Origin of the sequence: Jannaschia sp. Os4 (assembly GCF_016820245.1) — a bacterium.
Lineage (GTDB): Bacteria > Pseudomonadota > Alphaproteobacteria > Rhodobacterales > Rhodobacteraceae > Jannaschia.
Genome location: NZ_JAFCAR010000007.1, coordinates 1 through 40,777, shown reverse-complemented (window position 1 = coordinate 40,777; position 40,777 = coordinate 1). Strand labels below are relative to the sequence as shown.

Here is a 40,777-nt window from a genome sequence, read left to right as displayed (position 1 = left end):
TCGGGCGTGACCCACCGCCGGAAGGGCAGGGCGCACGTGCTGGAGTTCTCGGACGGGATGGGGCGCGCGGCGCTGGAGGCGGCGTTCCGGCTCTACCTTGAGGACCGCTTCGGCAAGTGATTTGCCAATTGGCAATTCGCGCGGCGAGACGGGGCAGGGCGGCTTGACGCGAGGGGCGCGCCTTCGCATATGTCAAAGGCATATCCCGGAGGTGCCCGATGTCCGCCCCGACCCCCGCCCGCGAGGCCAAGCTGTTCCGCAACAACCGCTCGCAGGCCGTCCGCATCCCCGCCGACTGGGAGATGCCGGGCGACCGCGTCACCATCCGCCGCGACGGCGACCGCCTCGTGCTTGAGCCGGTGCGGCGGCGCGGGCTGCTGGGGCTCTTGGCGTCGTGGGACCGGCTAGACGAGGACCTGCCGCTGCCCGACGACCCGCCGCCCGCGTCCGAGGACGTGCTTTGACGGGCTGGCTGCTCGACACGAACGTGCTGTCCGACCTCGTCCGCCATCCTGCGGGCGCCGCCGCGCGGCGCTTGGCGGAGGTGGGCGAGGCGGGGGTGGTGACCTCCGTCGTGGTCGCCGCCGAGCTGCGCTACGGCGCCGCGCGCAAGGGCTCCGACCGGCTGACCGCGCGGGTCGAGGCGCTGCTGTCCGAGATCCCGGTCCTGCCGCTCGCGCCGCCGGTCGACGCGGCCTACGGGCGCATCCGCGCCGCGCTGGAGGCGAGGGGCACGCCGATCGGCGGCAACGACCTGCTCATCGCGGCGCACGCGCTCGCCACGGGGCGGGCCGTGGTCACCGCGAACGTCCGCGAGTTCGAGCGCGTGGACGGGCTCGCGGTGGAGAACTGGCTGGCGGGGTAGGGGCCTTTCCGGGCCGCCTCGGACGTCAGACGGAGACGTCGGCGAGGACGGCGGCGCGGTCGGCCCCGCCACGCGCCTCGTTCCGGATCACCGTCCCCCGCCGCAGCGCCACGACGTGGTCCGCGAGGCCCCACGCGAAGTCGAACCGCTGCTCGACCAGGACGATCGCCATCCCGCCGTCGCGGCGCAGCCGGTCGATGACGCGCCCGATCTGGGCGATGATGTTGGGCTGGATGCCCTCCGTCGGCTCGTCGAGGAGGAGCACCTTGGGCCGCGTCACGAGGGCGCGGGCGATGGCGAGCTGCTGCTGCTGGCCGCCCGAGAGGTCGCCGCCGCGGCGCCCGCGCATCTCGGCGAGGACGGGGAACAGATCGAACACGTGGTCGGGGACCGCGCGCGCGGCGCGGGGCAGGCAGGCGAAGCCGGTGGCGAGGTTCTCGGCCACGGTGAGCTGGGGGAACACCTCGCGCCCTTGAGGGACGTAGGCCACGCCCGCGCGCGCGCGCGCCTTGGGGCCGGGGGGCAGGGGGGCGCCGTCGAGGGTGACGGTGCCGTCCATCGGGTGCCGCCCGGCGAGCGCCTTGAGCAGGGAGGTCTTGCCCATCCCGTTGAGGCCCATGACGCAGGTGACCGCGCCGCGGGCGGCGGTCAGGTCGACGCCGTGCAGGATGCACGAGCCGCCATAGGCGAGGGTGACGTCGCGCGCCTCAAGCATGGCGGGCCTCGACGCCGTCCTCGGGGCGGCCCAGATAGACGTCGATCACCTTCGGGTCCGCCGTGACGTGGTCGAGCGAGCCCTCGGCCAGCACGCGCCCCTCGTGCAGCACGGTGACGCGGCAACCGAGGCGGCGGACGAACTCCATGTCGTGCTCGATGACGACCACGGCGCGGGTGCGCGCGGCCTCGACCAGCATGGCGGTGGTGCGCTCGCGCTCGGCGGACGTCATCCCGGCGGCGGGTTCGTCCACCAGCAGGAGGCGCGGCTCCTGCGCCAGCAGCATCCCGATCTCCAGCCACTGCTTCTGCCCGTGGCTGAGGATGCCCGCCGGGGTGGCGAGCCTGTCCGCCAGCCCCACCCGCGCGGCGACCTCGGCGGCGGCGGCCCCTTGGTCGGGGCGGCGGAGCAGGACGTCGAGCGGGCGGCGCGCGGCGCGCAGCGCCATGGTCAGGTTCTCGGCCACGGTCTGCGCCTCGAACACGGTGGGCTTCTGGAACTTCCGCCCGATGCCGGCGCGGGCGATGCCCGCCTCCGACAGCCGCGTGAGATCGCGCGACATCTCGCCGTAGCGGATGGTGCCGCCGTCTGGCCGGGTCTTGCCGGTGACGAGGTCCATGAAGGTGGTCTTGCCCGCCCCGTTCGGCCCGATGATCGCGCGCAGCTCGGGCTCGCCCACGGAGAAGGACAGGTTGTCGATCGCCTTGAACCCGTCGAACGACTTGGAGACGCCGGACACCTCGAGCAGCGCGCTCACGACGCCTCCTCCTTGCGCAGTGCGCCCGCGTCGGGGCCGAGGTCGCCGACGCGGCGGGCGGCGCGGCGCTCGGCCCAGAGATCGACGAGGCCGCCGAGGCCCTTGGGGGCGAAGAGCGTCACGAGCACGAAGGAGAGGCCCAGCAGGACGAGCCACCAGTCGGTCCACCTGACCGTGTAGGGACCGAGGTCGATGTCGGGCGCGCCGCCGCCGGTGAACCACGAGGAGGCGAGGCTGACAACGGCGGCGCCGATCACCGCGCCGTAGAGCCGCCCGCGCCCACCGATGGCGACCCACACGGCGAGGTAGATCGAGGCGATGGGCGCGATCTCGGCGGGGTTCACGATGCCCGCCTGCGGGTAGTAGAGCGCGCCCGCCGCCCCCGTGGCCATCGCCGTGACGGTGAAGACCGCGAGCTTGTAGTGCTCCACCTCGTAGCCGAGGAACCGCACCCGCGCCTCGTCGTCGCGGATGCCGCGCAGAACCGAGCCGAAGCGGCCCGCCACCATCCACGCCGCGCCGAGATAGGCGAGGGCGAGGGCCGTCGCGGAGGCCCAGAGGAACCACAGCGACAGGGTCGATTGCGGGACGCCTTCGGCGCCGGGGACGTTCTGGAGGCCCGACAGCCCGTTGTTGCCGCGCAGGCCCGAATCGTTCTGGAAGAGCCAGAGGGACAGGGCGAGCGTGCCCGCCTGCGTCAGGATCGACAGGTAGACGCCCGCGACGCGGGAGCGGAAGGCGAGCCAGCCGAACACGAGGGCCACGAGGCCGGGGACGAGCACGGCGAAGGCCAGTTGCAGCGGCAGGCTGCCCGCGAAGGCCCAGAGCCACGGCACGTCGCTGGAGCCGACGACGCCGAAGATTTGGGAGCCGATGGCCTCCTCGATCTCCAAGGGGGTGGGGGGCAGGGGGCCTTGGGACAGGGTCGTGAGCACGATCCCCTCGGTCCGGGCCCACATCAGCCACATGCCGACCGCGTAGCCGCCGATTCCGAAGAACGCCATGTGCCCCAGCGACAGGATGCCGGTGTAGCCCCAGACGAGGTCCATCGCGAGCGCGGCGAGGCAGAGGCAGAGGGTCTTGCCGAGCGTCTTGACCGTGGAGGTCGAGACGAGCCCCGCCTCGGCCCCGACCGTCGCCGCGAGGGCGAGACCGGCGAGGGCGACGAGGACGGTGGCGACGTCCGGGCGCAGCAGGAGCGGACGGGGGGCCGGCCCGTCCCGCCCCCCGGCGCGTTCCGGGGCCGCCGGGGGGGCGGGGGCCGTGACGGGAACGGGGGCCGCGACGGGGGCGCTCACTGGGCGAACCTCCCCTTCTGGGCGACGATCCCGCGGGGGCGGACTTGGATGAAGAGGATGATAAACAGGATCATGTAGGTCTGCGCCGCCAAGGTGTTGGACGGGTTGAGCCACTCGATCCCCTTCTGCAGCCCGCCGATCAGGCCCGCACCCGCCAGCGTGCCGAAGACCGACCCCACGCCGCCGACCACGACGGTCATGAAGGACTGCACGATGTAGCCGGACCCCATCTCGGAGGTGACCTGCGCGAAGAGGCCGATGGCCACGCCCGCGACCCCCGCGATGCCGGAGCCGAGCGCGAAGGTGGCCATGCCGACCCGGTCGGGGTCGATCCCCAGCGAGGCGGCCATGCCGGGGTTCTGCGTCACCGCCCGCACCTCCAGCCCGAGGCGCGTGCGGCGCAGGACGAAGACGAGGAGGGCGAGGAACAGCAGCGCGAGGACGAAGATGGCGATGCGGATGTAGGAGATGCCGACCACGTCGTTCACCACCCACGCGCCCGCCAGCCAGTCCGGGGAGGTCAGCGGCACGGCTTGGGTGCCGAACACGTTCTTGAAGACCTGCTGCAGCGCGACGGAGATGCCGAAGGTCGCCAGCAGGGTCTCCAGCGGGCGGTGGGCGAGGTGGCGGATCACCAGCCGCTCCAGCGCGACGCCCGCGGTGGCGGCCACGAGGAAGGCGAGGGGAAGGGCGACGACGAGGCTGGCCGTGTAGTCGGGCACGACGGTCTGGACGACGTAGCCGGTGTAGGCGCCGATCATAATGAACTCGCCGTGGGCCATGTTGATGACGCCCATGACGCCGAAGGTGATCGCCAGCCCGATGGCGGCGAGGAAGTAGATCGAGGCGAGCGAGAGCGCGTCGAGGCCGAGGTCCATCGCCTGCGCGCGGGCGACGCGGGCCTCCACCTCGGCGAGCGCGGCGGCGGCGGCGGCGGTCACGGCGGCGTCGGGCTCGTCGTAGACCTCGGCGATGACCGTGGCGGCGAGGAGGGCGGCGTCCGCGGCGGGGTCGGGGCGGGGGGCGGCCCGGCCCTCGGCGGCGAGGCGGTCGAAGGCGTCCCACCGGGCGGCCTCGGTCGAGAGCCCGGCGACGGGCGCGCCCGCGACGCGGCCGCCGTCGATGGCGAGGATCAGGGCCGCGTCGCGGGCCGCGCGGGTGATCTCCGGGCGCAGCAGGCCCGCCTCGACGAGCAGCGCGCGGGCGTCCGCGGCGGCGATGTCCTCGCCGGGCACGAGACGCCGGGCGACGTTGGCCTCCGGCGCGGGGTCCACGACGACCTCGGAGGACAGCACGCCGTTGAGGGCCGCGCGGGCCTCGATCGAGACCTTGCCCGCCAGCCCCTCGATGGCGGCGACGCGCGCGCCCGTGTCGGCGGCGAACCGGATCGTGAGGATGCGCTCCAAGGCCTGCTTGCGCGCGCGGATCGCGCGGTTCTCCTCCGTCTCGACGGAGGCGCGCAGCGGGGCGAGCAGGTCGGGCGTGGCCCCGCGCGCCAGCGCGTCGAGGGCGGCGCGGCGGCGGTCCGGGTCGGGGTCGTCGAGCTGGAACCGGACGAGGGCCGTGGCGATCAGGCGGCGGACGCCCGCGTTGGGGCGCAGCTGCTCGGCCTCGCGGCGGGCGACGGTGCCCGCGTCGGCCCCGTCCTCGATCGAGCGGAGGGCGTAGGCGTCGCCGTCGCGCGTCCCGAGGAAGAAGAGGCCGTCCGCGTTGCGCCGCACCACGCCCCGGTCCGCCCACGCCTCGAGGAAGGCGGGCATCGCGGGCAGGCCGGAGTTGGCGAGATCGTCGAGCACGGGCTGGATGGTGCGCCGCGACGGCGCGGCGATGGCCTCGGCGTGGGTCTGGAGCAGGGTCTGCACGGGGCCGTCCTGCGCGGCGGCGGGCGGCGCTAGCAGGGCCGCGGCGGCGAGGGCGAGGAGCAGGCGCATGGGCGGACGTCCGGGACGGGGCAGGGGGGGGCGGGGGCCGCGCGGCGCGGCCCCCGGCGGCCGGTCAGTAGTTCGACTGGATCTGCACGCAGGTCCCGGCCTCGGTGTCGTACATCCCGCAGCCGAGGCCCGGCCAGTCGGCGGTGAGCTTGGCGCTCTCGGGCAGGTGGTCGGTCCACGCGTCGCCCGCGACCTCCTCGGTCTGGGACACGATGTCGAACTGCCCGTCCTTGGTGATCTCGCCGATGAGCACGGGCTTGGCGAGGTGGTGGTTGGGCAGCATCACGGCCGTGCCGCCGGTCAGGTTCGGGAACTCCTGCCCGTACATCGCCTCGCGGACGGCATCGACGTCGGTGGTGCCGGCCTCGGTCACCGCGTTCGCCCACATGTTGAAGCCGATGTAGTGGGCCTCCATCGGGTCGTTGGTCACGCGGTCCTCGCCCATCCGGGCCTTCCACGCGGCGACGAATTCCTCGTTGGCGTCGGACTCGGCGGACTGGAAGTAGTTCCACGCCGCGAGGTGGCCGACGAGGTCGGTGGTGTCGAGGCCCGAGAGCTCCTCCTCGCCCACGGAGAAGGCGACGACGGGGATGTCGTCGGCCGAGACCTCCGAGGCGGCGAGCTCCTTGTAGAAGCCGATGTTGGCGTCGCCGTTGATCGTCGAGATCACGCCGACCTGGCGCCCGTCCTCGGCCATCTCGACCACGTCGCCTACGATGGTCGCCCAGTCGGAATGGCCGAAGGGCGTGTAGTTGACGAAGATGTCCTCGGCGGCGACGCCCTTGGACGCGAGGTAGGCCTCGAGGATGTTGTTGGTCGTGCGCGGGTAGACGTAGTCGGTGCCGAGCAGCGCGAACCGCTCCACGCCCAGCTCCTCGAGGAAGTAGTCCACCGCCGGGATCGCCTGCTGGTTCGGCGCGGCGCCGGTGTAGAACACGTTCTTCGACGATTCCTCGCCCTCGTACTGGACGGGGTAGAACATCAGGCCGTTGAGCTCCTCCAGCACGGGGAGGGCGGACTTGCGGCTGACGGAGGTCCACGCCCCGAAGATCACGTCGACGCCCTCGTCGGAGATCAGCTCGCGCGCCTTCTCGGCGAAGAGGGGCCAGTCGGAGGCGGGATCGACGACGACCGCCTCGACCTCGCAGCCGAGCAGGCCGCCCTTCTCGTTCTGCTGGTCGACGAGCATCTCGACCGTGTCCTTCAGGGTCGTCTCGGAGATGGCCATCGTGCCCGACAGCGAATGCAGCACGCCGACCTTCACGGGGCAGTCCGCGAGGGCGGGCGCGGCGAGGAGGGCGAGGGCGGCGGTGGAGGTGGTGAGCGTCTTCATGGTCTGTCCCCTGTTGACTGTGCCCGCAGGGGAGGAGCCGGCCCCCGGCCCGTCCAGCACGCCGCCCCCCGGGCGTGGGCCGCCTGCACGGGACTGCCCGGTTTTCGGGCATGCAAACCCGCACTTGTGCGAACCGACGTCGCCGGGCGGTCGGGTGCCCGGCCCTCGCCGGACGCGCCGCACGCGGCGGGATCCGCCGCGCCCACCCATCCAGCGGGGCGTGGGCGGACGGCGCTGCTAATCTGCATTATGTCATCAGGACGGGACCGGTCGGCGCCGCGCGACGTCCCTTCGTGGCCGGAAGCCCGGCGCTCATGTCGCGGCGCCGCGACGTTCCGCGACGAACCGTTACGTCCGGCCCGCACCGGGCGCGACATCGGCCTGCGATCCCGATCCCGACCGAACCCGGGAGACCTTCGATGACCGCCCTCCGCGCCCAGCCCTTCGCCCCCGCCCCCGCGTCCCGCCCGCTGCCGCCCGTCCGCCCCGTCCGCAGCCTCGCGCCGCGCGCCGCGCTGTTCCGCGAGGGCGACCGGGCCTCGCACGTGTTCGAGGTCGTGTCCGGCACCCTGCGGCAGACCCGCCTGCTGGAGTGCGGGCGCCGCCAGGTGGTCGCCTTCGCGCATCCCGGCGACATGGTGGGCTTCCCGGCGGACGGCGCGCATCACGCCGACTGCGAAGCGCTCACGGCCGTCACGGTGATCGCGCATCCGCGCGCCGCGCTCGACGGGGCGGGTGGCGAGCCGGACCTGCACCGCCGCCTCCACGGCGCGGCGCTGCGCGAGATCGCACGCCTGCAGGACCACCTGCTGCTGCTCGCGCGCAAGGGCGCGGTGGGCAAGCTCGCCTCCTTCCTCGGGGATCTCGCGGACCGCCACGGCGCGCCCTGCGCGGACGGCACCGCGCTCGACCTCGAGATGCCGCGCACGGACATCGCGGACTACCTGTGCCTGACCATCGAGACCGTGAGCCGCACGCTGACGCGGATGTGCGACGAGGGCGTGCTCCGCCGCGAGGGGACGTCGCGGCTCGTCGTGACCGACCGCGACGGGCTGGGGGACATGGCCCGCGGGGAGTGAGGCGGCGCGCCGTCGCGCGCGCCCCGCGTCCCGCGCCGATCCCCGTCACGACCGTGCCACGCCCGCGCCCGCAGGGTCGGGCCATCATCCGGAGGACCGCCATGACGCCCAAGACCGTGTTCGCCTGCCTCACGGACGAGGCGCCCGCCCCCGCGCTGTGCCGCGCCGCGGCGACCCTCGCGGCGGGCTGGGACGCGCACCTCACGGGGCTGCACGTCAAGGAGGGGCTGACCGTGTCGCCGTCCTTCCGGGTGGAGCTGCCCCGCTCCGTCTACGCCATGATCGACGAGACCCAGTCGGCCCACGCGGACCGGCTGCAGGCCGCGTTCGAGGCGGCCAGCGGCGGCCTCGGGGCGCGGGCCGAATGGCGCTGCGTGTCCGCGGACGGCGACCTCGAGTCGGACCGCATGGTCGAGGCCGTCCGCGCCGCCGACCTCGTGTGCATGTCCGCCGCCACCGGGACGGGCACGTTCCAGCAGCGCTTCCTCCACGAGGCGGTGATCCGGCAGGCCGGCCGCCCCGTCCTGGTCGTCCCGGAGGCCGCCGAGGTCGCGGGCCTGTCGCGCGCCGTGGTCGGGTGGCGCGACACCGCGCAGGCGACCCGCGCGCTGCACGACCTCCTGCCGCTCCTCGCGCCCGGCGCGTCCGTCAAGCTCGTCGCCTTCGAGGAGGGGCGCCGCCTCGGCGACGCGGGCGACGCCATGACGGACCTCGCCGCCGCGCTGTCGCGCCACGGCTTCGCGGCGGAGGCCGCGCGGCGCACGGACCGCGTCGACTCCGTCTCCGCCGCGCTGGAGGGCGAGGCGCGCGCGTTCGGGGCGGACGTGCTGGCGGTGGGGGCCTACGGCCATTCCCGGCTCTACGACCTCGTGCTGGGCGCGGTGTCCCGCGACCTGCTGCGCGAGACGCACCTCCCCGTCCTGTTCTCCCGCTGAGCGGCGGCGGCGGCGGCGACACGCGGCCGCCGGGCGGCCCCTTGCGGCGGAGGGGCGGGGCGGGGCACCGTCCCCCCACCCCGCGAGGCCGCCCGAGGCCCCGTCCCGCGATGCGCCCCGGAGCCCCGACTTGTCCCACGCGCCCCTTCCGCCGCTCCGGCTCGAGCGCCTCGACGACCATCCCGGCCTCCCGTCCGGACCGCGCGCCGACCCGTCCGGCGACGCCCTCTGGCGCGCCGTCTTCCGGGAGGACGGCCTCGCCACCTACGCGCTGCTCGACGCGGGCCGGGTGCCGGGGCTCGTCGAGACGCTCGAGGGCGCCGGCCTGCCCCATCGCTGCCTCTACCGCGGCGACGCGCGCCGCGACCTCGGCGAGGCCGCGCCGTGGCTGGTGGCGCTCGCGCCGGGCGCGGACCTCGCGCGGCGGCTGCTGACGGGCGGCCCCGCGCCCTTCCACCTGTGGGACCGCGCGCCCGGCATCCTGCTGCGCGCGGAGGGCGGGCTGGACGCGGTCGTCGCGCATCTCCGGCGCCTCACCAAGCTGCGCGACGGGGAGGCGTGGACCTTCTTCCGCTTCTGGGAGCCCGCCGTGCTGGAGGCCTACCTCGCCGGGCTCGACGACCGCCCCGAGGCGGGGTGGCGCTGGTTCGGCGGGCGGGAGGGCGCGCGGATCGCCGAACTGCTGCTGCCCCGCCCGGAGCGCGACGCGCTGACCCGCGTCACCGCCGCGGCCTGCCCCGCCCGCCCGGTCGGGCCGCTCGTCCTCGAGGAGCGGGACCGCGCGCGGATCGCGGCGGCGCGCACGGAGCTGCGCCTCGACCGGATGGAGCGGCTCCTGCGCGACACCTTCCCCGACCTTCCCCCGCCCGAGCCGCTGCCCCGCCTCGTGCGGCGCACCGTCAGCCGCGGGCAGCAGTTCGGCCTGCTGCAGATCGACGCGCTGTTCACGCTCTGCGCGTGGGAACTGGCCTACGGCCCCGGCTTCGAGGGCCGCGACCCCGAGGGCCGCATCGCCGCCATCCTGCGCCGCGACGTGGACGAGACGCACAAGATCGCGCTCCTGCGCGCGCGCATGGCCGAACTCGCGGAGGGGCGGCGGGCCTAGACCGCCTCGCCCGGGCGGTTGGGGAACTCGCGGCGCGTCCGGTCCCGCCGCCCGCCCATCCCGATCGAATCGGGATTGGCCGAGACGTGCGCGTAGTTGTTGACGATGAAGTGCGCCGCCGCCCCGCGGACGTGCGTGCCACCGATGATGCGCGCCGCGTCCGGCCGCAGCGGGCCGGGGATCTCGTACTCCCCCCCGGTCGGCAGGTCGAGGAAGGCGGCCTTCGCCTCCACCGCGGCCTTGTGCATCGCCGCCATGGCGACGCGGGACAGGCCGAGGCGCACCCACGGGCGGTGCAGGACGCGCGTCGCCTTGGTCCCGTAGAGCGTCATCGGCATCCCGAACGTTCCCGGCACGGTGACGGACCGGACGGGCGCCGCGATGGTGCGGACCGCGTCGAGCTGGTGGGGGAGGATGAACCCGTCCTCCAGCCACGGCGCCGCCTCGGCCGCCGTCGCGGGCGTGGCCTCGCGGTCGGCGCGCCAGCCCTCGGCCATGCCGCGGGTCGGGAACTGCGCGTGCTCCGTCCCTTGGATCGGCGCGGTGTCCCCTTGGTCGCGGTAGCCGCCGCCCACGTCCCCGTGCGCCCCGGGCATCCGCAGCCGCTCCCCGCCCCCCGGTTCGTTGTCGTTCAGGGGGAAGTTCGTCCGGTACTCGTCGTCCGCCGTGATGTGGAAGATGCGGTCGGCCTGCTTGGTGTGCAGGTGGACGTTGGCGCCGTAGTTGTACTCCACCCCGGCCAGCCCGATGGAGGCCACGGTGTCGAACACGCCGACGAACCGGATGCGGATGTTCCGGTCCTCGGGCAGGCGCCCGTAGACGTTGCGCCCGATCCACGGCTCGTAGGCGACGAAGCCCTGCCGAAAGGCGTTGACGAAGTAGCGCGCCGCCGCCGCGCCCCGGCTGAACCCGAACACGTCGAGGACGATCTCCTCCGGCTCGATCCCGGGGGAGGCCTCGTTGATGACGGTCCCGATCCGGATCGCGGCGTTCGCGACGATCGACTCGACGCCCGTCGATCCCATGCCGAACGCCCCGCCCGTCAGGCGGCTGTCCTCCTCGCCGTCCGTGGTGCCGATGCCGGGGAAGTACTCCGAGCGGAACTTGCGGCACACGCCGGTCCCGTTCTCGTTGACGACGTCGTAGCCGTCGCCGTCCTTGTAGACGTCCGACAGAAGCGACACGTTGCTGCGCGCGTTCGCGTAGGAGCCGGTCTCGCCGCCGATGCCCGCGTTGACCGCGTTGTTGAACGTTCCGTCGAAGAAGCAGCCGATCTCCAGCGCCGTCTTGGGGCAGGTCGCCGCCACCGAGGTGACGTCCCCCGACAGCCCCGCCTCGGCCACCGCCGCGTCGGCGCGCGCGGCGATGGGGTCGCGTGCGTCGGTCATCTCATCCTCCCCCGCAGGGCGCTGCCACGGCGGTCGCGCCTTCGAGCGCCCTCCCCAGTCGAGGGATCGCGTCCACCTGATCGCTTAGGTCGCGATCGAGGTCGGGCCGCCGCCGCGCGCAGCCCTCCGCGATGTCGCGCAGGATCACCTGCGTCGTCTCCGGAACCGGGTCCGAGCCGATCACGACCCGACCGCCCGGATGCAGCATCACGGAGAGATCGGCGTGCAGGAGCGGCTCCGGCCCGATCGCGAGGTCGGCCGACTCGACCGGGATCGTCGCCGCGTAGGCCCGCCCCGTCGCCAGTTCGATCCATTCGACCGTCACGTCGAACCGCTCCGGCACCCGTCGGATGGGCTGCATCACGCCGCCCATGCCGTCCCGCGGGAACGACCCGATCCCCCCCCGGGCCACACTCGGCACGAGCGGATAGGTGAACGGCCCCGCCTCCAGCCGCGTGACATAGGCCGGACCGTCCAGCCGCGTCCCCGCCGCGAGGTCGAGCCTCACCTCCCGCTCCCCGTCCGGGGCGCAGCCCGTGGCCAAGGCCACGAGCAGGGCCATCATCAGCCGCGCGCCGCTCACGGCCGCACCCGTGGTCGGGGCTCGCCCGCCCGCGCGCCGACGAAGCGGATGTTGTAGCGCCCGTTCTCGTAGTCCTGCAGCTGGAACCGGACGCCCGCGACGACGTCGATCAGGTATTCGTCCACCGGCTCGATCCCCACCTGCTCGATCCCCTGCGGCCCGCCGAGCGCCTGCACCGGGCGGACCGCGTAGACCTCGCCGTAGCGCAGCGGCCGCAGCCGCGCGCGCGCCCGCTCCAGCATCGGCTCGTCGGCGTCGTCCGTGCGGTCGAAGAAGAACGGATGGATCTCGGCGAGGTGGTGCAGAAGGTCCGCGTCCGCCGGGGGGCGGGGCCCGCCCGTCAGGCCGGGGGCCTGCACCGCGCCGAAGGCGGGCACCACGAGGACCGGGCCGTGGCGGGGGCTCCAGCACAGCAGGTTCCCCATCGCCGCCCATGCCACGATCACCGTCCCGTCGAGATCCGGGTCCCCGCCGAAGATCGCCGCCGCGATCGGGTCGAGCGCGCCCGGCCTCGCCAGCCACAGCCCCCCGTCGTGCAGCCCGCCCACCCCGTAGGCGCGCCACAGGTCCACGAGGAGGTCGGGCACCGTCCCGACGCGGGGGGCGATGCGGTCCTCGGGGACGGCCGCGGGGTCGAGCAGCGGTCCCGCGGTGGCCGTCATCTCCGCGAGCGCGGCCTCACCGGACCGCCCGTCGATCCGGCTCAGGAACTCCATCCGTCCCCTCCGGTCCCCTGTCCGTCTTCACCCATGCGGCGACGATCGCACATCCCGCGGGGACAGGCGAGGCGGAACGGCGCGCGCGTGGACGACGGCGCGCCCAGGGGTGCGGCCCTGCACCGGACCGCGGGGGGGGCGCCGCGGTCAGGCCGCCAGCAGCAGGCCCTCCTCCAGCGCGAGCCAGCCCGCCACCTCGGTGGTGTGGCCGATCTCGGCGTCGCGCGACCGCTCCTCCTGCACGAAGAGGTCCACGCCCGCGGGCGTCAGCGCGTCGTAGCGCAGCGCCGCCGTGTCGCCCCCGTCCGTGGTCTGCAGGTCCGCGAGCAGCACCGGGGGCGCCTCGAACCCGTCGCCGAACGCGAACGTGTCGCGCCGATGGGTCAGAACGTCCCCCGTGCGCCCCGCCGCGAGGCCCGCGCCGCCGCCCGCCTCGACGGCGATCCAGTCCACGGCCTCGTCGGCATGCACCCCGTCGGCGGCCTCCTCCTCCTGGAGGCGCAGGGAGAAGCCGTCGCGGGTGACGTCGCGCGTCCGGAGGGCGACCGCGCCCGCGTCCTCGGACGAGGCCACCTCCGACAGCACGACCGCGTCCTCCAAGGCGGTGCCGAACGCCTGCGTCGAGACGTCCGTCCCCACCTCCGCGCGACCCGCCACCACGGTCTGGCCGGTGGAGAGCGTGTGCGTCCCCTCGGTGACCGCCAGCCAGCCGACCGTCTCCTCCACGTGCCGTCCGTCCTTGTAGTCCCATTCGTCGATCTGGAACTCGAAGCCCGCCTCGGTCACGTCGCGGATGCGGGTCACCGCGGGATGGCCGCCATTCGCCCCGACCGGGCCCATCACCACCACGGCGTCCGCGAGCGGCGCGTCGAACGCGACGCGGTGCCACTGGTCGGGGCCGTCCTGCGCGACCGTCGCGCGGCCCGCCGCGCCGATGGCCGCCCCGCCGGGCGTGCCGGCCTCCGGGGCGGGCGCGGGGCCGCCGCCCCCGCCGGCCCCGGCGAACACGGCCCCCGCCACGTCGCCCGCGCGGAGGGCCGCCACGTCGAGGTCGTGGTCCGGGTCGTCGCCCGTCAGCGTCAGGGTGAAGTCCGTGTCCAAGGGGTCGGCCTCCGTCCCCGCTTGGAACAGCCCGCCGTCCTCGACGAGGACCCAGTCCGCGACGAGGTCGATGGCCGATCCGGCCTCGTCCTCCACGATCAGCGCCGCGCCCTCGCCCGCGACGAGGATGCCCTCCACCGTCGCGTCGGCGTCCAGGACGACCCGCTGGCCCGCGCCGATCACCACGACATCCCCCGCGCCGGGCGCCCCGTCGCCCCAGACGGTTTCGTCCGACCACCGGGCGAGGCCCGCGACATCGTCCACCGTGCGGGAGGTGCTCTCGGCCCGGTCGGGGAGCGGGGCGGGCGCCGGGTCGGGGCGGAAGTCGTCGGGCGCGAGGGAGGGCGGCGAATCCGGGCGGTCGGCGTCGCCGGGGCCGGGCGCGAAGATCAGCCGGACGAAGTCGCGGTACACGTCGTCGCCCACGCCCGGCAGGTCGTCGATCGCCTCGTAGGGGCGGCTGGAGTAGGTGTCGGCGACCATCCGCAGCATCAGGTCGCCGTTCGCCTCGCGGAACCATGCGCTGCCGTCGGCGGCGTCGAGCGCCGCGCGGTCCGCCACGCGGTCCGCGCCCTGCACGACGGTGCCGTCGGGTGCGTCCGTCAGGCGGTAGGTCACGTCGGTGCCGAAGGCGAGGTCGCGGATCTGCATCTCGACGTCCGTGGGCGGCGGGCCCTCGGGGTAGCCGACGACGTACTCGCCCTCCATGGCCCCGTCGACGTTGAGCTGCGCCCAGCCGTTCCGCCCTTGGGTCGCCGCGCCGTAGAGGATGCTCGCCCCGTTGTCCGTGCGCGTGATCTCGAAGTCGACGCGCTCGGCCGCGTCGCCCGAGGTGGCGAAGGTCTGCTTGCCGATCATCGCCCCCGCCGGGTTGAGCCAGTAGCTGCCCTCCGCGTCCCACTCGGCCCCTTCGGTCCAGTTGAACCCGGCGGCGGGGACGCCGTCGAAGGCGTAGGCCAGCACGTCCATCTCGACCCCCGGGCGGGAGTCGATCATGCCCGGCGTGATCACCGCGCCCGCCCGCCCCGTCAGGCTCCCGTCGAGGTCGTGGAGCCCGCCCATCAGCGCGCCGTCCGCGTCGACCAGCCCGTCGAGGAAGCTGGTCCACGTCCGCGTGGCGAAGGGCCGGTCCACGTCGTCCCCGAAGGTCAGGCCCTGCACCGCGTTGTTGGTGTTGCGCCCGAAGCCCGAGTGGTTGGCGATGGCCGCGTCGTCCGCGCCGTCGAACCCGGCGAAGTGGACGTCCGACATCACGCTCGCCATGTCGTAGAGCTCCCAGCCGTGATAGCTGTCGAAGCCGTACCGCTCGTAGTTCCCCGACCTGCCGACGATCACCGCCTCCTCTATCTCGTTGGCGCCCCACATCCGCGCGCCCTTCTTCGAATCCGCGATGGCGAGGTCTGTCCACTCCCCGCCCGCGTTGCGCGTCCAGATGCCGAAGCCGCCGTTCTTGAACGTGGTGAAGGCGTCGATCAGGAACGCCTGCTGGAGATGCTCGTCGAACGAGGTGCGCGCGCCGGTCGATTCCACGAACTGCCCGCCGATGAAGAAGCCGTCGTCGCCGTTCGTGTGGGACGCGTTGCCGCTCCACTGGCCCGGCGCCTGGGCGTTCGGGCGGTAGCCGTCGTAGATCCCCGCCTCCGCCGACAGCCCCTCGACCTGCGTTTGGGACAGCACCCAGAATCCCGCGACGTCCGACCCCGCCGCATGGTTGTCGACGAGGTGGTTGTTCGGGTTCGTCACCCAGTAGGTCGAGACCGCCGTGTGGTCCGACCCGATCGGCCCCGCCGCCACGCTCTCGGTCGCGCGGGTGTTCATCCCGAGGTTGCCGCGCAGGACGTTGCCGAACTCGGACCCGTCCTCGAAGTAGAAGCCGTGGCCCACCGTCTCGACGACGGCGTTGCCCTCGACCCACGCGTTCTGCGTGCCATGGATCGTCAGGCCCTTGTTGTAGGTGTCGTGGATCGAGCTGTTGGTGACGTACTGCCCCGAGGCGTCGCCCAGCATGTGCCAGTGCAGCGGATAGCGCCCCAGCTCGCCCGCCTGCCCCATCCGGGTCAGCTCGGCGCCGTCGACATGCATCTCGGCGCCGCCCATGACCATGGTGTGGCCGCCGTGGCCGTCCTCGACCGAATCCGCGTCGCCTTGGATCGTCACGTTCCGCGACAGCAGCGCGACCTCGGCCCGCATGTCGATCCGGTCCACGCGCCCGCCGGCGTCGTGGGCCTCGATCTCGCCGAAATGCGAGAAGTCGAGCGCGGCGTCGAGCGTCAGGGTCCGCCCGTCCGCGCCGAGGCCGGTCACGACCCGCGCCTCGGCCTCGTCCATCTCGAACCCGGTCGACGCGATGGCGATGCGGTCGCCCACCTCCCAGCCGGTCGCGTCCGCGAGGGTGATCGTCGTGGCGCCCGCCGCGACGGTGCCGTCGAGCTGGGTCCAGCTCGCCTTGGCGGCGTCGGCGGCGTGGATCTCGATGCGGCTGCCCGGCCCGCGGGCCATGAGGAAGGCGTCGTTGTCCTCGATCTTCATCATCCGTCGGATCCTTTCGTGGCCTGCGGGGGCGACCCCCCTGCCCCCACGGTCGCGCCCCGGCGGGCGCGGCGTCCACGCGTCCGGCCCCCGCGCCCGCGCCGGGCGGCGGCCCGCCCCCCAGGCGCCGGGGGCCGCGCGGAATCCCGCGATCGGTGGCGGTCCGCGCAGGACGGGGGCGGGGTTTGGGCTCGGCGCCGCCGACGGCCGCCCGCCTCCGCGGCGCCGCATCCGTGGGCGGCGGCCCGCCGAGGCGGCGTAAACCCGCGCATCGCGGGCCCATTCCGGACGCGACGCTACGGCTTCGTTGCGCGGACGGCGGCGGAGCCTTCACCATTCGTTAGGGCTTTCCGGGGGCGACGCGTCCGGGGACTGCGCATCGGGGGAGGACGGGCCGGACGGCGACCGGAGCCTTCCGGCGTGCAGGCATCCGCGCCCGCACGACCACCGCACGGGAGCCCACCATGTCCAGCCTCATCCTCACCGGAGTCCTCGACGGCAGCCTTTCCGGCGGCCTGCCCAAGGCGATCCAAGTCTTCGTCGCCGAGGACGTCGCCGACCTGTCGATCTACGGTCTCGGCTCGGCCAACAACGGCAACGGGGGCGGCGTGGAGGAGTTCACCTTCCCCGCCATCGCCGTCGCGGCGGGCACCACCCTCTACGTCTCGACCGAGACGGAGGGCTTCGAGTCCTTCTTCGGCTTCGCGCCGGACTTCACGTCGGGCGTGGCCAACGTCAACGGCGACGACGCGATCGAGCTGTTCGAGGGCGGCGTGCGCGTCGACCTGTTCGGCGAGGTCGACGTCGACGGCACCGGGCGTCCGTGGGAGTACATGGACGGCTGGGCCTACCGCGCCCCCGAGGCGGGCCCCTCGGCCACCTTCGACGCGGCGGCGTGGACCTACAGCGGGCCGAACGCGCTCGACGGGGTCGCGACCAACGCCGCCGCGCCGATGCCCTTCCCGACGCCCGGCGGCGGCGACGGGGGCGGCGGCACCGGTCCGGCGGACGTCTCGATCAACGAGTTCCGCATCTCCTCCGCGGACGGCGGCGACACCTCCAACTTCGTGGAGCTGAAGACCGATCCCGGCGCCTCGCTGGAGGGGCTCACCCTCCTCGCCGTCTCCGGCGAGTTCGCGCCCGGCCAGGTCGACGCGGCGATCGACCTGTCCGGCGCGGTGGCCGACGCGGACGGCATCGTGCTGATCGCCAACGCCCTCAACCCCGCGCTCGGCGAGGGTGACGTGGCGGTCGAGGGGCTCGACTTCTTCGGCTCCCCGCAGACCTTCCTCGTGGTCGAGGGCTTCACCGGCGCGCAGGGCGACGACCTCGACGCGGACGACGACGGCACCGTCGACGCGGCCCCGTGGACGTCGCTCGTCGCGGGCCTGTCGCTGGAGGACGGCGACGACCGCGCGGACGTGAACTACGCCGACGCGGTCCTGCCGGCCGACGGCAGCTTCACCCCCGCCGCCGCCGCGCGCGGCGAGGACGGCGCGTTCGCGCTCCTGCCCTTCGGCGACCAAGGCGGCGACACCCCCGGCGCCCCGAACGGGGGCGGGGACGGGGAGGCGCCGCGCGTCTCCATCATGGAGATCCAAGGCGCGGGCCACGTCTCCGGCCTCGTCAGCGACATGCCCCTCGACCCGACCACCGGGGGGAGCGGCCCGCGCGTGACCACGGGCGGCATCGTGACGGCGGTCGACAGCAACGGCTTCTACCTGCAGGACGCGGAGGGCGACGGGGACGTCGCCACCTCGGACGCGATCTTCGTGTTCACCGGCGCCGCCCCGTCGGTGGCCGTCGGCGACGCGCTGGACGTGACCGGCACCGTGAGCGAGTTCTACCCCGGCGGCCAAGGCTCCGGGAACCTCTCCACCACGCAGATCTCCGGCAACCCCGAGATCACGGTCCTGTCCTCCGGCAACGCCCTGCCCGAGGCGGTCGTGCTGGGCGGCGACGGGCGCCTCCTGCCCACGGAGAACATCGAGGACGACCGGTTCACCTCCTTCGACCCGGACACAGACGGCATCGACTTCTGGGAGAGCCTCGAGGGGATGCGCGTCGTCGCGACCGAGCCGGTGGCGGTGTCGGGCACCAACGGGTTCGGCGAGCTGTTCACCGTGCTCGACTACGGGGCCGGGGCGACGGGCCTGTCGGCGCGCGGCACGCTCAACATCTCGCCCGACGACTTCAACCCGGAGAAGGTGCAGATCGACTGGGACTTCGGCATCGAGCCCGTCCTCGTCGACACCGGCGCCAAGCTGGCCGACGTCACGGGGGTCGTCTCCTACGACTTCGGCTACTACCAGATCAACCCGACCGAGCAGATCGTCGTGATCGAGGAATCGTCTCTGACGCCCGAGGTGACGGCGCTGGCGGGGTCGGAGAACCAGCTTTCGGTCGCCTCCTACAACGTCCTCAACCTCGACCCCGTGGTCGAGGAGCAGTCCCAGACCAGCGGCGGGCAGGCCCGCAACGTGGACGACGACATCGGCGACGGGCGCTTCGCGGCCATCGCCGAGCAGATCGTGAACAACCTCGGCTCCCCCGACATCCTCGGCCTGCAGGAGATCCAGGACAACACCGGCGGCGAGATCGGCGACGGCGTGGTCTCGGCCTCGCTCACCTTCGAGACGCTGATCGACGCGATCGACCTCGCGGACGACGGGGAGATGAACGACAGCTCGGGCTACGCCTACATCGACAACACCTTCATCACCGACCTCGCCTCCGGCGGGCAGCCGGGCGGCAACATCCGCACGGGCTTCCTCTACAAGGAGGACCGGGTCGCCCTCGTTGAGGGATCCGTCCGCACCATCGGCAGCCAAGAGGACGGCGCCGCCTTCGAGGGCGCCCGCCTGCCGCTCGTGGCTGACTTCGAGTTCAACGGCGAGGTCGTGACCGTGGTGAACAACCACTTCTCCTCCAAGGGCGGCAGCGCGCCGATCCTCGGGGTGGAGCAGGACTTCGCCGACCGGCAGGAGGACGTCTCCGTCAACGGCTCGCTCGACGAGCGGCAGGCCCAGTCGGAGGCCGTCGCGGGCTTCGTCGAGGGCCTGCTGGCCGAGGACGCGCAGGCCAACGTCGTGGTCCTGGGCGACTTCAACGAGTTCGAGTTCGTCTCGCCCTTGGAGAACCTCGAGGACGCGGGGCTCACCAACCTGACCAACACGCTGGCCGAGGACGAGCGCTACTCCTTCACCTTCCAAGGCAACAGCCAGAGCCTCGACCACGTCCTCGTCTCGGACGCGCTGGCCGGCGACGCGGCGTTCGACGTGGTCCACGTCAACTCGGAGTTCGCGGACACAGACGGGCGGGCGAGCGACCACGACCCGCTCGTCGCGCTGCTGACCGTGGGCGAGGCCGCCCCCGACACGATCGAGGTCGCCGTGGCCTTCGACCCGCGCGCGTGGTTCGGCACGACCGCGACGCAGTCCGTGGGCGGCGAGGCGGTGGGCACGGCGCGCACGCCGTTCCTCGACGACGCCTTCGTCTTCGACGAGGTCGACGTGCGCCTCGGGGCCCGCGCGCCGGGCGCCGAGTCGCTCACCGCCTTCGCGGGCGCCGTGGGGGTGTTCTCGCGCGGGGACGACATCTTCGCGGGCGAGGCGGGCCTCGTGAACGACCGCGAGTCGCTCTTCTTCCGCTTGGGCGGCGCGGAGTTCGGGGACGGGGTCGAGGCCGGGTTCGACTTCGACGCGATACAGGGCGACGGCCGGGTGCGCGTCATCTTCTTCGAGGACGGCGAGCGGCTGGGCGCGCAGGTCTTCGACGCGCGCGAGGGGTCGATCACGGCGGCGCTGGACGGCGAGTCCTTCGACGCGGTGCGCCTGCGCGCGGTGGGCGACACGGCCTTCTCGCTCGACGGCTTCGCCTTCGAGCGCATCGCCCCGGCGGACGACACGCCCTTCGTGTGACCCGCCCCCGGCCCCGCGCCGCGCGGCGCGGGGCCCTCCGGTGGACCCTTCTGCAACATCGCCTTCGCGTTCCTGCACGATCCCCCTTCTCCACGCCCGCCCGAGACCCCATCGTCCCCAGCCGGGGGGGACGGACGACATGCAGCCGATGCTCATCGAGGGGAACCGGGGGACGGGCGCGCGCCGCGACGAGAAGGCGACCCTGCGGACGCTGAACGCCTTCGCGGTCGACCTCATGGCGATCCGCTCGGCCGAGGATCTCTACTGGCACGTCGCCCGCGAGGTGGTGGGGCGCCTCGGCTTCGTGGACTGCGTCGTCTACCGCCTCGACGCGCCGTCGGGCGAGCTCGTGCAGGTCGCCGCGCTCGGCGAGAAGAACCCCTACGACCGCGCGATCCTCAACCCGCTCCGCATCCCGATGGGACAGGGGATCACCGGACGCTGCGCCGAGCGCGGCGAGCCGGTCGTCGCCGACGACCTCGCGGAGGAGAGAGACTACATCCCCGACGCGGCCCCCGCCCGCTCGGAGATCAGCGTGCCGATCCTGTGCGGCGGGCGCGTGGTCGGCATCCTCGACAGCGAGCACCCCCGCCCGCACGCCTTCGGCGCGGCGGAACTGGAGGTGCTGACCACCGTGGCCGCGATGACGGGGGCCAAGCTGGACCTGATCCGCGAGGCGGACCTGTCCGCGCGGCGCTACCGCGACCTCGTCCGCTCCCACGACCAGCTGGCCGAGGAGACCGGGCGGCGGCGGAGCCTCGAGGCGGAGCTCTTCGAGGCGCGGCGGCTGGAGGCGATCGGACGGCTCACCGGCGGCTTCGCCCACGCCTTCAACAACCTGCTGACCGCCGTGTCCGGCCATCTCGAACTGGCCGAGGCGGCGGGGCTGGCGGGGGAGAGCGCCGAGGCGGTCGGCGAGGCCCGCAGCGCGGCGGAGGCCGGCGCGGCCCTGATCCGCGACATGCTGGCCTTCTCGCGCCGCAGCCGCCTCGTGCCCGAGCGGGTGGAGGTGGGCGACCTCGTCGCGCGCGCGGCGCGCCTGCTCCCGGCCACGGCGCGCGTGCGGGCCGGCGCGGCGGACGTCCGGCCCGTGCACATCGACCCGGCGGCGGCCGAGGTGGCGCTGTTCAACGTCCTGACCAACGCCGCCGAGGCGACGGCGGCGGCGGGCGCGGACGCGCCCGTCGAGGTCGCGGCGACGGACGTCTTCGTCCCCGCCGGCGGCGCGCCCGCCGGCACCGACCTCGTCCCCGGGCGCTACGTGCGGGTGGACGTCGCGGACCGCGGCGTCGGGCTCGCGGACGCGACTGCCGCGCAGGTGTTCGACCCGTTCTTCACCACCAAGCCGCTCGCGCGGAACTCGGGCCTCGGCCTGTCAATGGTGAAGGGCTTCACCCGGCAGTCCGACGGCGACGTGGCGATCCGCGCGAACGACGGCGGGCCGGGCGTCACCGTGAGCCTGTGGCTCCCCGTCCGGGGCGGCGAGACCGCCTGAGATGGAGCACCGGACCCTCGGCCTGCCGTCCTGCGCGTCCGGCATCCCGCCGCTGATCGACGTGGGCGACCTGCGCTCGGGCGACGCGGCCCGCCGCCGGGCCGTGGGCGACCGGATCGGGCGCGCCGCGCGCGAGGTGGGCTTCTTCCGCATCGCGGGCCACGGCATCGCGCCCGCCACCATCGAGGGCGCCTACGCCGCCGCCGCGCGGTTCTTCGCCCGCCCCGACGCCGACAAGCGGCGCTGGTACATCGGCGACAGCCCCAACCACCGCGGCTACGTCCCCTTCACCGAGAAGGGCGACTACCCCGACGAGGTCCACCGCTCCTACGAGGCGTTCGACCTCGGCCACGAGGGCCGCGCGGACGACCCGCTCTTCCGGGCGGGGCGCCTGCTCTGCGGCCCTAACCTGTGGCCCGACGACGACCCCGCCTTCCGCGCGGCGGTCTCGGCCTACCACGCCGGGGTGGCCGCCCTCGGGCGCGACCTCTGCACCCTCCTAGAGGAGCATCTCGGTGTGCGCCCCGGCGCGATCACGGACCGGATGCGGCGCCCGATCTCGCAGCTGCGCCTGCTGCACTACGTGCGGGGCGCGGCGACCCGCGACGCCCAGAGCGTGAACATGGGCGCGCACACCGACTACGAGTGCCTGACCCTGCTCCACACCCGCAACCCGGGGCTGCAGGTGCTGACGCAGGACGGGCGCTGGATCGACGTGCCGGTCGACCCGCGCGTGCTGGTGGTCAACATCGGCGACATGCTGGAGGCGCTCACCGGCGGGGCCTTCCGCTCGACGCCCCACCGCGTCCTCAACCTCAAGCCCGAGCGCTTCTCGATGCCCTACTTCGTCGCCGCCGACCACGATGCCGAGATCGCCCCCCTGGACGGCCTCGGCGGGCCCGCCGCCGCCGCGCGCTACCCGGCCTTCACGGCGGGCGCGCATCTCGAGCGGATGCTGCGGCGCGACTTCCCCTACCTGCGCGCGCGCGCGGGCGGCGCGCCCGGCGGCGACGCCGTCACCAACCCCTTCGAGGACCGCATCCGGGCCGCGGCCGCGACCGGCGGAGGCGGCGGAGACTGAATGCCTTCCATCGACACGATCCTCGCCGTGGCCCTCGCGGGCCTCGCCCTGAGCGCGACGCCGGGGCCGTCCATGCTCTACGTGCTGTCGCGCTCCGTCGGGCAGAGCCGCGCGGCGGGGCTCGCCTCCGCCGTGGGCCTCGCGCTCGGGGGCGTGGTGCTGGCGGTGGCGACCGCGCTGGGGCTGGCCGCCCTCTTCGCCGCCGTGGGCTGGCTGGTGCCGGTCCTGCGGATCGCGGGCTCGCTCTACCTCGTGTGGCTGGGCATCGGCCTGATCCGCGAGGCCCACGCCACCGCCGACGCCGACCTCGCCGTCCACGCCGTGTCCAGCGACCCGCCCGCGCGCATCCTGTGGCAGGGCATCTGGGTCGAGGTGCTCAACCCCAAGACCGTGCTCTTCTTCGCGCTGTTCCTGCCCCCCTTCGTCGAGGCGGGCGCCGGGCCGACATGGCTGCAGCTTCTGGTCCTCGGCGCCTTGGTGCCCCTGACGGCGGTGCCCTCGGACCTGATCGTGGCATGGATGGGCGGCTCCGCGGCGGAGCGGCTGCGCCACAGCCGCCCGGCGCGTCTGGCCCTCGCATGGACGGGGGGGATCGTGCTGCTGCTGATCGCCGCGAACATCCACCTCGGGCTCGTCTGACACGGCCGCCGCGCCTCCGCGCGCGCCGGGCTTGGACGGCCCCGCCATCTCGCGTATCCCCGCCGGGACCGCCCCCCGACGGACCGCGAGCGCGCCGATGCCCTTCGAGGCCCCCACCATCCATCTCGACGCGCTGGCCCTCCCCTCCGGCACGTGGCTCTGCGGGGAGGACGGCGGCGCCGCCCCGCTGATGGCCGCGCTCGGCCTGGCGGGGCCGGTCGGCGCCGCGCAGGACGCCCCGCTGTCGATCGGCCACGAGGGGCTGCGGATCGACGCGTGGCCGGTGGCCCCGCCCCCCGATCCCCGCGCCCTGCCCGAGCCGCTGCACGGCCTCCTCTGGGAGGGCGAGGGCGAGACGCTCCACCTCACGGACGCCGCGCGGCTCCCCGGCTTCGACGGGCCGGACGCGCTGCCCGACCTGCGGGTGCAGTGCCTGTTCGACCCGCCCGCCGCCGAGACGCTCGCCGCCTCCGCGCCCTACCTCGCCGCGCTCGAGCCCGGCCACTGGTTCGCGGCCCACCTCCTCGACGACCGCGGCGCCCCGTGGAGCCACTGGCCCCGCGGCTGCGGCATCTTCCTGCGGACCCACGCGCCCTTCGAGGGGATCCGCGCGAACCTGCGCCGCTTCACCAAGCTGCCCGACGGGGACGGCTGGGTGTTCCTGCGGCTGGCCGAGCCGCGGACGCTGCTGCCGCTGCTGCTCGGCCTGTCGCCGGGCCTGCGCGGGCGGCTGTTCGGCGGGGTGGCGGCGATGGTCGCCATCGACCCCGACGAGGGGATCGTGCTGCGCGCCACCTGCACCGACCTGCCGGCCGCCGAGCCGATCCGCGTCACGCCCGCCCTGCGCGCCACCCTGGCGGCGGGCGCCCTCGCCCGGTTCGCGGGCGAGGCGGAGCGGTTCTGCCGCGAGACCCTGATCGACCGCCCCGCCCCGCCCGAGGCGCGCGCCTTCTGCCGCGCCGCGATCGAGGCCGCGCGGGCGGCGGGCCTGCACGACCGGCAGGCGGTCCTCCTCGCGGTGGCGGCGGCGTGGGCGGCGGGCGAGGCCGGCTGGATCGCCGCGCAGCGGGATATCATCGACGACCGGACGGTGGCACAGATCGGGCGGGGCCGCGCGCTCCTGCGGCGGGCGCACTGACGACCGAGGAGGACGACATGGGCGAGACCCTCGACGAGATCATCTCGGACGCGGAGGCGCAGGCCGCCCCCGGCGTCGACGTCGGCTCGGCCGAGCGCCCCTGCGACAGCACGATCACCGCGATCTATCCCGTGCGCTACGGCTACGCGAACCTGTTCGACGACGTCGTCGCCCCCGCGAGCCCGCCGCCGATCGCGCAGCTGCTCGGCGCGACCTCCATCGCGGGCGGCCAAGGCTACGTCGCCCGCCTGCTGCGCCCCGGCTGGATCTACATCCGCGAGGAGGCGGGCGGCTCGGCGCTGCAGATCTTCCGCTACGACCGCGACGGCACGTCGGGCGGGGACAACCCGCAGGTGGTCGAGCGCTTCAGCAAGTACCTCTTCCGGGGCCTCAGCGCGACGGCGGGGCTGGAACTCGACCGCTCCTCGGGGCGCGCGTTCTATCCGTTCGTGTTCGTCAACAAGGGCGTCTCCGAGGTCTCGATCCTCTACACCGAGCACGAGCTCGACGGCGCGATCGTCGACCGCATCAACGGCGACGCCGCCTTCCGCGCCGAGACGATGCAGCGCGTCAACCTCGTGTCCGGCGGGCGCGACGCCGTGGAGGCCTCCGCCGACAACCTTTCCCGCCTCGTCGAGGACTACCGCAGCCGCCGGGACCGGGTGCTGACGGACGGCGACCTCAACCTCGCCGACCTGACCACCGTGCCCAGCTTCGCCGCCGAGCCCGAGGTCATCGCCCGCCAGATCGGCAACACCGAGTGCTACGGCGACACCTCGATGATCGTCGCGCTGCACGACCCCGTCGGGCGCCAGGTCGAGATCGCGCAGGCCCACGCCAAGCTCGCCGTCTGGGAGCAGGACCACGCGGCGCTGAACCTCTACCCGTACATGATCGGGCAGTTCGTCCAGGCCGCGCGCACCAGCGACGTCGAGGAGGTCGCCGAGGCCGCCGCCGAGAACGTCGACATCCCCGCCCACGACGCCTTCTGGCAGGACATGGACCGGCAGTTCCGGGAGTTCGCCGCCCGCCGGACCCAGATCGCCGCGCTCTACCGCGCGTTCATGTATCCCGGCGAGGAGACCGACGACGTCGGCACCCTCGACCGCTACTTCCGCTACTTCTTCGCCTACGATGCCCCGTCCGAGCCCGAGCTCGTCAAGCTGCTGGAGGTGGCCGCGCCCGTCTTCGACGGGCTGATGGCCTCGGAGGAGGGGCAGGCCATGCTGGCGGCGCTGGCCGACAACGCCCACGACGCCGAGGGCGACAAGCCCGTCCACGAGCAGCGCAACGCCTACGGCGCGGTGGTGAAGGGCCTGATCGCGCTGACCACGCAGCCGCAGGACGGCCTCGACTGGGCGCGCGCCACCGGCGTGGCGATGGACCGCTTCATGCAGGGCCTCGGCGCGTTCTGGGGCCGGGCCGTCGCCGACAGCCGCTTCGCCGCGCAGCTCGCCCGGCGCGGCGGCTACCGCATGAGCGCGCGCGCGCTCCAGCGCATCGTCGACGAGGTGATCCCCAAGGCGCTCGACGTGTTCGGCATCCGCATCGTCGACGGGCGCACCCTCTACACCAGCGACGAGCTCGCGCGGCTCGTGGCGCGCGCCCTCGAGGCCAACGTCCGCAGCGGCGGCTACGCGGGCATCGAGATGCTGGAGCGAGCCCGCCAGCGGTTGGAGACCGGCCAGAAGGTGTTCCGCTGGGGCCAGAACCAGTCCACCGGGCGCCTGCCCCGCCTCTGGCGCCTCGCCGAGGTCGACGTCGTGCGCGAATCGGGGAACCGCTTCGCCTTCACCGTGGCCGAGGGCAGCGGGCGCCGCGTCGGCGTCGCGGTCGAGAGCGGCTTCACCGGCGTCTCCGCCTTCTTCAACGTGATGACCATCGCGAGCCTCGCGAACCAGTCCGCCTTCTCGCGCGCCAACCCGCTGCAGCGCGGCAACATGCTCCACGACGCGCTGACCTTCGGATCCGCCCTGTCGGCGCTGACCGTCGACCTGATGGTCCTCGCCCGCGGGGGCCTCCAGCTGGCGGACATGAGCACGCGGGTCCTGCCCGCCGCCGTCGCCGCGCGCTTCGCGCCGGGCATCACCGGCAGCGCCGGGCGGCTGGCCCGCGTGCTGACGGGCACCCTGCCCTCCCGCCTGATCGCGGTCGCCAACTTCGCGATGGCCGTCACCTCCGCGTGGAACGCGGTGTCGGAGTTCCGCCAAGGCAACACCGGGGCGGGGGTCGGCCACGCGCTCACGGCGCTCGGCGCGGGCGCGCTGTTCTTCGGGGCGGCGGGGCTGATGGCGGGCGGCGCGGGGGCCAGCGCCTCGACCGTGGTCGGCCTGCCGGTCGCGGTGGTGGCGACGATCCTCGCGCTGATCCTCGTCGGCATCGGCACGGTGCTGGTCCTGATCTACTCCAAGAACCCGCTGGAGCTGCTCCTCTTCCAGTGCTTCTGGGGCAAGTCCCGCGACTACGCCTTCTGGCAGGACGGCAACCGCCAGCCGATCGAGACCCGCATCCGGCGCGCGCGCATGATGGCCATCCACGACGGCCCCGACCGGGAGGCCGTCGCCATCGCCTTCCGCATGGAGGTGCAGGAGTTCATGAACCTCTTCGCCATGCCCCAGCTGGAGATCGACCGCTTCGGCGGCTCGCTGGGGCGGCGCATCTTCGGCAACTTCTGGTTCGAGGACCGCAGCTACGACCTCGTGTTCCGCCTGCCGCAGTTCGTGATCGGCCAGTCCGAGATCGTGGTCGGGGTCTACACCGGCGGCACGCCCAACGAGCTGACCGGGCAGATCGACCAGCCCATCGACCCGGCCGCGACCGACCGCCTCGCCGCCGCGTTCCGCGGCGCCATCGAGGGCGGCACCTACACCGTGCAGCAGGGGATGATGGTCGTCAGCCTGCGGATCGACTTCGGGCAGCGCGCCAACATCATCTGGTACTACGAGCCCAAGCCGGACGTCGTCGTCCCCATGCGGATCCTGCACCCGGCGGGGCGGCTGCGGCGACCGGCCGAGATCACCGTCGGGATGCTCAATGACCGGCCGATTTAGCCTCGAGCGGAGGGCGGCCGCCGCCCTCGCCCCGCCCCGCCCCGCCGCCGCCGTCGCGCCCGAGCCCGGCCCCGCCCCGCCCGAGATCGTCCATGTCGACGACGACCGCCTCGTGCTGCGGGACGGGCGCGCGGGGCGCCGCCGCGCGCTGGCCTTGGCTGCGGCGGCGCTCGCGCTCCTGCCGGCGGCGCTGGTGGCGTGGGCCTTCGTCACGGGCCGCGCCGCGCGCGAGGCCGGGATGCTCGCCCTGCTGGACGCGGAGCTCGACGCCTTCGGCTCGGACTACGTGGCCAACGAGATCGCGGCGGGCGACCGCACGCTGCCGCTGATCTGGCCGGACCGCACGCTCACCGCGGCGGAGTTCCTCCGCTACGAGTTCGTGCTCACCCCCGGCGGCTGGCAGGCGCACCTGCCGCTGCTGCTCTTCGCGCTCGCGGCGCTGGTCCTCGGGGGGGTGGCGGCGTGGGCGCTGGCGCGGCGGCCCGCGACCGGGGCGATCACCTTCGACCGCGCGCGCCGCGCCGTCCACGCGGGCCGCGGCGCCGCGCTCCTCGTCGAGACGTGGGACGCGGTCCGCTACGTCCAGCGCCCGTGGGAGTTCGGCTGGCTCCTGCGGGACGAGGCCGGGACCGAGCGCCTCGCGTCGCTCCGCCTGCCCCTCGACGCGCAGGGCGCGCTCGACGTGGGCGCGGGCGACCGGCTGGCGGCCCGGATCTCCGCCTTCATGGCCGAGGGCGCGGCGGCGGTTCCGGACGGCCCGACCGCTCCGCCGCCCGACGCGCCCGACGGGCTGGACGCGCGGCTAGGGCGCCTCCGCCGCTAGCTCCACCGCGTCGTCGCCGCCGTCGTTCAGGGTCACGCTCTCGATCCCCCGCATGAACCGCGCCCGGACCGGCTCCTGCGCGCGCAGGATCGTCGCGGCGAAGACCCGCGGGTCGTAGTAGCGGAAGTAGAGCCGCCGCCCCCGCGCCTCGTCCTGCACGAAGGTGTATCCCCGCAGCTGCCGCCGCAGCCCCCGCAGCCCGAGCGGCGCGCGCAGCAGAAGCCCCGGCGCCGCGGGCCACGCCAGCGGATCCTCCTCCGCCGCGCCAAGGAGCCGGGCCGTCAGCCCGTGGCCGGGCCGCAGCTTCACGAGGTAGGGCGCGGTCTCCGCATGATCGGCGGCGGCGGCGCCTTGGAACAGCGACAGGTGGTCCAGCCCCGACCCCGCGAGGATCTCGGGCAGGCCGAACACCCGCGCCGCGTCGAGCACTGCGAAGGTCGCCGTCTCCACCCCGTCGGCGCCGGGCGCCGTCTCGGGGAAGAGCCGGCGGCGCAGGTCCGCGACCGGCACCCGCCGCTCGACCAGGCGGCCCGCGGGCGCGGGGAAGACGTGGGGGTGGTCGTGCCCGAACGGCCCCAGCGCGACCCCGTCCGCCGCCAGCCCCTCGGCGAGGTCCGCCGCGTCGTCGAGGGCGAGCTCGTCGAGCGCCCCGCGCCGCGCGATCTCGCCGGGCACGGCGCGCCCGTCGAGGAACCGCCGCAGCAGCTGGTGCGCCGCCGAGGGCCGCCGCGCCACCGCGACGGCGGGGGCCGTGACGCTCCCCGACCCGGCGGCGACGGTCACGTCGAACAGCCAGACCTCGCCGGGCTTGGGCGCGGGCGCGGTCACTCGATCCCGTCGATCACGACGTCGATCGACTCGAAGGACCAGACGCCCGGCCCGCGCACCGTGACCACCGCCCCCGTGGCGACCGCCCGGACCAGCGCCGGCAGGACCGCCTCGGAGGTCACGCCCGCGACGTGGATCACGTCGCAGTCGGACCGCTCGCCGCAGTATCCGATCCCCGCGACGCCCGTGACCGCGAAGCCGCGCCGCGCCAAGGACAGGTCGCCCGCGACCGGCACGATCCGCCCGCGGATCGCGTAGGGGTCCGCCCCGCCCGTCTGCAGGTCCGCGCCGACCACGAGGTAGCGCAGGCAGGACGTGTCCGCCGCGTCCGGGACCAGCCGCCCGCCGGCGCCGGGCGCGTAGCACAGGCCCCCCTGCCCCCCGTCGACGCCGCGATGCACCGCCGCGGGCTCGCCCGGCCCGGTCCGCCAGAAGGCCGTGCCGTCCGGCCCCGGCAGGGCGAGGAGGCTCTGGGCGGCGGCGGGCGGCGCGGCGGCCAGCGCCGCGAGCAGGAGGATCGTCCGGATCATTGCGTCCACTCCACCATGAGGTCGGCATAGACCTGCGCCAGCGCGTCGCGCGCCTCCTCGGTGGCGGCGATGGTCGCCGTGCGCCGGTCCGAGCCGAAGAACGGCTCCATCAGGAAGGTGTTGCGCGGCCCGTAGTTGAACCCGCCATGCCCCGTCGGGTTGTCCGCATAGTGCTTGATGAGGCTCCGGGACGCCCCGTAGATCGCGCCCATCCGCGAGGCGGCGCGCTGCGCGAAGCCCGACTGCCCCTCGCTGCTGTCGTAGAGCACCAGCGCGTAGTCCGCCGGCCCCGCGAAGGAGTTGTAGTGCAGCTCCATCGCGATCTTCTTCTCGGACGGGACGTCCTCGAGGTAGGCGTTCACCTGCGCGTAGACCGCGCGCATCTCCGACCCGTAGCCGCCCGCCGTCACGCGGTAGAAGATCTTGGCCGAGACGCGGCCCTCGCTCTGCGCCTCGATCTTGGCCACGGCGCGCTTGGCGACGTCGTCGTTGTAGGGCCACTCCTGCTCGCCGATATAGGTCGAGTCGGCGCCCCCGTCGGTCGAGGAATGCCCGATCACGAAGGCGACCTTGCAGGTGGGGCAGCTCCCGGTCGTGCTGTCCGACCGCGCGTCGGCCCCCGCCACCCGGGCGGTGCGGGCCGTCTCCTGGATCTGCGTGTCCCCCGTGACCACCGCCTCGTCCACGTAGTCGGTCGCCGTCACGAGGTCGGACGCCGTCCGCGCCGCCGCGCCGCCCGGCCCCCGCGCGCCGAACCGGTCGGCGAGGTCGCGCAGCCCGTTCCAGATCGCCGCGCAGGGCCCGCCCGTCGTCACCTCCGCCATGTCAAAACCTCTCGCTGGGATCGGCCTCGCCCGGCGCGGGGACGAAGCGGGCGACGTGGTCGCGCACCCCCGCCCCGAGCGCGAGCCGCCGCGCCTCGGGCGTGCCGTGGGCGTAGGCCGCCCCCGCCCACGGATGGAGCGGATCGTGCCCGAAGGCATGCCCGAAGCACAGCGTCAGCGCGACGTGGGCCACCATGTCCGCCCCCCCGAGGCCGAGGGTCCGCGCCCCGTCCCGTCCCGCCGCCACGACGGCCTGCCGCGCGCCGGCGGAGAGCCGCGCCGTGCGCGCCGGGAAGGCCCGTCCCATCAGGTCGAGGCACGCCGCGTCCGACTCGTCCGCCGCGTCGCGCGCGAAGTGCAGCTCGAACGCCCGGATCGGGCGGCGCAGGTCGGCCACGTCCCCGGCCACCGCGTCGCGGTAGCGGTCGATCTCGCCGGCGAAGCCCGTCAGGTCCGGGACCGTCCCCTTGCGCCAGCCCACGGCCGCGCGCATCCCGGCGAACTGCGGGTCCGTGGCGAAGCCGATACCCAGATGCGCCACGGCCACGAGGTGCATGAGCTGGTCGCCGTCCGCCTCCAGCCCGAGCCCCCGGCCCCGCCGATACGCCTCCTCGACGACGGCCCGGCGGTCCGCCGGCGCGAGCGCGCCCAGCCGCTGCGGCAGCCGCTCGCGCGCGAACGCGTCCGCCTTGTCGGCATAGGCGCGCGCGCGGGCGTGGCGCAGCGCGTCCCGCACGTCCGGGGTCAGCAGCGCGTCGACGGTCAGCACCGGCGCCTCCCCTGCCCTCTCGCGGCCGAGCGGGTCAGCTCTCCTCGCCCTTCTGGGCGATGCACTCCTCCACCAAGGGCAGCGCGTCGTTCGCCGCGCCCTGCAGCGTCGGCACCTGCGCCGAGCCGCCGCCGCCCATCGACACGTTCCCCTTCAGCCGGATCTGCGCCGCCTCCAAGGTGATGCCCGACGCGTCGATCGTGATCTTCCCGCCCGGCCCCTTCACCACCATCTTCTGGTAGGCCATCAGCGTGTGCAGCTTGGTGTTGTTGGTGATCGACTGCGTGACGTTCAGCACCGAGCGCCCGAGGACCGTCTCCTCGTGGTTGCGGCCCACCTGCACGAGGTGGTCGGCGTAGATGTCCTGCTTGTGGATGTTGCCGACGACGTGGACGTGGTCCTTGCCGTACTTCTCCTGCTGGTTCTGGCCGACCTGATAGACCACGTCGCGGCCCACGGTGTGCCGCGCGTCCTGGCCGACCGCCTCCGTGTGGTCGCGGCCCACCGAGATCGTCTTGTCCCGGCCCACCGTCTCGGACTGGTCGCGCCCGATGCCCTTGGCGCGGTCGTTGAGGATGTCGATCTGCTGGTCCTTCTGCCCGTGCATGTAGATCAGCTCGCGGTCGCGCTCGTCCTCGAAGGTCAGCTCGTTGAAGCCCGACCCTTGGTGGGTGTCGGTCTTGAACACGCTCTTGGTCTTGGCCGCCGGCAGCGGGTAGGGCGGATCCTGCCGCCCGTTGTAGACGCAGCCCGTGACCAGCGGCTTGTCGGGGTCGCCCTCGAGGAACTCGACCACGACCTCCATGCCGATCCGCGGGATCACCATCCCGCCCCAGCCCTTGCCGGCCCAGTTCTGCGACACCCGGCACCGCATCGAGTGGGCGCCCTCGAGGTCCCAGTGGAACCGCACGAGGATGCGCCCGTACTCGTCGCAGTCGATCTCGCCGTCGCCCACGACCACCGCCGTCTGCGGCCCCTGCACCACCGGCAGCGGCGTCTTGCGCTCCGGGTGCATCGGCGCGGTCACCGGCATCAGCACGTACTGGCCCGAGTAGGCGTGGCGGTCGGACTTCGCCTCGCCCGAGCCGTAGCTGTCGGAGACGTAGGAATGCGTGGCCCGGAGGCAGAGATACGCCTCGCCCTTCACGCCCTGCACGTGGTCGCCGCCCAAGGTCACTACGCCCCCTGCCCCGAGGGTCGCGACGTTGCCCACCGCGCGGTGGCGCCGGTCCTGCCCGCGCTCCTGCAGGGTGCGCAGGGCGGCCACCACGCTGCCCTGCCCCATCGCGAGGTAGTCGCCCGGATAGTCGAAGCTCTCGATCTGGCCGTGGGCGAAGCGCGCGTCGCCGACGCGGTCCACCTCCATCGCGGCGTTGGGCGTCTTGAAGTTGTAGTCCGTCAGCCGGATCGCCCCCGTGGTGATCGACCGCTCGGGGAACCACTCCCAGAAATGCTCGTCGTCGCCTTGGTGGTCGGCATTGACCGGCTTGTAGTCGCGCGAGCCGCCCGGGACCGCCGCGTGGGAGTCCACCGCGTCGGTCAGCACCATCGTGTGCGAGCCCGCGGCGTGGGCGAAGTGGTAGCTGATGCCGAACCGTTCCAGCATCCGGGTCACGAAGGCGAGGTCGCTCTCGCGGTACTGCACCGTGTACTCGAGCTTGGGGTAGTCCTCGGAGAGCCGCACCTCGAGATGGGGCTCGCCCAGCCCCGCGTAGTCGGACAGCACCTCGGTCACGATCTCGACCACCGTGCGGCCGTGGAAGATGCGCTGGTTGCGCCGCAGCCCGGCCAGCCACGTCCACGGGCGCAGCGCGAGGTTGTAGCGGTTGCCGTTCTCGCCCACGCCCGCCCACTGCGCCTCGACCACGATGCCGTCGTAGTAGCGCGTCCCGTGGTTGGAGCTCTCGAGCTCCACGGTCGCGTGGGTGCCGATCAGACCGTCGAAGTCGATGTTCGGCTCGGTCGAGAGCGCCTCGACGCGGTAGTCGAACTGCCCGCTCATCGCGTCCGTGCCGTCGAAGCGCAGCAGGACGAGCGTGTCCTTCCCCAGCGCCGTCGTCAGCCGCCCGAGTCGCGTGTCCTGCGTGAAGATCGCGTTCATCGGTCGCTCCAATCCGTGCCCGCATGCACCGTTCCGCCGATGTTACGGGCGGCGCCCCCCATTTGAAAGGCGGCTTGCGCCCGGGCGTGGCCGGGGAAACACTGTGGCCACGACCGCACCGTGACGATTGGAGACCGCCATGCTCCCCGTGGCCCGCCTCGGCGACAAGCACGTCTGCCCCGCCCATGGGCCCAACCCGATCGTCGAGGGCGGCTCCGGCCTCGTCGACGGGCGGCCCGTCGCCCGCGTGGGCGACAAGACCGCCTGCGGGGCGGTCATCACCACCGGCTCCTCCATGGCGACCTGCGACGGCAAGGCGGTGGCATATGTCGGCTCGGTGACGAACCACGGCGGCACCATCGTCGAGGGCTCCCCGCAGGCCAAGACGCTGCCCTGAGCGGCGCCCCGCCCCGGCGATTTGCCAATTGGCAAATTCAGATCGGGTGCCGCTCCGCGTAGGTCCGGAAGAAGGCGAGGAAGGCGCGATCGGGATCCTGCGGCTCGTCCTTGCCGCGGCTCCACGACCGCCATTCCGACTCCACGAAGTAGATGTCGTAGCCGGGATGGCGCAGGCGCGCGGTCTCGTAGGTCTCGGTCCGCAGCGGCGCGCCCACGCGGTCCATCGTGGCGGGGCGCGGGCGCAGCGGCGCGGCGGGCTCCTCCGCGGTGCCCGCGACCCGCGCGGCGCGGCCCACCTTCGAGCCCTGCAGCTCCCGCGCGGCGGCGCCCTGCCCCGCGCCGTCCTTCTTCCACCAGCGCAGCTCCACATGGGTCACGCGGCGGCCCGACTTGATCGGCGCGATCTCGACCACGTAGTCCGACAGCGCGTTCACCTCGGCCACCGCCGGGTCGATTGCGCGCAGCTTCAGGTTGGACCACGTCGTCAGCTTGCCCTTCGGCACGCCCAGCACCGCGCGCAGCCCCTCGAGGTCGAACTTCTCCGACGAGCGCCAGCGCAGGTTCCCGCGCTTCTGGACCATCTCGTAGAGCGTCAGCGCGTACTTGGAGGTCAGCGCGAACATCACCTCGCGCTGCAGCCGCGCGAACACGGCCGAGTTGGCGATGATCCGGCGCAGGCGGGCGGGGATCTCGTACTCCAGCATCCCGTCGCGGCGCAGCGTCTCGACGTTGCCGCCGAGCAGCTGCACCCGCTCCACCGCCGGCTCGCCGTCCCAGACGACGGAGACGCGGACGATCGCGCTCATCAGCCGCTCGATGGAGGCGCCGATCCGGTCGTTGGCGTTGTGCGACCCGCGCAGCAGCGCCTTGGGGATGGTATGGGTGACGGGCTTGTCGATCGAATCCCACGCGTTCTCGAGCAGGAGGTTGTAGATGCGACGGTCCGCGAGGGTGAGCGGCGTGACCTCGACCACGTCGACCAGCTCGCCCGGCTTGACCAGCGTGTCCGCCGAGGGCCGCGCGTCGAGCGTGCGCCATGCGCGGGGCGCGGAGGGCGGGGCAGGGGGGTCCGTCTCGGCCATCGCTTACGTGGCGTCCTTACGTGCGTGCGCGTCGGACGTAGGGAAACGTCGAGCGGGGCGGAGGTCAAGGCGGCTTCGGCTCACCCGATCCGTAAGCTTACATCTGGGGTGCCCCGGCGCCACGATTCGCCCGACGCGACCTCGAGCGGCCCCGGAGACAAGCCGATTCGACGTTATCCACAGGCGTTCCCCAGCCGCGGCGCCGAATCGCCCCCCATCCGTAGGCGCAGCCCACCCCGGACGTAGCGCAGGCCCACCCGATGCGTAAGAATTGCCACCCTGTACGTAAGCGGCCGGGCGGATTATCCGCATGGGCAAAAGGGTTAGCCGGCGGGAACAGAGAACACCGAGAATCCTGAACCCCTGCGGGGCGGTGTCCTTCGATCGGATTTTCGGGTATTCCGGTCCTCGGCCGGCCTCCGTTCCGCACCTGCGGCCCCGACGCCACCACTTCCGCTTTTTCCGTCCCGTCCGCCCCAGAACCGCACTTGCCCTCCGAATCGCGGAGGCGCACCCCTAGGGCAACGCCCCCGCGAGAGGGGCCCCCGAGGCGAGGCCGGCATGACCGACGAGACGACGACCCCCCCGCTCCCGCCCGGCGCGCTGCCGCCGGTGGGCTTGGCCGAGATGGACCGCCTCGCGGACCGGGCCGCCACCGTGATCGAGCGGCTCCGCGACCGGGTCTACGCGCCGGACGCGCGCAAGCGGCTCGATCTGCGCTTCAACGTCCGCACGGCCGCCGAGATGGCGGGCCGCACCGAGAAGGCGATCCGGGACGCCGAGGACGACGGGCGGCTGCCCGCGCCGGACAAGGATCCGGAGACGAACCGGCGGACGGGCTACAGCCTCGGGCAGGTCAACGCGATGCGCGACCTCTTCGGCACCCGCCCGTGGCGCGCCGAGGGCGACCCGCCCTGCGTGCTGGCGGTGCAGAACTTCAAGGGCGGCGTGGCCAAGTCCACGCTGGTCACGCATCTCGCCCAGTACCTCGCGCTCAAGGGCTACCGGGTCTGCGTGATCGACTGCGATTCGCAGGCGTCCACCACCGCCGTGTTCGGCCTCAACCCCGACGTGGACGTCGACGAGACGGAGGACACGCTCTACCCCTACTTCCGCCACGGCGGGCCGCCCTCGCTGCACTACGCGCTGCGGGCGACCTACTGGCCGGGCATTGCGATGATCCCCGCCAACCTCGGCCTCTACGACAGCGAGTACGAGCTGGCCGCGCGCATGGCGCGGGAGGGCAACGTGCTGGACCGGCTGCGCGAGGGGGTGGGGACCATCGCCGACGGGTTCGACGTGGTGCTGCTGGACCCGCCGCCCGCGCTGGGGATGATCTCGCTCAACGTGCTGCGCGCGGCGACCGCGCTGCTGATCCCGGCGCCGCCCAACAACATCGACTTCGGCTCGACGGCGCATTTCCTGCGGATGATGGGCGCGACCTTGGGCGAGATCAGCCGTCACGGCGGGGCGCGGGACTACGACTTCGTCAAGATCGTCGCCACCAAGATGAACGACGGCAAGTCCGCCCACGTCGCGATCAAGCGGATGATGGATGCGGTCTTCCCTCAGGACATGCTCGGGGCCACGCTCAAGGACTCGGCGGAGATCGACAACGCGACGGCGAATCTCGGGACCGTCTACGAGACCACGGGCGCGGCGGCCCGGACGGAGACGCACCGGCGGTGCCGGACCTACCTCGATGCCGTGGGGCGCGAGGTGGAGACCCTGATCCGCCGGACGTGGCCGAGCCACCGCGCGAGCCTGCGCAAGGAGGGCGTGATATGAGCAAGAAGCATTCGGCGGTGTTCGACGACGTGCTGTCGGGGCTGGGCGAGGACGCGGGCCCGCCGGAGGGCCGGGGCGGCGCCCGCTTCCTCGCCCGCCAGGCGCGGGTGGGCGAGCGGATGTCCGGCGCCTTGGAGGAGAAGACCCTGCGCTGGATCGACCCGGCGCAGGCCCGCATGTGGGCGCGGCACAACCGCGCCTACGACCTGCTGACCGAGGACAACTGCCGCGACCTGATCGACGGCATCCGGGCGCAGGGGCGGCAGGAGTTCCCGGCCATCGTGCGCGAGACCGGCGACGCGGACGCGCCCTACGAGGTGATCTGCGGCGCGCGGCGGCACTTCGCGGTGTCGTGGCTGCGGGCCAACAACTTCCCGCAGTTCCGCTACCTCGTGGAGGTGCGCGACCTGTCGGACGAGGAGGCGTTCCGCCTTTCGGACATCGAGAACCGCGACCGCGCGGACCTGTCCGACCTCGAGCGGGCGCGCGACTACGCGCAGGCGCTCGGCCTCTACTACGACGGGCGGCAGAAGGACATGGCGGCGCGGCTGGAGGTGTCGGACGCGTGGCTGTCGCGCTTCCTGCAGCTGGCCAAGCTGCCCGACGAGATCGTCGCCGCCTTCCCTTCGCTTCACGACGTCCGCGAACTGCACGCCCGGACCCTCGGGCCGCACCTGCGCAAGCCGGCCTCGGCCGACGCGCTGATCGCCGAGGCGGAGGCGATCCGGGCCGAGCGCGCGCGGGAGGGCCGGGGGCCGGACGCCGCGGGCGTGATGGCGCGCCTCAAGGCGGTCGTGGCCGATCCGAAGGCCGCGCCCAAGGGGAAGGTCTACCGCCGGGCGCGCGAGGAATCGGGCGTGACCCACCGCCGGAAGGGCAGGGCGCACGTGCTGGAGTTCTCGGACGGGATGGGGCGCGCGGCGCTGGAGGCGGCGTTCCGGCTCTACCTTGAGGACCGCTTCGGCAAGTGATTTGCCAATTGGCAATTCGCGCGGCGAGACGGGGCAGGGCGGCTTGACGCGAGGGGCGCGCCTTCGCATATGTCAAAGGCATATCCCGGAGGTGCCCGATGTCCGCCCCGACCCCCGCCCGCGAGGCCAAGCTGTTCCGCAACAACCGCTCGCAGGCCGTCCGCATCCCCGCCGACTGGGAGATGCCGGGCGACCGCGTCACCATCCGCCGCGACGGCGACCGCCTCGTGCTTGAGCCGGTGCGGCGGCGCGGGCTGCTGGGGCTCTTGGCGTCGTGGGACCGGCTAGACGAGGACCTGCCGCTGCCCGACGACCCGCCGCCCGCGTCCGAGGACGTGCTTTGACGGGCTGGCTGCTCGACACGAACGTGCTGTCCGACCTCGTCCGCCATCCTGCGGGCGCCGCCGCGCGGCGCTTGGCGGAGGTGGGCGAGGCGGGGGTGGTGACCTCCGTCGTGGTCGCCGCCGAGCTGCGCTACGGCGCCGCGCGCAAGGGCTCCGACCGGCTGACCGCGCGGGTCGAGGCGCTGCTGTCCGAGATCCCGGTCCTGCCGCTCGCGCCGCCGGTCGACGCGGCCTACGGGCGCATCCGCGCCGCGCTGGAGGCGAGGGGCACGCCGATCGGCGGCAACGACCTGCTCATCGCGGCGCACGCGCTCGCCACGGGGCGGGCCGTGGTCACCGCGAACGTCCGCGAGTTCGAGCGCGTGGACGGGCTCGCGGTGGAGAACTGGCTGGCGGGGTAGGGGCCTTTCCGGGCCGCCTCGGACGTCAGACGGAGACGTCGGCGAGGACGGCGGCGCGGTCGGCCCCGCCACGCGCCTCGTTCCGGATCACCGTCCCCCGCCGCAGCGCCACGACGTGGTCCGCGAGGCCCCACGCGAAGTCGAACCGCTGCTCGACCAGGACGATCGCCATCCCGCCGTCGCGGCGCAGCCGGTCGATGACGCGCCCGATCTGGGCGATGATGTTGGGCTGGATGCCCTCCGTCGGCTCGTCGAGGAGGAGCACCTTGGGCCGCGTCACGAGGGCGCGGGCGATGGCGAGCTGCTGCTGCTGGCCGCCCGAGAGGTCGCCGCCGCGGCGCCCGCGCATCTCGGCGAGGACGGGGAACAGATCGAACACGTGGTCGGGGACCGCGCGCGCGGCGCGGGGCAGGCAGGCGAAGCCGGTGGCGAGGTTCTCGGCCACGGTGAGCTGGGGGAACACCTCGCGCCCTTGAGGGACGTAGGCCACGCCCGCGCGCGCGCGCGCCTTGGGGCCGGGGGGCAGGGGGGCGCCGTCGAGGGTGACGGTGCCGTCCATCGGGTGCCGCCCGGCGAGCGCCTTGAGCAGGGAGGTCTTGCCCATCCCGTTGAGGCCCATGACGCAGGTGACCGCGCCGCGGGCGGCGGTCAGGTCGACGCCGTGCAGGATGCACGAGCCGCCATAGGCGAGGGTGACGTCGCGCGCCTCAAGCATGGCGGGCCTCGACGCCGTCCTCGGGGCGGCCCAGATAGACGTCGATCACCTTCGGGTCCGCCGTGACGTGGTCGAGCGAGCCCTCGGCCAGCACGCGCCCCTCGTGCAGCACGGTGACGCGGCAACCGAGGCGGCGGACGAACTCCATGTCGTGCTCGATGACGACCACGGCGCGGGTGCGCGCGGCCTCGACCAGCATGGCGGTGGTGCGCTCGCGCTCGGCGGACGTCATCCCGGCGGCGGGTTCGTCCACCAGCAGGAGGCGCGGCTCCTGCGCCAGCAGCATCCCGATCTCCAGCCACTGCTTCTGCCCGTGGCTGAGGATGCCCGCCGGGGTGGCGAGCCTGTCCGCCAGCCCCACCCGCGCGGCGACCTCGGCGGCGGCGGCCCCTTGGTCGGGGCGGCGGAGCAGGACGTCGAGCGGGCGGCGCGCGGCGCGCAGCGCCATGGTCAGGTTCTCGGCCACGGTCTGCGCCTCGAACACGGTGGGCTTCTGGAACTTCCGCCCGATGCCGGCGCGGGCGATGCCCGCCTCCGACAGCCGCGTGAGATCGCGCGACATCTCGCCGTAGCGGATGGTGCCGCCGTCTGGCCGGGTCTTGCCGGTGACGAGGTCCATGAAGGTGGTCTTGCCCGCCCCGTTCGGCCCGATGATCGCGCGCAGCTCGGGCTCGCCCACGGAGAAGGACAGGTTGTCGATCGCCTTGAACCCGTCGAACGACTTGGAGACGCCGGACACCTCGAGCAGCGCGCTCACGACGCCTCCTCCTTGCGCAGTGCGCCCGCGTCGGGGCCGAGGTCGCCGACGCGGCGGGCGGCGCGGCGCTCGGCCCAGAGATCGACGAGGCCGCCGAGGCCCTTGGGGGCGAAGAGCGTCACGAGCACGAAGGAGAGGCCCAGCAGGACGAGCCACCAGTCGGTCCACCTGACCGTGTAGGGACCGAGGTCGATGTCGGGCGCGCCGCCGCCGGTGAACCACGAGGAGGCGAGGCTGACAACGGCGGCGCCGATCACCGCGCCGTAGAGCCGCCCGCGCCCACCGATGGCGACCCACACGGCGAGGTAGATCGAGGCGATGGGCGCGATCTCGGCGGGGTTCACGATGCCCGCCTGCGGGTAGTAGAGCGCGCCCGCCGCCCCCGTGGCCATCGCCGTGACGGTGAAGACCGCGAGCTTGTAGTGCTCCACCTCGTAGCCGAGGAACCGCACCCGCGCCTCGTCGTCGCGGATGCCGCGCAGAACCGAGCCGAAGCGGCCCGCCACCATCCACGCCGCGCCGAGATAGGCGAGGGCGAGGGCCGTCGCGGAGGCCCAGAGGAACCACAGCGACAGGGTCGATTGCGGGACGCCTTCGGCGCCGGGGACGTTCTGGAGGCCCGACAGCCCGTTGTTGCCGCGCAGGCCCGAATCGTTCTGGAAGAGCCAGAGGGACAGGGCGAGCGTGCCCGCCTGCGTCAGGATCGACAGGTAGACGCCCGCGACGCGGGAGCGGAAGGCGAGCCAGCCGAACACGAGGGCCACGAGGCCGGGGACGAGCACGGCGA

General features: G+C 73.8%; 34 protein-coding genes and 1 pseudogene. 17 read left to right on the top strand and 18 right to left on the bottom strand.

Features of this window, described 5'->3' with window-relative positions; genetic code table 11:
• Positions 1-218 precede the first annotated feature (218 nt).
• Positions 219-464, top strand: coding sequence for an AbrB/MazE/SpoVT family DNA-binding domain-containing protein (locus JQC91_RS17535; RefSeq protein WP_203288858.1), 246 nt, complete (start codon positions 219-221; stop codon positions 462-464).
• Positions 461-865 (top strand): type II toxin-antitoxin system VapC family toxin, encoded by a 405-nt coding sequence (locus JQC91_RS17530; protein WP_203288856.1) that lies wholly within the window; start codon positions 461-463, stop codon positions 863-865. Before JQC91_RS17535 ends, JQC91_RS17530 begins: the two co-directional genes overlap by 4 nt.
• A 25-nt stretch (positions 866-890) precedes the next feature.
• Here the strand turns inward: JQC91_RS17530 and urtE (JQC91_RS17525) are convergent, their stop codons facing one another.
• The 5 genes from urtE (JQC91_RS17525) to urtA all read right to left on the bottom strand — a co-directional run bounded on the left by urtE (JQC91_RS17525) (position 891) and on the right by urtA (position 6,899).
• Positions 891-1,580 carry an urea ABC transporter ATP-binding subunit UrtE gene (gene urtE, locus JQC91_RS17525; protein ID WP_203288854.1) on the bottom strand — a complete coding sequence of 230 codons (690 nt, stop codon included), beginning with the start codon at positions 1,578-1,580 and terminating at the stop codon, positions 891-893.
• Positions 1,573-2,337 carry an urea ABC transporter ATP-binding protein UrtD gene (gene urtD, locus JQC91_RS17520; protein WP_203288851.1) on the bottom strand — a complete coding sequence of 255 codons (765 nt, stop codon included), beginning with the start codon at positions 2,335-2,337 and terminating at the stop codon, positions 1,573-1,575. The genes urtE (JQC91_RS17525) and urtD (JQC91_RS17520) overlap by 8 nt, the downstream gene beginning before the upstream one ends.
• Positions 2,334-3,635, bottom strand: a complete 1,302-nt coding sequence (gene urtC / locus JQC91_RS17515; protein ID WP_343070009.1) for an urea ABC transporter permease subunit UrtC — start codon at positions 3,633-3,635, stop codon at positions 2,334-2,336. The genes urtD (JQC91_RS17520) and urtC overlap by 4 nt, the downstream gene beginning before the upstream one ends.
• Positions 3,632-5,566 (bottom strand): urea ABC transporter permease subunit UrtB, encoded by a 1,935-nt coding sequence (urtB, locus tag JQC91_RS17510; protein ID WP_203288899.1) that lies wholly within the window; start codon positions 5,564-5,566, stop codon positions 3,632-3,634. Before urtB ends, urtC begins: the two co-directional genes overlap by 4 nt.
• Positions 5,567-5,630: 64 nt before the next feature.
• Positions 5,631-6,899 (bottom strand): urea ABC transporter substrate-binding protein, encoded by a 1,269-nt coding sequence (gene urtA, locus JQC91_RS17505; RefSeq protein WP_203288897.1) that lies wholly within the window; start codon positions 6,897-6,899, stop codon positions 5,631-5,633.
• Between the two features lie 419 nt (positions 6,900-7,318).
• Here urtA and JQC91_RS17500 point away from each other — a divergent pair, with 419 nt between their 5' ends.
• The 3 genes from JQC91_RS17500 to JQC91_RS17490 all read left to right on the top strand — a co-directional run bounded on the left by JQC91_RS17500 (position 7,319) and on the right by JQC91_RS17490 (position 10,018).
• Positions 7,319-7,978, top strand: a complete 660-nt coding sequence (locus tag JQC91_RS17500; RefSeq protein ID WP_203288896.1) for a helix-turn-helix domain-containing protein — start codon at positions 7,319-7,321, stop codon at positions 7,976-7,978.
• 101 nt (positions 7,979-8,079) lie between these two features.
• Positions 8,080-8,913: a universal stress protein gene (locus JQC91_RS17495; RefSeq protein WP_203288895.1), complete on the top strand. Its 834-nt coding sequence runs from the start codon at positions 8,080-8,082 to the stop codon at positions 8,911-8,913.
• Positions 8,914-9,043: 130 nt separating this feature from the next.
• Positions 9,044-10,018 (top strand): DUF4123 domain-containing protein, encoded by a 975-nt coding sequence (locus JQC91_RS17490; RefSeq protein WP_203288894.1) that lies wholly within the window; start codon positions 9,044-9,046, stop codon positions 10,016-10,018.
• Here JQC91_RS17490 and JQC91_RS17485 read toward each other — a convergent pair.
• From JQC91_RS17485 to JQC91_RS17470, 4 genes are all read right to left on the bottom strand, one after another.
• Positions 10,015-11,406 (bottom strand): DUF2235 domain-containing protein, encoded by a 1,392-nt coding sequence (locus JQC91_RS17485; RefSeq protein WP_203288893.1) that lies wholly within the window; start codon positions 11,404-11,406, stop codon positions 10,015-10,017. The two genes, JQC91_RS17490 and JQC91_RS17485, sit on opposite strands and share 4 nt — an antisense overlap.
• A 1-nt stretch (position 11,407) precedes the next feature.
• A complete protein-coding gene (locus JQC91_RS17480) occupies positions 11,408-11,989 on the bottom strand; it encodes a hypothetical protein (protein WP_203288892.1) in 582 nt (193 codons plus the stop codon).
• Positions 11,986-12,705, bottom strand: a complete 720-nt coding sequence (locus tag JQC91_RS17475; RefSeq protein ID WP_203288891.1) for a GAD-like domain-containing protein — start codon at positions 12,703-12,705, stop codon at positions 11,986-11,988. Before JQC91_RS17475 ends, JQC91_RS17480 begins: the two co-directional genes overlap by 4 nt.
• 147 nt (positions 12,706-12,852) lie before the next feature.
• Positions 12,853-16,338, bottom strand: a complete 3,486-nt coding sequence (locus JQC91_RS17470) for a G8 domain-containing protein (protein ID WP_203288890.1) — start codon at positions 16,336-16,338, stop codon at positions 12,853-12,855.
• A 461-nt stretch (positions 16,339-16,799) separates the two neighbouring features.
• Between JQC91_RS17470 and JQC91_RS17465 the strand changes: the two genes are divergently transcribed.
• From JQC91_RS17465 to JQC91_RS17435, 7 genes are all read left to right on the top strand, one after another.
• Positions 16,800-20,255, top strand: coding sequence for an endonuclease/exonuclease/phosphatase family protein (locus JQC91_RS17465; protein WP_203288889.1), 3,456 nt, complete (start codon positions 16,800-16,802; stop codon positions 20,253-20,255).
• 139 nt (positions 20,256-20,394) lie between these two features.
• A complete protein-coding gene (locus tag JQC91_RS17460) occupies positions 20,395-21,750 on the top strand; it encodes a GAF domain-containing protein (RefSeq protein ID WP_203288888.1) in 1,356 nt (451 codons plus the stop codon).
• A gap of 1 nt (position 21,751) precedes the next feature.
• A complete protein-coding gene (locus JQC91_RS17455; RefSeq protein ID WP_203288886.1) occupies positions 21,752-22,831 on the top strand; it encodes an isopenicillin N synthase family oxygenase in 1,080 nt (359 codons plus the stop codon).
• Positions 22,832-23,470: a LysE family translocator gene (locus tag JQC91_RS17450; RefSeq protein WP_203288884.1), complete on the top strand. Its 639-nt coding sequence runs from the start codon at positions 22,832-22,834 to the stop codon at positions 23,468-23,470.
• 97 nt (positions 23,471-23,567) lie between these two features.
• Entirely contained in the window at positions 23,568-24,608 is a 1,041-nt protein-coding gene (locus JQC91_RS17445) for a DUF4123 domain-containing protein (RefSeq protein WP_203288882.1), read from the top strand.
• 17 nt (positions 24,609-24,625) lie between these two features.
• Entirely contained in the window at positions 24,626-27,658 is a 3,033-nt protein-coding gene (locus JQC91_RS17440) for a toxin VasX (protein ID WP_203288880.1), read from the top strand.
• Positions 27,642-28,481: a hypothetical protein gene (locus JQC91_RS17435; protein WP_203288878.1), complete on the top strand. Its 840-nt coding sequence runs from the start codon at positions 27,642-27,644 to the stop codon at positions 28,479-28,481. The genes JQC91_RS17440 and JQC91_RS17435 overlap by 17 nt, the downstream gene beginning before the upstream one ends.
• On the opposite strand, the gene JQC91_RS18270 is transcribed toward JQC91_RS17435, so the two are convergent.
• Genes JQC91_RS18270 through tssI form a run of 5 tightly spaced genes read right to left on the bottom strand, consistent with a single transcriptional unit; the run spans position 28,461 to position 33,533 of the window.
• Positions 28,461-29,309, bottom strand: coding sequence for a DUF4123 domain-containing protein (locus JQC91_RS18270; RefSeq protein ID WP_203288876.1), 849 nt, complete (start codon positions 29,307-29,309; stop codon positions 28,461-28,463). The two genes, JQC91_RS17435 and JQC91_RS18270, sit on opposite strands and share 21 nt — an antisense overlap.
• Positions 29,306-29,839 carry a hypothetical protein gene (locus tag JQC91_RS17425; protein WP_203288874.1) on the bottom strand — a complete coding sequence of 178 codons (534 nt, stop codon included), beginning with the start codon at positions 29,837-29,839 and terminating at the stop codon, positions 29,306-29,308. The genes JQC91_RS18270 and JQC91_RS17425 overlap by 4 nt, the downstream gene beginning before the upstream one ends.
• On the bottom strand, positions 29,836-30,663 hold the full coding sequence (locus tag JQC91_RS17420; RefSeq protein ID WP_203288872.1) for a hypothetical protein: 828 nt from the start codon (positions 30,661-30,663) through the stop codon (positions 29,836-29,838). The genes JQC91_RS17425 and JQC91_RS17420 overlap by 4 nt, the downstream gene beginning before the upstream one ends.
• A gap of 1 nt (position 30,664) precedes the next feature.
• Complete coding sequence (locus tag JQC91_RS17415; protein ID WP_203288870.1) at positions 30,665-31,432, bottom strand: hypothetical protein; 768 nt, start codon at positions 31,430-31,432, stop codon at positions 30,665-30,667.
• 34 nt (positions 31,433-31,466) lie between these two features.
• Positions 31,467-33,533 carry a type VI secretion system tip protein TssI/VgrG gene (gene tssI, locus JQC91_RS17410; protein ID WP_203288868.1) on the bottom strand — a complete coding sequence of 689 codons (2,067 nt, stop codon included), beginning with the start codon at positions 33,531-33,533 and terminating at the stop codon, positions 31,467-31,469.
• 139 nt (positions 33,534-33,672) lie between these two features.
• On the opposite strand from tssI, the gene JQC91_RS17405 reads away from it, so the two are divergent.
• Positions 33,673-33,930, top strand: a complete 258-nt coding sequence (locus tag JQC91_RS17405; RefSeq protein ID WP_203288866.1) for a PAAR domain-containing protein — start codon at positions 33,673-33,675, stop codon at positions 33,928-33,930.
• 37 nt (positions 33,931-33,967) lie between these two features.
• On the opposite strand, the gene JQC91_RS17400 is transcribed toward JQC91_RS17405, so the two are convergent.
• A complete protein-coding gene (locus tag JQC91_RS17400; protein ID WP_203288864.1) occupies positions 33,968-35,014 on the bottom strand; it encodes a replication initiation protein in 1,047 nt (348 codons plus the stop codon).
• A 561-nt stretch (positions 35,015-35,575) separates the two neighbouring features.
• Here JQC91_RS17400 and JQC91_RS17395 point away from each other — a divergent pair.
• The 4 genes from JQC91_RS17395 to JQC91_RS17380 all read left to right on the top strand — a co-directional run bounded on the left by JQC91_RS17395 (position 35,576) and on the right by JQC91_RS17380 (position 38,518).
• The gene (locus tag JQC91_RS17395) at positions 35,576-36,802 is read left to right on the top strand and encodes an AAA family ATPase (protein ID WP_203288862.1); all 1,227 of its coding nucleotides are present in this window, start codon (positions 35,576-35,578) and stop codon (positions 36,800-36,802) included.
• Complete coding sequence (locus JQC91_RS17390) at positions 36,799-37,773, top strand: ParB/RepB/Spo0J family partition protein (protein ID WP_203288860.1); 975 nt, start codon at positions 36,799-36,801, stop codon at positions 37,771-37,773. Before JQC91_RS17395 ends, JQC91_RS17390 begins: the two co-directional genes overlap by 4 nt.
• Before the next feature lie 98 nt (positions 37,774-37,871).
• A complete protein-coding gene (locus JQC91_RS17385; protein WP_203288858.1) occupies positions 37,872-38,117 on the top strand; it encodes an AbrB/MazE/SpoVT family DNA-binding domain-containing protein in 246 nt (81 codons plus the stop codon).
• Positions 38,114-38,518, top strand: a complete 405-nt coding sequence (locus tag JQC91_RS17380) for a type II toxin-antitoxin system VapC family toxin (protein WP_203288856.1) — start codon at positions 38,114-38,116, stop codon at positions 38,516-38,518. Before JQC91_RS17385 ends, JQC91_RS17380 begins: the two co-directional genes overlap by 4 nt.
• 25 nt (positions 38,519-38,543) lie before the next feature.
• On the opposite strand, the gene urtE (JQC91_RS17375) is transcribed toward JQC91_RS17380, so the two are convergent.
• From urtE (JQC91_RS17375) to JQC91_RS17365, 3 genes and pseudogenes are all read right to left on the bottom strand, one after another.
• Entirely contained in the window at positions 38,544-39,233 is a 690-nt protein-coding gene (gene urtE, locus JQC91_RS17375; RefSeq protein WP_203288854.1) for an urea ABC transporter ATP-binding subunit UrtE, read from the bottom strand.
• On the bottom strand, positions 39,226-39,990 hold the full coding sequence (gene urtD, locus JQC91_RS17370) for an urea ABC transporter ATP-binding protein UrtD (protein ID WP_203288851.1): 765 nt from the start codon (positions 39,988-39,990) through the stop codon (positions 39,226-39,228). The genes urtE (JQC91_RS17375) and urtD (JQC91_RS17370) overlap by 8 nt, the downstream gene beginning before the upstream one ends.
• A pseudogene (locus JQC91_RS17365) lies at positions 39,987-40,777 on the bottom strand (urea ABC transporter permease subunit UrtC); the annotation flags it as partial. The pseudogene JQC91_RS17365 and the gene urtD (JQC91_RS17370), both read right to left, overlap by 4 nt.

Coding starts and splice junctions, on each gene's coding strand:
- JQC91_RS17475 (WP_203288891.1), bottom strand. CDS start 12,705: ATGGAGTTCCTGAGCCGGATCGACGGGCGGTCCGGTGAGGCCGCGCTC.
- JQC91_RS17425 (WP_203288874.1), bottom strand. CDS start 29,839: ATGATCCGGACGATCCTCCTGCTCGCGGCGCTGGCCGCCGCGCCGCCC.
- JQC91_RS17400 (WP_203288864.1), bottom strand. CDS start 35,014: ATGGCCGAGACGGACCCCCCTGCCCCGCCCTCCGCGCCCCGCGCATGG.
- JQC91_RS17440 (WP_203288880.1), top strand. CDS start 24,626: ATGGGCGAGACCCTCGACGAGATCATCTCGGACGCGGAGGCGCAGGCC.
- urtE (WP_203288854.1), bottom strand. CDS start 39,233: ATGCTTGAGGCGCGCGACGTCACCCTCGCCTATGGCGGCTCGTGCATC.
- JQC91_RS17485 (WP_203288893.1), bottom strand. CDS start 11,406: ATGACCGACGCACGCGACCCCATCGCCGCGCGCGCCGACGCGGCGGTG.
- JQC91_RS17495 (WP_203288895.1), top strand. CDS start 8,080: ATGACGCCCAAGACCGTGTTCGCCTGCCTCACGGACGAGGCGCCCGCC.
- JQC91_RS17405 (WP_203288866.1), top strand. CDS start 33,673: ATGCTCCCCGTGGCCCGCCTCGGCGACAAGCACGTCTGCCCCGCCCAT.
- JQC91_RS17455 (WP_203288886.1), top strand. CDS start 21,752: ATGGAGCACCGGACCCTCGGCCTGCCGTCCTGCGCGTCCGGCATCCCG.
- JQC91_RS17470 (WP_203288890.1), bottom strand. CDS start 16,338: ATGATGAAGATCGAGGACAACGACGCCTTCCTCATGGCCCGCGGGCCG.
- JQC91_RS17450 (WP_203288884.1), top strand. CDS start 22,832: ATGCCTTCCATCGACACGATCCTCGCCGTGGCCCTCGCGGGCCTCGCC.
- JQC91_RS17395 (WP_203288862.1), top strand. CDS start 35,576: ATGACCGACGAGACGACGACCCCCCCGCTCCCGCCCGGCGCGCTGCCG.
- JQC91_RS17390 (WP_203288860.1), top strand. CDS start 36,799: ATGAGCAAGAAGCATTCGGCGGTGTTCGACGACGTGCTGTCGGGGCTG.
- JQC91_RS17445 (WP_203288882.1), top strand. CDS start 23,568: ATGCCCTTCGAGGCCCCCACCATCCATCTCGACGCGCTGGCCCTCCCC.
- JQC91_RS17465 (WP_203288889.1), top strand. CDS start 16,800: ATGTCCAGCCTCATCCTCACCGGAGTCCTCGACGGCAGCCTTTCCGGC.
- urtE (WP_203288854.1), bottom strand. CDS start 1,580: ATGCTTGAGGCGCGCGACGTCACCCTCGCCTATGGCGGCTCGTGCATC.
- urtA (WP_203288897.1), bottom strand. CDS start 6,899: ATGAAGACGCTCACCACCTCCACCGCCGCCCTCGCCCTCCTCGCCGCG.
- tssI (WP_203288868.1), bottom strand. CDS start 33,533: ATGAACGCGATCTTCACGCAGGACACGCGACTCGGGCGGCTGACGACG.
- JQC91_RS17500 (WP_203288896.1), top strand. CDS start 7,319: ATGACCGCCCTCCGCGCCCAGCCCTTCGCCCCCGCCCCCGCGTCCCGC.
- urtB (WP_203288899.1), bottom strand. CDS start 5,566: ATGCGCCTGCTCCTCGCCCTCGCCGCCGCGGCCCTGCTAGCGCCGCCC.
- JQC91_RS17385 (WP_203288858.1), top strand. CDS start 37,872: ATGTCCGCCCCGACCCCCGCCCGCGAGGCCAAGCTGTTCCGCAACAAC.
- JQC91_RS17420 (WP_203288872.1), bottom strand. CDS start 30,663: ATGGCGGAGGTGACGACGGGCGGGCCCTGCGCGGCGATCTGGAACGGG.
- JQC91_RS17460 (WP_203288888.1), top strand. CDS start 20,395: ATGCAGCCGATGCTCATCGAGGGGAACCGGGGGACGGGCGCGCGCCGC.
- JQC91_RS17435 (WP_203288878.1), top strand. CDS start 27,642: ATGACCGGCCGATTTAGCCTCGAGCGGAGGGCGGCCGCCGCCCTCGCC.
- JQC91_RS17535 (WP_203288858.1), top strand. CDS start 219: ATGTCCGCCCCGACCCCCGCCCGCGAGGCCAAGCTGTTCCGCAACAAC.